This window comes from Micromonospora sp. LH3U1 (assembly GCF_028475105.1).
In the GTDB taxonomy this organism is placed as follows: domain Bacteria; phylum Actinomycetota; class Actinomycetes; order Mycobacteriales; family Micromonosporaceae; genus Micromonospora.
Genome location: NZ_CP116936.1, coordinates 4897773 through 4955443 on the forward strand (window position 1 = coordinate 4897773; position 57671 = coordinate 4955443).

The window sequence follows — 57671 nt, forward strand, 5'->3', positions numbered from 1 at the left end:
ACCACCTTGCCACGGCCGGGCGTGCGCCGCAGGGCGCGACGGGGCCGGCGGGCGAACCCGCCGGCCCCACCACGGTGGACGCTGTCAGTCGGCGAGCGCGCCGGCCGCCCGGCCCTCGTGCAGGGTCAGGTTGCGGCCGGTGGTCGGGTCGAACAGGTGGATCTTCTCCAGGTTGAACCAGACCCGTCGCGACTGTCCCTCGGCGACCGGGGACTCCGCCGACAGCCGGGTCACCAGGTTGCCTCCGGCGCCGGCGAAGTCAGCGGAACCGGCGTCGGCGGCCAGCTCCTCCAGCTCGGCGGCGCTGGCCCGCTCCCCCTCGACGGTGAAGTAGACGTACTTGTCCGAGCCCATCGACTCGACGATGTCCACGGGCGCCTCGAACTCGATGCCCCGGCGGCGGGTGTCCTCGTCGACCAGTTCGGCGTCCTCGAAGTGCTCGGGGCGAATGCCGAGGATCAGCTCGCGGGGCGCGTCGGCCGCCTCCAGCTCGCGGCGTACCCGGTCGCCGAGCGGCACGTCACCCAGGGCGGTGTGCAGCCCACCGTCCTGTACGGCGGCGTGCAGGAAGTTCATCGACGGCGAACCGATGAAGCCGGCCACGAAGAGGTTGCGCGGGTGGTCGTACAACTCCTGGGGAGGGCCGACCTGCTGCACCGCGCCCCCGCGCATGATCACCACGCGATCGCCGAGGGTCATCGCCTCGGTCTGGTCGTGCGTGACGTAGACGGTGGTGGTGCCGAGCTGCTTCTGCAGGCGGGACACCACCGTCCGCATCTGCACCCGCAGCTTCGCGTCGAGGTTGGACAACGGCTCGTCCATCAGGAACGCCTTCGGCTGGCGGACGATCGCTCGGCCCATCGCCACCCGCTGCCGCTGCCCGCCGGAGAGGTTCGCCGGCTTGCGGTCGAGCAGCGTGGTCAGCTCCAGCACCTTCGCGGCCTCGTCGACCTTCCGGTTGATGGTCTCCTTGTCCAGCTTCGCCAGCCGCAGCGGGAACGCCATGTTCTCCCGCACGGTCATGTTCGGGTACAGCGCGTAGGACTGGAACACCATGGCGATGTCCCGGTCCCGGGGAGCCTTGTCGTTGACCCGCTGGCCGGCGATGCGCAGCTCACCGGAGCTGATGTCCTCCAACCCGGCGATCATGTTGAGGGTGGTGGACTTGCCGCAGCCCGAGGGTCCGACCAGGATCACGAACTCGCCGTCGGCGATCTCCAGGTCGACGTCCTGCACGGCGACGGTCCCGTCCGGGAAACTCTTGCTCACCTTGTCGAGCACGATGTCAGCCATGACTACTCACCTATCCCTTGACTGCGCCGGAGGTCAGACCGGACACGATCCGGCGCTGGAAGAAGAGGACGAACAGGATGATCGGAACGGTGATCACCACTGCGGCGGCGCAGATCGCCCCGGTGGGGTCCTCGAACTGCGACTCGCCGGTGAAGAACGACAAGGCGACCGGCACCGTACGGGCGCGTTCGGTGGAGGTCAGCGTGATGGCGAAGAGGAAGTCGTTCCAGCAGAAGATGAAGACCAGGATCGCCGTGGTGAACAACCCGGGCGCGGCCAGCGGAGCGATCACCCGACGGAACGCCTGACCCTGGGTGGCGCCGTCCATCTTCGCCGCCTTCTCCAGGTCCCAGGGGATCTGCTTGAAGAACGCCGACAGCGTGTAGATCGCCAGCGGCAACGCGAAGGTGATGTACGGCAGGATCAGCCCGGGCCAGGTGTCGAAGAGGCCGAGCTGACGCTCGATCTCGAACAGCGGCGACACCAGTGACACCTGCGGGAACATGGCGATCAGCAGGGAGACGCCGACCAGCAGTCGCTTTCCGGGGAAGTCCAGCCGGCTGATCGCGTACGCGGCCATCGCGCCGAGCACCACCGCGATCAGTGTGGCGATCAGCGCGATGCCGATGGAGTTGACCAGCGCCCGGACGAACTGGTCGGTGTCGAAGATCGTCTTGTAGTTGTCCAGCGTCCACTCCCGGGGGATGAAGTTCCCGTCGGTGAGGGTGGCCGGTGTCTTGAACGACAGCGACGCGATCCACAGCACCGGGACGAGCGCGAAGACGACCACGAGGACGTCCAGCAGACCCCAGCGCAGCTTGGCGCGGGTGGTGGTTGCGGTACCGGTGGCCATGTCAGCGCCTCTCCCCGTCGTCGCTGCCCGGGGCAGCGGTGCCGAACAGCTTCACGAAGATGAAGGCGATGATCGCCACGGTGATGAAGATCAGCACCGACATCGTCGAGCCGATGCCGAGGTTGAGACCCCGGATCAGGTTGTTGTAGGCGAGCATCGACACCGACGAGGTCTCGTTGCCTCCGGCGGTCAGCACGAAGATGTTGTCGAAGACCCGGAACGCGTCCAGGGTGCGGAACAGCAACGCGACGAGGATCGCCGGCTTCATCACCGGCAGCATCACCTTCGTGAACTTCTGCCAGGCGGTCGCACCGTCGGTGGAGGCGGCCTTGAGCAGGTCCTCCGGCACCAGCGCCAGCCCGGCCATCAGCAGCAGCGCCATGAACGGGGTGGTCTTCCAGATCTCCGCGAGCATGATGATCGCCAGTGAGCTGGCCCGCTCGGTGAGCGGTGCGCCGTCGCTGAACAGGTTGGCCAGGTAGCCGGTGCCCGGCGTCCAGGCGTACCGCCAGGAGAACGCGGCGACCACGGTGACGATCCCGTACGGGATGAGCGCCGACGTCCGAACCAGACCGCGGCCGATCAGGGTGCGGTGCATGATGATCGCCAGGCCCATGCCGAGCACCAGCTCGACGGCCACGGTGACCACCGTGATCAGCATGGTCACCCCGAAGGCGGTCCACCAGAAGTCGTTGGTGAGCACGGTGACGTAGTTCTCCAGCCCGATGAACTTGCGCTCGTCGGGGAAGCGCAGGTCGAAGCGCTGCAACGACAGCCAGACCGAGTAGATGATCGGGTACGCGGTCACCGCGACCATGACCAGCGCGGCGGGCGCGCAGAGCAGCAGGCCGAGCTTGCGTTCGGCCTTCTTGTTCTCGCTCAGCGGCGGCTTACGGCGCCCGCCGCGTTGGGTGGGCACGGTGGCGCGCTGGCCGTCGGTCTTCTCCGTGGTCGCAGTGGCGGCGGGCCGGGTCACGGCAGGACCCCCTTCGACTGGAGTGCGTCGGCGATGGCCTTGCGCAACTCGTCCGCGGTCTGCTGCGGACGGATCGCCGACGGCGGCGAAAGGATCGCCGACATCACTGTGGAGATGCTCTGGTAGGCGGGGGTCAGGGGACGGGTCGCCGGGTCCTTCAGCTCCTCCAGGATGGTGTCCTTCATCGGGTACGCCTCAGTCATCTCCGGCTCGTCGTAGACGGCCTCGATGGTGGGCGGCACGCCGTCGTTGATGGCGGAGAACTTCTGGTGCTCGGCGCTGCGGATGCACCGGCCCGCCTCGAAGGACATCTCCGGGTGCTTGGAGTAGGAGCTGACGGCCAGGTTGACCCCGCCGATGGTGACCTTGCTGGGGGTGTTCTCGTCGACGCCGGGAATCCGGGCCCAGCCGACCTGCTTGGCGAGGTCAGGGTTCGCCTCCTGCAGGGCCGGGTAGACGAACGGCCAGTTCACCTGGAACGCGCCCGAGCCGGACTGGAACTCCAGCCGGACCGGGTCCTCGGTGGCGTTGGTGAACGACGGCGAGGTCACGCCCGACGTGGCGAAGCGCTTCAACTGGTCCAGCGCCCGCACCGTGCCCTCGTCCATCACGGCCTTCGTGCCGTCGTCGTTGAGGATCTTTCCACCGGCGCTCTCGGCCAGGGTGTTGTAGAGGACGACAAGACCCTCGTACTGGGCGCCCATGGTGAGTACCTGGTACGGCTTGCCCTGCTCCTTGAGCTGCTGGGCCGCACTGATCATCTGGTCCCAGGTCGTCGGCGGTTGGGGCACCAGGTCCTTGCGGTACCAGAGCAGCTGCACGTTGGTGTTCTTCGGCGCCGCGTACAGCTTGTCCTCGTAGCGGGCGGTGTCCAGCGGTCCGGCGAGCGTGCCCTGCTCGACCTCCGTCTTGTCCTGGCCGGTCCACTCGCGGATCCAGTCGGCGCTGGCGAACTCCTGGGTCCAGGTGACGTCCAGGCCGAGCAGGTCCATCCCGCTGTCCTCGGCGGCGAGCCGGCGCACCATCTGCACCCGCTGGTCGTCGGCCTGTCGGGGCAGCACCCGGTAGGCGATCCGGTACCGCCCCTGTGCCTGTGCGTTGCAGTCGTCGACGACCTTCTGCAGATTCTGCTCGGGCGGGTAGTACAGGTTGATCGTCGGTGGGCCACCCGCGTCGTCCGCTCCGCACGCGGCCAGCGGTGCGACCAGCGCCAGCGCGGCGGCCGCCGCGCCAAGCCGAACAATCGACCGACGCCGGTGTCGAGCCGTTTCGGGGTCTGTCATTGCCCTCCCCCTCTCTTCGGCGAGAACCGGGGAGGGCATCCGTGCCCCGGTGCACGGCGAGGTATTCCGAGCCCGTGAGCTGCGGAAACGCTCCAGGCTCGGATGCTCCGTGCGGCTACACTGCCCCACCCGCGAAGCAACGAAACCTGGCTCCTTCGTGGCGCGCTGGACATGTGCCTGCTGGCACTGCTGGCACGCGAGCCCGCGCACGGCTACGAGTTGATCGCCATGGTCCTGGCCGCGCTTGCTGGCGCCACGGTTCTGGCACGTCACCTGTCGCTCCGCGAGGGTCAGGCAGCTTCCGCCACCTCCCACACAGACGCCACGACTTTCAGACCCGCGTGAAGTGCCGCCGAATGCTTGCATCACCCGCCAGATCTGGCGGTCTTGGACAGTTACCGTTCGGGCGGAACGGAAACTGTCCAAGATCTACCCTGCCAGCTCCCGCGACCGGCGTCGCCGGCACGGTCGGGACCACTCGACCGACCCGGCGGCCTGGAAGGCGTTCGTCGGTTACGCCAAGCAGCACTGAGCCCCACAGGTCCGCCCGGACCAGGCATGCTGGGAGCATGATCGCCCGATTCAAGGATCTCTGCCTGGACGCCGCCGACCCGCTCGCGTTGGGCGCCTTCTGGGCCCGGATGCTCGAGGCCGACGTGGCTGACGCCGGCGACGGCGACACCCGAATCGATCCCCGCTTCGCGCGCTCCGACGCCGAGTCGATCTGGGTGAACCGGGTGCCCGAGCCGCGTGTCGGCAAGACGCGCGTACACCTGGATCTGCGGTTGGCCGACGCGAAGCCGGCGGCGCTGCTCGCGGCCGGCGCCCGACTGGTCCGCGAACCGGACGACGAGGCCGGCTGGTGGGTGCTGGCCGACCCGGAGGGCAATGAGTTCTGCGCGTTCTCGGCCCGCGAGGGCACCACGCCGGGCCCGTTCGAGTTGGTCGTGGACTCGGCCGACCCGATTGCCCAGGCAACCTGGTGGGCCGGCGTGCTCGGCGGCACCGTCGAGTACGGGTCGACCAACGCGTCGGTGGTCGGCGCGTCCGGGTTCCCCTGGGACTACTGGGTCTTCGACGGGGTGCCCGAGCCCAAGACGGTCAAGAACCGCATGCACTGGGACGTCGAGCTGGTCGACCCGGAGCCGATGGCGCTGATCGCGGCCGGCGCGACGCTGCTGCGCGAACCGCTCGACAAGGCGCACTGGTGGTGGGTGCTGGCCGACCCCGAGGGCAACGAGTTCTGCGCCTTCGCACCGCGTCCCACCGGGTGAACGACCGACTACCGAGCGCGGGCGGCGTCAGCTAGCGTTTTCCTAGCGCCGCAGCCAGCGCGTTCGCCGCCGCCGTCGACACGCCTCCGGCCGACCCCAGCCTGCCCGATCGGTTGGTAATCGCGGGAACGTCCCACCGCCGCTGCCCCCGTTCGGCAGGATCGTCCCAACGAGGAGGTGCCGTCGTGCAGGACACCCGCGCTCTCGCCCTGACATTCGAGGTGAGCGGCCTGCCACCGGTCAAGACCGAAGCGTTGTCCATCTTCGCCGCCGGGCATCGGCAGGCGACGAGGGTCCGCACCCTGCTCCAGGCCGCCCTCACGGCGGCCCAGCGCACCGGCTGGACGCCGTTGCCCGGGCCGATCGAGGTGGACCTGGTCCTGCGCTGTCCGCCCGGGCACCGTACGGCCGACGCCAGCACCCTGCTCGGCGGCGTCTGCGCCGTACTGCAGGACAAGAGGCGGGTGTCGACCATCGGCCTGGCCCACCTCGGTGTCCTGGTGGACGTCGCCCTCTATGACGACGACCGGCAGATCCGCCGATTGTCGTACCACGAGGAACCGGCGGAGGACTTCTCGTACCAGGTGCGGGTCGCCGCCGTACCGACCGGGGTTTGACCGACGTCCGCGGTGGGGTATCGCGGACGCCGACGAAGGGAGCACCGATGTCGGAGCCACATGTCACGCTCGACCCGCGCGGGCTGGACCCTGTGCAGCAGAAGCTGCGGGGCCCGCTGGAGGAGCAGCTGACCTCGGCGCTTCAGGCGGCCACCGACCGAGTCCGCGCCGGTTACTCGGGCGAGCCGGTCGAGCAGGTCTGCCAGCGACTGTTGGAGGAGACCCGCTCCGGGTTGCACCCCGACATCGCGGCCGGGTTCAACCCGGACATGGACGAGTTCTGCCGGGTGGCGGTGGCGATCGTCCGACGCGAGGCCGGCTGACGTCCGTCGGCGGCGTTCAGTATCGGCGGAGCTGGTCGTACGGGCTGAGCACGATGCGCGGCGAGAGCGCCGGGTCCAGCCAGTTGAGCACGTCGACAAGATGGTTGCGGGCGAGGGAGACACAGCCGGCGGTGGCGTTGCCGGCGGTGGTGCTGAACTGGTGCAGGAAGATGCCGCTGCCCGCGTTCGGCACCGGCGTCGGCACGTTCGGCGGCATGTTGTAGGTGATCACCGCGAAGTGCGTGTACGCGGGAGTCTCCTGCCACAGTGCCTCGCTGGCCCCGCCCGGATTGGTCGAGCTGTGCTGGAAGGTGTTGTACCGCGAGGACGACGGGTTCTCGTTCCACCAGTCACCGCTGACGAGCCGGTGGTATGGATATCGCACGCCCGGGTTGGCGGCGATGCCGTAGATGGTGGGGCCGATCGAGTAGACACCGGTCGGTGTCGTCGGCACACCCTCCACGTGGTTGTCGCTGAATCCCTTCGAGCCGATCCGGGCGGGCAACGACGCCGAGGCCGGCTGCCAGTGGCGATCGCTGACCCGCACGTACGCCTGAAGGGTGGCGTACGTGGTGCTGTAACTGCTGGCGCCGACAATGATCGCCTGCTTCGTCTGCGCCGGCAGGGTGGTCAACTCACTGGCCCGGTTGTGGAGCGGCAGGGCCAGCCGGGATCGGGGAACCGGGGCCGTGCCCCAGGCCGGCGCATACGATCCGCTCGCGCCGAGCGCGGGCACCGCCGGGGTGAGCACCGCCGGGGCGGCCAAGCCTGCCGCCGCGCCGAGCAAGAGGGATCTGCGCTTCATGCCGCCATCCTGACAGTCGAGCCGGCTCGCCGTCTGTCCCGCCCGCCGGAAGTGGTGGGTGCGCTGGCCGGGCCAGGACCGGGTCCGCAACTACCCGGCCCTGACCCCCCCCGGCCGTCCGGCGCGGGAGCGGACAGCTCCAGCACCCCGACGCGCGGGCGTCGCATGACGCACACGCGTGAACGGGGCGAGCTGCCGCTCTGCACTCAGCTCCACGGTGCCCACCAACCGGACGCCGGTGCGCCCCGGCACACCCCGGAGACCGGAAACGCCGGCCCAGGTTAGGCGGGTCGCGACGAGCCGGACAAGCCGCGGCGGACCGTCGGTGGCGTGACTGATCTCAAGGTGAAAAAACGGCATGTCGACGTAACGCGATCAAGGCCGGCGGCGCTGTTCCGGCTCGGCGATCAGAAGTGCCGCAGCAGGTCGGGGAAGGCGGCGAGTCGCAGCACACCCTGGTCGGTCGGGTCCAGCTCATCGTGCTCCAACACCCAGGTGTTCTCGTTCGGAATGAACACCGCGTTCAGCCCGGCGGCCCGCGCCGGCAGGATGTCGGACTTCGGGGAATTTCCGATCATCCACGCGCGGGCCGGCTCGAAGCCGTGCTCCCGGACCAGCCACCGGTACGTGTCGACGTTCTTCTCCGCGACGATGTGCGCGGCCTGGAAGTGGTGCAGCACGCCGCAGGCGTCCAGCTTGCGCTGCTGATCCTCCCGCTCGCCCTTGGTCAGCAGCAGCAGCTCGTGCCGGCTGGCCAGTTCGTCGAGCGCCTCGGCCACCCCGGGCATCAGCTCCACCTGGTGTTCCACCAGTGCCACGGCCAGCCGGTCGATGTCCTGACGCTCGACGTCGGTGGCCGGCCGCTCGCGCAGCCGCTCCAGGCACTCCCGCAGGCTGCGCAGGAAGACCTTGCTACCGTAGCCGTGCGCCACCGTGTTGGCCCGCTCGATGTCGTCGAGGACGGCCCGCAGCGCGCCCCGGTCCAGGGTGGGGTGCTCCAGCCAGGCCAGGAAGTCATCGATCACCCGCTCGAAGACGACATTGTTCTCCCACAGGGTGTCGTCCGCGTCGAAGATCAACACCTGCGCGGTCCCACTGACTGTCATCGGCGGCCTCCTCAACTCCCAAAATCACCCGCCGATCCGAGAACCGTTTCGCGGTGGCGGTCGTCTTGGACCATGTAGCAGCGATCTTCGCAGACACGGCACCCGTGATGGTTCCCGGCCGACAGGTCCCGGACAGGCTCTTGAGGAGTACGGCATGTTCACGACGAAGTGGGTCACCGGCGCGGCGATGCTGGCGTGCGTCGGTGCGCTGGCGGCGTGCGGAAGCGGCGCCGACACGGCGCCGGGTGCCGCTTCCGGCACGGCGACCCCGTCCGACGCGGCGGCGAGCACAGCGTCACCCGCGGCGGTGACGCCGTCGTCGGCCCCGGCGGTCGCCATCGACCCGCTGCTGTCCGGCAAGCGCGAGATCACGATGACCCGGGTGCAGGGATCGGGAAGCGCGCTGGAGCTCAGCGGCCGACTCGAAGAGGGCGGCGACACCGGCGGACGAGTGCTGTTCGTCCCGACGCCGATCGGCGGGGACCGGTACGTGATCAAGGCATTCGGCACGAAGGACGGTCACCCCGCCAACGACGACCCGTCCTGCTGGCAGGTGAATGCCCTGGACATCGAGCCAGAGCTGACCATCGGGGCCGTCGTCTGCGACGAGGACGACCCGATTCAGCGCTTCACCATCATCCCCAAGGGCAACGGCACGTACGCGATCGGCAGCGAAAGCCGTTTCCTTCAGCATCTTCCCGGCAACGGCCTGATCCTGAAGGAGTTGGGTGCCGCCCCGCTGGGCAGCACGTTCCGCTTCGTCGACAAGGGCCCGGCCGACCGTGAGCCCCTCAACTGACCAGGGGCGAGCACGCCGATGGCCGTGACCAGCAGCGTCACCGGCAGCGCCCTGGTCACGGCCACCGCAGCAGCCGTTCCGCGATCATCGTTTCGCGTTCCTCCTGAGCCTCGGGCCGCAGACGGCCACCCCGGGTGAGCATCACCACGCCGTGCAGCAGGCTCCAGCCCATCTCGGCGAGGGTGTCCGGGTCACGCCCCTCGGCCAGTGGGATCAGGGCCGCCCGCAATGCGGCGAAGACGGCCCGGGGCGCCGCCGGCACCCCGTCCGCGCCGAGTGCCAGGTCCGGGGTCAACGCGAGCATCGCGTCATAGACCGCCGGATTGGCGTACGCGAAGTCGAGGTACGCGCTCGCCATCACCGCCCAGGCCCGCTCGGGGCAGGCGTTGTCGGCGTGGGCGGCGGTCAGCGCGGCGGCCAGGTCGGCGAAGCCGTACACCGCGACGGCGGCCAGCACCGCCTCCTGGTCGGCGAAGTGCCGGTAGAGATCGCCGACGTCGACGTCAGCCCGTTCGGCGAGCCGCCGACCGCTCAGTCCCGCCCAGCCCTCGGCCTCGGCCAACTCGCGCGCGACCGTGACGATGAGGTTCCGCCGGTCGTCTGTGGTGGCCTCATCGGCAGGTCCGGACACGCCCCCGAGCGTATCGACGGACACCCTCCGCAATTTCGTGGTGACGGATTGGTGACTGCCGGCCTGCGCGGTCCAGGCCGTGCGCGGTCGCTGGTCCCACGGCCACAACCGACGCTGGCTCGTTAGGTGAGGAGATCACCGCGACGGGAGGGCACGTGGTCGTTCGGCGGCACCGGCCCGTGACGAGCCGATGAGCGAGGACCGCGGCACGCCGCTGGTGCGCGGCGAGGCCACTCTCCAGCGGGCGACCTTTCTGGAGCTCTTTCTCGACCTGGTCTTCGTCTTCGCCCTCACCCGGATCTCCGAGCGGGTGATCGACGACTTCACCGACGGCCAGCGAGGCGTGCTCGCGGGTCTCGGTCAGACCCTCCTGTTGTTCCTGGCCTTGTGGGCCGTCTGGTCGTTGACCGTCTGGTCGACAAGTTGGCTGGACCCGGAGGCGCCGATAGTCCAGGCCGTCATCGTCATGACGACGGTCGGCGCCATGACGATGGCCGTCGCGGTGCCCGACGGCTTCGGCGCACGGGCCTCCCTCTTCGCCATCACCTACGTGTGCCTCCAGATCGGCCGCGTGCTCTACTTCCACATCGCCGGGCACGGCCGACCCGATCCGAACCAGACCTACCGGGTCCTGGTCTGGTTCGGTCTGAGCGCGCCGCTCTGGATCGTCGGTGGTCTGGTCGACGACGGTACGATCCGCGGGCCACTCTGGACCATCGCCGTGCTGATCGACTACACCGGGCTGTTCCTCGGATGGCCGACCCCCCGCATCGGCGCGCAACGGATCGGCGGCCGGGCCATCGCGGCAGAGCACCTGGCCGAGCGGTACCAACAGTTCCTCCTCATCGCGATCGGTGAGGCGATCTTCGTCATCGGGTTGGCGTTCAGCGGTGGCGAATTCGACACCGACCGGACGGGCGGCTTCGTCCTCGCACTGGCGACCACCGTCCTGCTCTGGCGGATCTACTTCCACCTCGCGGGACGGTTGCTGGATGCTGCCATCAGCCGCTCCCGCGACGCCGCCCGGCTCGCGACCGAGATGGCGTTCGCCCACCTGGTGATGATCGCGGGGATCGTACTGACCGGCGTCGGCTGCGAACTGTTCATCACCGAGCCGCTCGGGCACGTCCCGGCGGCCTGGCTCATCGCCATCCTCGGCGGTCCCATGCTCTTCCTCGCCGGACGATCGGCCCTCGAATACCAGGTCTTCGCCAGGGTTTCCCGATCCCGGATAGCTGGCATGCTGGTCCTCGGCCTGCTGGCGCCGGTGGCACTTCACCTCGATCCGCTCACCGCGGGCACCGCCGCAGCCGTGGTGCTGCTCGGCGTCGCTGGCGCGGACGCGCGACGGTCACGTCGGCACCCACCGGAGACACCCGCGCCGCCGTCCTAGATGCGGGAGGGCTCGCTGGCGGCGGGCGTCGTCGACAAGCCGGACGTGCCGGGCGAACTGGCGGCGTCGCCCTACCGAGCCTTGGGCTTCGTGCCCACGTCCTCTCCGACGATGCGGCTGACCATGCCCTCCGGCAACGCGCGATGAGGCCGGTGCGGGTTGTTCGGCTCCGAGAGCTGCGACCTCAACGGCGCAGGGCCGTCTCACGCTGCATGTGCGACAACTTCTCGGGATTACGCACGGCGTAGAGCCCCGTGATGCGGCCGTCGTCGATGCGTAGCGCCACGACCGTGTCGATCTCGCCGTCGAGCTGGAGCACCAGCGCCGGGTAGCCGTTGACCTGGGCTGGCTGCAGCGACATGGCAGCGGCCCTGACCTTCCTGCTGGCCAGGAGGCGGGCCACCTTGCCGGCCCCCACGACGGGCCGCAGCAGCGCCTGTTTGATCCCGCCACCATCGCCGAGGAGCACGACATCCGGCGCGAGGACGTCGAGCAGACCCTGTACGTCGCCGGTCTCGACCGCCCGCTGGAACGCCGCGAGCGCGAGTCGGGTGTCGGCCGGAGAAACCGTCCCGCGGGGCCGACGCGCGGCGACGTGTGCGCGCGCCCGGTGGGCGATCTGACGGACCGCCGCTGGACTCTTGTCGACTGCTTCGGCGATCTCGTCGTAGGCCAGATCAAAGACCTCACGCAGTACGAACACCGCCCGCTCGGTTGACGCGAGCGTCTCGAGCACCAGCAGCATCGCCATCGAGACACTCTCGGCGAGCTCGACGTCGTCGGCGACGTCCGGTGTGGTCAGCAACGGCTCGGGCAACCAGGAGCCGACGTAGGACTCCTTGCGCCGGCCGACCGCCCGCAGCCGGTTGAGCGACTGGCGGGTGGTGATCCGGACCAGGTACGCGCGCGAATCCCGAACTGTCGCGAGATCCGCGTCCGCCCACCGCAGCCAGGTCTCCTGGAGGACGTCCTCGGCGTCGGCGGCCGAGCCGAGCATCTCGTAGGCGACGGTGAAGAGCAGGTTTCGGTGGGTGACGAATGCGTCGACAGCGGGGTCCAGGCGGCCGTTCCCACTCATGACTGCCCTCCTAGGGTCCGGGATGTGCCGACCACGCGTGGCTCCAGTCTCGCCGATCTCGACCGCGTCGCCCACAGGACACCGGTCCCGCACTTTTGGGGACGCCCGGCGCCCGTGCGCCGCATCACCCGCCGACCTGTCACAGCAAACCGGCCAGCGGTGTCTCCTGTTCAACCCGATGCGGAGGAATTCCATGAACCTGGCTCTGTGGATCGCGGCCGGACTGTTGGCCGCAGTGGCCCTGGCCGGCGGCATCACCAAGACGTTCGTACCCAAGGAGAAACTGGCCGGAGCCACCGGCGGAGGATGGACCGCGGACGCCAGCGTCGGCTTCGTCAAGACCCTCGGAGTCCTCGAACTCCTGGCGGCGGTCGGCCTGATCCTGCCCGCCGTGCTCGACATCGCACCGGTGCTGGTGCCGGTGACCGCCATCTGTTGGGTCCTGCTGATGGTCGGCGCGATAATCACCCACCTCCGCCACGGCGAGGCGAAGTTCATCGTGCTGAACCTGGCCTACCTCGCTCTGGCCGCCGTCGTGGCCTGGGGCCGACTCGGACCCGAGCCCTTCACCGGTTGACCCGACCGGGCGCCATGATCGGCGAGTGACCCTGTGGGAGGCCATCTCGCGCATCGGCGCACCTTTGCTCGTCGTCGTCGGCGCCGCAGTCGCCGTGTCCGGTGCCCTGTCCGACCCGCCCGAGGCGTTCTCCCGGCCACGCGGCTGGCAGTGGGCGTGGGTAGGCCTGTGGCTGATGACGGCTGGTGAGGCGGCGTTCGGCGACGACCGACCATGGTTCAAGCGTGCCTGGAACCCATTCCTGAGCCTCAGTGGTCAGATAGTTTTCTGATGCCGTGGATCTCGAGCAGCGCGGGCATCGGGTCGGCAGAACGTCGACGCCGTAGAGGCCAAATGCGTGCCACGTTGATCGATGCGTCGGGTCCCGGGACGTCGTAGGGTCCCCCTCGGGGGTAGACCGTCAGGGTGCTCCCCCACATCCCCGCGTCCAGCCAGCCCATGCGCTCGATCTCATTCCAGGCGTACGAGCGCCGCAAGCCCTGACGATCGCGTACGAGCAGCCCCGTGTCGTCAGCGAACACCGCGTTTCGCCAGCGTGTGAGCGCCAAGATGATCGCAGCCGCGCCAAGCACCACCGCAGTCCAGCTGACCAGGTCGAAGAGCAACCCGCCAATGATCAGTGCGACCGCGCCCGGTATCGCAATAGCGGGCCAGGCCCGAGACTGCGCGAGGACGACCACCTCGCCTACTGGCTCAACCGACTCCCCCATAGGGGTCGATGATAGTGAATGAACTGCACGTTCTCTCGTGCTGCCCCGCCGATCTTGCGCGCCACGACTCTGGGGCCCTGCGGCGGCGGACGAGTGCGCGCCGCGCGCGGACGGAGCTACACCAACGCGCCGGGAACGAGAACGGTCACCGTCTCGGGGAACGTCGTCACGACGCGACGGGTGCCGCTCCGCGGGTCCACGACGACCAGCTCGGTGCTGCTCGCGGTCCAACGCTGCAGGACAACGCCGTCGTCCACCACGCCCAGACAGCGCTGCCGGCCATCCGCATCGGTGGAGGGCATCTCGATCCTGGCAGTGGGAGCGCCCGACGTCACGTCGACGCCCAGCAGCGCCACGGAAGGCACCACCAGCGGGCCTTCCGGGCTGTCGGTGGGCACCAGGTCGGGTCGGCCGACCTCCATCCAGATGGTCGGCGGGCTCCCGCCCGCGTGCCACGGTACGAAGATCGGGCCGAATGCCTCACCCGGCCTCAGCTGGCCAGGTCCAACCACTGGCAGCGTCCGGGACGCACCCGTGAGCACGTCCTTCAGGTTGATCTTCGCCTGCTGGGTCGCGGATGGATCCACCAACGGATTCGCGTCGAACACCGCCAGTTCCCGGCCGGCGATGAACGCCACCTCGATGCCGACCGGAGACGTACGCACGTTGAGCAGGCGTACGTCGCCGCCGGGTAGTGCCATGGTCGCGAAGACCCGCCCCTCCGCCTCCGACGTGAACAGCAGCAACGAGCGGGCATCGGTGGACCAGCGCCACAGTTCGTATCCGTCCGCGACCTCGTGCTCCGTCGTGCCGGACAGATCCCGTACCCGCCATCGACCGTCGCGCTTGGCACCCAGCCAGCGCCCATCAGGTGACAGCGACAGGTTCAACGGGCCGGTAACTTCCGGGGTGCGCCCGAGGCGGAAGTGCCCACCTGACCGGGTCACCAGGTAGACGTCGTTCTGGTCGAACGTACGGTCGGTCGGGTCGTAGCTGCTGGCGTCGACCTTCGCGTGGTAGATCAGCACGCCCTGTCCCACCGCCCGATCGGTCGGCAGGTCCGCCACCTGAGCCGGCCGCCGGAGTTGAGCCGGCAGATCGGTGAACAACACCCCGATCCCGTCGGCGGCGGGCCGCAGCGGGTCCGTCCGCTGCGCGGTCGTGACGCGCCACGCGACCACGCCCGCCGCCACCAACACGACCATCGCCACGCCCGCCACAGTCACCGATCGCCACCGCCGCCTCGCCCGAGGCGGCACCGGATCTGTTGGCGCCAAAGGAGATTCCATCGCAGTGCCCCCGTTCCGGGCGCTGCCGCCCAGGCAGAGCGAAGCGGAGGAAACCAGCCAGGTCAACGCGTCGGCTCAATTCGTCACCCGCCAAAGACCGAATCGAGATCACGACAGCTGCCTCCGGATCGAGCGCGATCATGCCGAGCCGGGGGCGCGCGGGCGAGACCGGCGGGCGCGCGCGGCGGCGGTCAGCGGCGCAGCGTGAGGATCAGGTCGGCTACCAGGGCTGTCCAGCCGGTCTGGTGCCAGGCGCCCAGGCCGGCCCCGTTGTCGCCGTGGAAGTACTCGGGGAAGGCGATCAGGTCCCGCCAGTCCGGGTGGGTCTGGAACATCTGAGCGGCGCCGTAGATCGGCCGTCGACCCCAGTCGTCCTGGGTGAAGAGCGAGATCAGCCGGGCGGAGAGGTCGTCGGCGATCTCGTCCAGGGTGTGCTTCACCCCGGAGCGGGTCGGGTACTCCACCTGGAGGTCGTCGCCGAAGAACGCCGCGTAGTCACGCAGCGCGCTGATCAGCAGGAAGTTCGTCGGCATCCAGATCGGACCGCGCCAGTTCGAGTTGCCCCCGAACAGCCCGCTGGTCGACTCGGCCGGCTCGTAGCCGACGGAGAACTCCTGCCCGCCGAGGGCAACGGAGAACGGCTTGTCCAGGTGCGCGCGGGACAGCGTACGAAGGCCGTACTCGGAGAGGAACTCGTCGGGGTCCAACATCCGGGCGAGCAGTCGGACCACCTGCTCCGGGCCGACCATCGACAGCAGCCGCTGCTGCCGACCGTCGGGGCCCAGCCTGCGGGTGCCGATCACCTGGGCGTACTCCGGGCGGTTGGTGAGGAACCAGCGCAACCGCGCGCCCAACTCCGGTAGGCGGTGCAGGGTCTTCGCGGTGAGCCGGGTGGTGGCGGCCAACGGCAGCAGCCCGACGACGGAACGGACCTTCAGCGGCACCTTCGTGCCGTCGGCGAGGCGCAGCACGTCGTAGAAGAAGGCGTCCTCGTCGTCCCACAACCCCTGCTCGTACGCGGCGGCGGCGATGTAGGCGAAGTGCTCGAAGAACTTGGTGGCGGTGTCCACCCAGGTGCGGTCATGTTCGGCGAGCACGATCGCCATGTCCAGCAGGTTCAGCGCGTACATCGCCATCCAGCCGGTGCCGTCGGACTGCTCCAGCACACCAGCCACCGGCAGCGCCGCCGAGCGGTCGAACGGCCCGACGTTGTCCAGCCCGAGGAAGCCGCCCTCGAAGACGTTGTTGCCGCCGGTGTCCTTGCGGTTGACCCACCAGGTGAAGTTGAGCAGCAGCTTGTGCATCACCCGGGCCAGGAACTCGTAGTCCCGGCCGCCGTCGATCTCGAACACCTTCAGCGCCGCCCACGCGTGCACCGGCGGGTTCACGTCACCGAACGCCCACTCGTACGCCGGGATCTGCCCGTTGGGGTGCAGGTACCACTCGCGGAGCAGGAGCAGCAGTTGCTCCTTGGCGAAGCCCGGGTCGACCCGGGCGATGCTCACGCAGTGGAAGGCCAGGTCCCAGGCCGCGTACCAGGGGTATTCCCAGGGGTCGGGCATGGAGATCACGTCGAAGCTGGTCATGTGCCACCAGGCGCTGTTGCGCCCGTGCCGGCGCCCGGCCGGCGGCGGCGTCGAGCCCGGGTCGCCTTCGAGCCAGCGCTTGACGTCGAAGTGGTAGAACTGTTTGCCCCACATCAGCCCGGCGATGGCCTGCCGTGCCACCAGCGCCTCGTCGGGGGTGGCGGCCGGTGGGATCACCCCGGCGAAGAACCGGTTCGCCTCGGCCCGCCGCGCCCACACCACGGCCTCGAAGCCGCCGCTGAGGTCGGCCGGAGGCGGCGGCGCGGCGGCCGGGGGCGACGCGGTGCGGGTCAGCCGCAGCCGGATCTGACGCTGCCCGCCGGCCGGCACGTCGAGCACGTAGTGCAGCGCGCCCTTGGTGCCCTCCCGCGCGGGGTTGACCGTGGCCGCGCCGTCGACCACGTGGTCGTTGATGCCGTCCTTCGGGTACGGCGACCGGCCGGGCAGGCCCCAGAGCCGTTCGGCGTTGGTGTCGTTGTCACAGAGCAGCGGCACCGGGCCACCGTCGCCCTCCAGCAGCAGTTGGCCGAGCACCCGGTGCTCGCCGACGAGCCGGGTGCCCTGGCCGGTCAGCCGGGGAATCCGGTCGCCGCCGGGCAGGCCCCAGGACCAGGTGTTACGGAACCACAGGGTGGGCAGCACGTGCAGGGTCGCCGCCCGGTCGCCCCGGTTGGCGACGGTCACCACCATGCAGATGTCGGTCGGGGACGCCTTGGCGTAGTCGACGGTCACCGCCCAGTACCGGTCGTCGTCGAAGATCCCGGTATCCACCAACTCGTACTCGGTGTCGTCACGGCCGCGCAACGCGTTGACCGCGACGAGTTCGTCGTACGGGAAGGCGGCCTGCGGGTAGTGGTAGCGCCAGCGCATCCAGGAGTGGGTGGGCGTGGAGTCCTCGTACCACCAGTACTCCTTGACATCCTCGCCGTGGTTGCCGCTGTCGCCGCCGAGGCCGAACATCCGCTCCTTGAGGATCGGGTCCTTGCCGTTCCACAGCGCGAGAGCGAAGGCGAAGGTCTGTCGTTCGTCGCAGACGCCGGCCATCCCGTCTTCATTCCACCGGTAGGCTCTGGACCGCGCATGGTCGTGCGGGAAGTAGTCCCAGGCCGTACCGTGCTCGCTGTAGTCCTCCCGTACCGTCCCCCACGCCCGTTCGGACAGATAGGGACCCCATGCGCGCCAGTCCTGCTCCCCCGAGTCGGCCTGGGCGAGCCGGAGCCGCTCAGCGTCGGGTGGCGAGGCGTCGGAGGACGATCGGTCAGTGATCACGTGCACATCTTTGACGTCGCCGCGGTACTTGACCACAGCGGCCATTCTCGTCGTGGCGTGTTACACCCCGCCGCCGGTGGAGGAAAGTTGATCGACATTCATTTCGGCCCGCAGGTCTGCGCCGATCTGACCAGCGCGGCAAGCCGGGAGTGGCTGGTTCCCGACGGCCTCGGCGGATATGCCATGGGCACTGTCGGCGGGCTGCGGACGCGCCGCTACCACGGCTTGTTGGTGGTCCCCGGCGAAACCCCGGCGTCCCGTCAAGTGGGACTGGTCAGTCTCGATCCGGCGGTCACCCTGCCGTCCGGCGCGCGGGTGCGGCTCGGCGCTCACGAGTGGTCCTCCGGCGACGTGGACCCGCGCGGGTTCGAGCTGTTGGAGCGCTTCGACCTGGTCGACGGGCTACCCCGGTGGCGGTGGCGGATCGGCGCGGTGGTGATCGAACGGGAGTTGGCCATGCTGCCCGGCCGTTCCTGCGTGGCGGTGGTGCACCGGCTGGTCGCCGGCGGGCCCGTCCGGCTGGAGCTCTCCGCCGCGTGCACCTGGCGCGACGCGCACGGCGAACGGCGGGCCGACGGCCCGACCCCGCAGGTCGAGCCGGTGGCCGACGGCGCGGTGGTCGAGGGCGCGTACCGGCTGGCCGGCCCGGGGTGGACGCCCGAGGGGCAGTGGTGGCTGGGCGTGCACCACCGCGAGGAGGCCAACCGGGGTCTGCACCCGGACGAGGATCTCTGGTACGCGGGACGCTTCGTCGGCGAGCTGGAACGCCCCGGCGACACGGTGTCGGTGCGCGCCTGGGCCGGCCGACTCGACGAGGAACCACCACCGGCCGCGGTGATCGTGGCGACGGCCCGACGACGCAACCGGCGGGTGGTGGCGGCGGCGAAACCGGCGGACCCGGTCGAGGCGACGCTCACCCTGGCCGCGGACGCGTTCGTGGTGCGTACCGGCGGCACGACGGTCGACGTGGTGGCCGGATACCCGTGGTTCGGGGCGTGGTCGCGGGACACGATGATCTCGTACGAGGGGTTGTTCCTCTGCACGGGCCGCGCCGACGAGGGGCGGGAGCTGCTGCGGGCGTACGCGGCGACGCTGTCCGAGGGGATGCTGGCCAACACGGCCGACACCGGTCGGGTGGAGTACAACACCGTCGATGGCACGCTGTGGTTCCTGCACGCGGTGAGCCGGCACGTCACGGTCACCGGCGACACCGACCTCGGCGACGAGTTGCTGCCCGCGCTGCGTGCGGTGATCGACGCGCACGTGGCCGGCACCCGGTACGGGATCTCCATCGACCCGGCCGACGGGTTGCTCACCCAGGGCGCCCCCGGCACCGCGCTGACCTGGATGGACGCCCGGGTGTACGGCGTACCGGTCACCCCGCGCACCGGCAAGCCGGTCGAGGTCAACGCGTTGTGGATCAACGGGCTGGCCGGGCTCGCGGAGCTGACCGAGCTTGCCGGGCAGGACGCGGACGAGCTGTGGCGACGGCACGGGCAGGCCACCGCCTCGTTCCGGAAGCGGTTCCCGGCGCCGACCGGCTGGCTGCACGACGTGCTGGACGCGCCCGCGCCGGCGTACCCGCTGGGTGGGGCCGCCCTGCACGACGACGACGCGCTGCGCCCCAACCAACTGCTGGCCTGGTCGCTGCCGTACGCGCCGATGGAGCCGGACGAGGCGACGCTGCGCCGCATCGCGGGCGGGCTGCTCACGCCGCTCGGGCCGCGCAGCCTCGCCTCGGATTCGCCGGAGTTCGTGGGCCGGCACCGGGGTGGCCCGGCCGAGCGGGACGGGGGCTACCACCAGGGCACGGTCTGGCCGTGGCTGCTCGGCCCGTACGTGGACGCCTTCCGGCGGGGAAAGATGTCCGTCGATGACGCGTTCGTCGGTATTGAGGCCCATCTGACCGAATATGGGTTAGGCTCGGTGAGCGAGACGGCCGACGGCCTCGCACCGCACACCGCGACCGGCTGCCCGTTCCAGGCGTGGTCGGTGGCCGAGTTGCTGCGGGTGCGTCGAAAGGGCCAGTAGCGCTTTACACGACCGCAACGGTGGTGTCGCCGCTGGTTATCTCGACCCCGGCAGGATTGGCCCCGATCCAGACGCGACGGCGACATCGACTCCGGTGTCGGTCGGCGCGCGCCCGGGGACAATTCAAAGGGGGCCGCATGTCACCCGATGCCCACGTGATCGACATCTACCCCGCCCGGCAACTGCGGGTGCTGATGCTCTCCTGGGAGTACCCGCCGGTGCTCGTCGGCGGCCTCGGCCGACACGTCCACGCGCTGTCGGTGGCGCTGGCCGCCGCCGGCCACGAGGTCACCGTCGTCACCCGCCACAGCGACGGCGCACCCCTCGAGGAGTACGCCGACGGCGTCCGCATCCTGCGCGCCCCCGAAGACCCCGTCGCCTTCCCCCTCGCCACCGACTCCCTGCTGGCCTGGACCATGGCCTTCAACCACACCCTCACCCGCACCGCGCTGCGCGCCACCGAAGCCGGCTCGTACGACGTCATCCACGCCCACGACTGGCTCGTCGCCCACACCGCCGTCACCCTGGCCGAGCACCTGGACCTGCCCCTGGTCACCACCATGCACGCCACCGAGGCGGGGCGGCACCAGGGCTGGCTGCCCGAGGAGATGAACCGCACCATCCACGGCGTCGAACACTGGCTCAGCGGCTCCTCCATCCGGGTGATCACCTGTTCCGGTTACATGCGCGAGCAGGTGACCACGCTGTTCGACGTACCGGCCGCACAGGTCGACGTGGTGCCCAACGGGGTCGACGACCGGGCCTGGCGGGCCCGGCCGCGAGCGGTCGCGTCGGCCCGAGCACGGTTCGCCGGGGACGGCCCGTTGGTCGGGTACGCCGGGCGGCTGGTCTACGAGAAGGGCGTCCAGCACCTGGTGCACGCGGTGCCCCGGTTGCGCGAGCGGCACCCTGGTCTGCGCGTGGTGATCGCCGGCGACGGCCCGTACCGCGCCGAGTTGGAGGCGCAGGCCCGACGGCTGGCGCTCTGCTCGACCGTCCGGTTCACCGGCTTCCTCGACTCCACCCAGCTGCCGGCGATGCTCGGCGCCACCGACGCGACCGTGGTGCCGAGCCTCTACGAGCCGTTCGGCATGGTGGCGCTGGAGGCGGCGGCCGCCGGGGCACCGCTGGCGGTGGCCCGCACCGGCGGCCTCGCCGAGATCGTCGAGTCCGGCGTGACCGGGGTGACGTTCCCGCACAGCGACCCGGACGCGCTCGCCGGCGCGGTCGGCCAACTGCTCGGCGACGAGGTCTCCGCCCGGCGGATGGCCCGCCGGGCCCGGACGATGGTCGGCCAGCGCTACGGGTGGGCCGCCATCGCGGCGCGCACCGCCGCCAGCTACGCCGCGGCCCGTCGGGAGCACGGCCCGCTACAGGCCCGTCGGGCCGCCGCCCGACTGGCCGGCGGGCGTACCCGGATCGCCATCCCGGAGGGCAACCTGCTGGCTCGCGCCGACCACGCCGCGTGCTGAGGTAAGTAGGACGACCTATAGGTACGTTCCGATCCGCTCGTTAGGGTGTAGCCCGGACAGCGGCTGGGGAGGAGCGTGCACAGGTGCTGATCGCCGGTCGGTACCAGCTGCTCGACCTGGTAGGTCGCGGAGGCATGGGTCGGGTCTGGCGGGCCCGCGACGAGATGCTGCATCGCGAGGTGGCGGTCAAGGAGATCGTGCCACCGAGCTGGCTGGCCGATCGCGAACGGGATGAGCTGCGCTCGCGAACGCTGCGGGAGGCACGCGCGGCGGCCCGGCTCAACCATCCCGCCGTGGTCCGGCTCTACGACGTCATTCCGGTCGAGGGCAGCCCGTGGATCGTGATGGAGTACGTCCCGTCGCGCACCCTTCAGGACCTGGTGGACGGCGAGGGGCCACTGGCGCCGGCCCGCGCGGCCCGGATCGGCCTGGCCGTGCTCGACGCGCTGCAAGCCGCGCACACCGCCGGGGTGCTGCACCGAGACATCAAGCCGCAGAACGTGCTCATGGCCGACGACGGTCGGGTGATGCTCACCGACTTCGGGTTGGCCACCTTTGATGGGGGCGACGGCGCGATGACCCGCCCCGGCATGGTCCTCGGCTCCCCGCAGTACGTCGCCCCCGAGCGCGCCGCCGAGGGGGCGTCCACGGTGGCCGCCGACCTGTGGTCGCTCGGGGCGACCCTGCACGCCGCGGTGGAGGGCCGCTCCCCGTACGCCCGCAGCACCGCGATGGCCACCCTGAGCGCACTGGCCGCCGGGCCACCGGACCCGGCCCCGCACGCCGGGCCACTCGCGCCGGTGCTCGCCGGGCTGCTGCGCCGCGACCCGCGCGACCGCCTCGACCACGACGCGGCCCGCCGGTTGCTCACAGCGGCAGCGACCGGGGCCGATGGGGATCCCACCATCCCGCTGCCCGAGCCCGCCCCACCCACCGTCTCGGGCGATGTGGGTCCGGCCGCCGGTGCGGGTGACTCGACCTCGACCTCTCCCGCCTCGGCGCGCACCGGACCCGATGGGCGGCGTAGGGCACGTCGGGGTGCGCTGGTCGTCGTGGCGCTCCTGGTGGCCGCCGCCGCCGGGGTGGGCACGGCCTTGGCCGTCACCGATGACGAGCCCTCCGGCACCGTCGGCTCGCCCACCGGACCACCGCCGTACGGCCCGTCGCCCGAGGGTGGCGGTCCGGGCGGTCCCGGTCCCGACCGGCCCAGACCACCGCCGGGTGGGCGGGGCGTCCCCCCGCCCCCGTTCGCGTGTGTCCGCCCGGAGGTCTCCGGTGCGCCGGTGCGGGCCGGTGCACCGACACCGGGCGAACGGTTCCGGCCACCGCCCGGCTGGGTCTGGCACGCCGACAGCTCCGGTTTCCGGGTCTCGCTACCGGCGACGTGGTACTACTCCCGCGACGGCGCGGTGGCGTGCTTCCAGGACCCGGCGACCGGCCGGACCTTCAGCGTCGCCGAGGGCGGCGCCGCCGATCCCCTGGTCCGGCTGCGGACGGTCCGCGACGCGGCGGCAACCGCCGGGGCACTGCCGGGGTACGACGAGATCCGACTCGCCGCCAACGACGGCGGAGCGGAGTGGGAGTGCCGCTGGACGGCCCCGTACGGGGTCTGGCTGCACGCCCGGCAACAGGTCGCCGCAGCCAACCGGTGGACGCTGGGTTGGATCACCGACGACGAGGACTGGACCCGGGCCGACGCGGACTGGACGGCGGTGCGAAATAGTTTCCGACCACCCCGCTGACCTGCACCGTATTGTCATGATCCGGACCCTGGTCCGGGGTGGATCGAGGCCGCTCAGCGGATGAGAAAACCCGCCACGGTGGCTATCGTGTAACCCGGGGTGACCAAGGGGGAGCGACCGTGCAGCAGTTGCTGATCGCGGGTCGGTACCGGCTGCTCGACCTGGTCGGCACCGGCGGGATGGGCCGGGTGTGGCTTGCTCGCGACGAGATGCTGCATCGTGACGTAGCGGTGAAGGAGGTCGCGCCGCCGTCCTGGCTGGCCGAGGCCGAGCGCGCGGAGTTGCGACTACGGACACTGCGCGAGGCACGCACCGCTGCCCGTCTCAATCACCCCAACGTGGTCCGCATCTACGACGTGGTGCACGACCGGGGGAGCCCTTGGATCGTGATGGAGTACGTGCCGTCCCGGTCCGTGCAGCAGATCATCAGCGCCGAGGGGCCACTGAGCCCGCAGCGCACGGCCCGGATCGGGCTTGCGGTGCTCGCCGCATTGCGGGCCGCGCACACCGCCGGGGTGCTGCACCGTGACGTGAAGCCGCACAACGTGCTGGTGGCCGACGACGGACGGGTGGTGCTCACCGACTTCGGCCTGGCCACCTTCGACGGTGGCGAAGGTGCGATGACCGGGCCAGGCACGGTGCTCGGCTCACCGCAGTTCGTCGCCCCCGAGCGGGCCCGCGAAGGGGTGTCGGACCCGCGCACCGACCTGTGGTCGCTGGGCGCGACGCTCTATGCGACGGTCGAGGGGCAGTCGCCGTACGCGCGGTCGAGCGCGATGGCGACGCTCAGTGCCCTGGCCACCGAACCACCCGATCCGATGCGTCGGGCCGGTCCGTTGGGTCCCGTCCTCACCGGCCTGTTGCAGCGCGACCCCTGGCGGCGGTTGACCGCCATCGAGGCGGAGCCGCTGCTGAGAAGCGCCGCTGCCGACGATGACCAGCCCGTCAGGTCGGCCCGGTCCTCTGCGGTCGCGGCGGTGCGGCGTGCGGGCCGTGCCACCGGGGCCGATTCGGTGAGCCCAGGGATCCCGCTCGGTGACCAGGCGACGCCGACCAGCCGTCCGACGAGGCGACCCGCCAGGCTGCGGCGACTGATCGCCCTGGGTGGTGCGGCCACCGCCCTGCTCGTCGCGGGAGGCGTCACGCTGGCGCTGGTCAACCGGGACAACGAGCGGACACCGCCGTCCGGCTCCGGCGGCGGCGCGCCGACCTCCCGCCCGGCCGCGTTCGCCTGCGCGACATCCCCGCCACCGACGGCGACCCCGGTCGCGTCGGTGTCGCCGCCGGCCGACGCGCGGTACCAACTGCGTGAAGGTTGGACCTGGCACGACGACCCGACGGGGTTTCGGATCGCCGCACCGGTGGCCTGGTCGCGCTGGACCGAGGGCGCGGTGGTCTGCTTCCGCAAGCCCGGCGGGGCGCGGGTGCTCAGCGTCGAGGCGGGGCCGGCACGCGCGGACCCGGTGGCGTACTGGAGGGCTGAGGAAGCTCGGCTGACCGCGAGCGAGGCGCTACCGGGCTACCGCAAGGTGGACATCTCCGCGATGGACATCTTCAAGGGTGGCGCGGTGTGGGAGTGCATCTGGCAGAACGCTCGCGGCGAGTTGCTGCACAGCTTCCGGCTGCTGGCCAACACCTCGGCCGGGCGCGCCTACACCGTCTCGTGGTTGACAGAAGAGTTCGACTGGCAGGTCAACGCGGCATACTTGCCGATGATCCGGCAGAGCTTCACCCCCGCCCCGTGACGTCGTCCAATGTAGACCTTCCGGGTGATGCCCCTGCGGCGCCGGCGCTGACTACAGTGGCGTAGTTTTGGGCGCTCAAGATCCCTGGGGAGGGTGAGTCGACATGATGGGACCGCAGCATGCGCTGTCCGGCGCGGCGGTATGGCTGGCGGGGTCCTGGGCGCTGGACCAGTTCGCCGACTACCACCAGTCGCCGCTCGCGTTGGCGGTGGGCACCGCGGTGTGCGCCGGTGGCGCGCTCTTTCCCGACCTCGACATGTCGGGCAAGGTGACCCGCAACCAGGGTGGAGCCACCGTGGCTCGCACCTTCGGGGTCTTCTCACTCTTCGCCGCCGAGGTGATGGAGAAGATCTCGCTCGGCGTCTACTACGCCACGAAGCTCAGCAAGGACCCGCGCCGCAACAACGGGCACCGGACGCTGACGCACACGCTTCCGTTCACCGTGCTGATCGGCTGGGGCACCACCGCGCTCTGCGCCGCGTACGGCAAGTGGGCGGTGATCACCATCCTGTTCTTCATGTTCGGCCTGGCCCTGCGGGGGCTGTTCGACAGGTGGGCGGAGCGGGCCGGCTGGGTCATCGTGACCCTCGCGTCGGCCGGGGCAGCCTGGTTCACCTTCGTCAACCTCCCGGGCGGGCGCGGCTACCCGCTGATCGGCACGGCCCTGGGGGTGGGCTGCTTCGTGCACATCCTCGGCGACATGGTCACCCGAGCCGGCGTGCCGATCCTCTGGCCGATCCCGATCAAACGGCGCATGTGGATGATGGTCGGCCTACCGAACAGCATCGCCCTGCGCGTCGGCAGCAAGGCCGAGGTGGTGGGGGTTCGCATCGCGCTGACCGTCGTCTCGGCGCTCGCCACCGTCGGCCTGATCGCGCCCTCGGTGCTGAGCCGGTTCGACATCGACATATGAGCGATCCGGCGCTCGGGTCACCGCCGGCGGCGGACGCTCAGGTGCCGGCGTTCTGGCACGCGCTGGGGCTGCCCGGGTTGGCGGACGTGCACGTGCACTTCCTACCGCCACGACTGCTGCGTCGGGTGTGGGCGTACTTCGACGCGGCGGGGCCGTTGGTCGGCACCGAGTGGCCGATCCGGTACCGGTGGAGCGATGCCGACCGGGTCGCGCACCTGCGCCGGCTCGGGGTGCGGGCGTTCAGCGCGTTGGCGTACGCCCACCGGCCCGGCATGGCGGCCCAGCTCAACCGCTGGACGCTGGACTTCGCCCGGACCACCCCGGGTTGCCTGGCCTCGGCCACCTTCTTCCCCGAGCCCGACGCCCCCGGGTACGTCGAGGCGGCGCTGGCCGGCGGTGCCCGACTGTTCAAGGTGCACGTGCAGGTCGGCGGCTTCGCGCCGACCGACCCGGCGTTGGACCACGTCTGGGGGATGCTGCCCGACGCGGGTGTGCCGGTGGTGGTGCACGCCGGGCACGCCCCGGTGGGGACCACGCACACCGGGCCCGACCCGTTCGCCGCTCTCCTCGCCCGCCACCCTCGGCTGACCGCGGTGGTGGCCCACCTCGGCGCCCCGGACTACCGGGCGTTCCTGGACCTCGCCGAGGCGTACGAGCGGGTTCGGTTGGACACCACCATGGCATTCACGCCGTTCTTCGACCAGTTCGTCCCCTTCCCCGCTGACGAGTTGCCCCGGCTGCGCGAGTTGGGGCTGGCCGGCAAGGTGCTGCTGGGCAGCGACTTCCCGAACATCCCGTATCCGTACGCCGACCAACTGACCGGGTTGGCCCGGCTGGACCTGGGCGACGACTGGCTGCGCGCGGTCTGCTGGGACAGCGCCGCCGGGCTGTTCGACCTGTCCTGACCGCTCCCCGCGGTCCGGCGAGCCGACCGAGGGTCCTCCCCGCAAAGGCAGCAGAGGAGGCACCGCCACCCCCGGGCCGCCACCCCGTCCAGGACCGGTCGCGCACGATCGGCACGCCAGGTCCGTGCGGCACCGGACGGCTCCGAATTCTTTTCGACATCGCCTATTGACGTCGCCGTAACAGGCGGCCTAGCGTCTTGTCGAACCGCTTCGTCGAAGCGTTTCGACGATCATGCGGGAGCGATCCCACGCCAGGCCCGAGGAGGTGCGCGGTGGCCACCATGCACGACGTCGCTCGCCTCGCGCAGGTCTCGGTCAGCACCGTCTCGTACGTGCTCACCGGCACCCGGCCGATCTCGCAGGCCACCCGGGACAGGGTGCTCGCCGCGATGGCCGAGCTCGACTACCAGCCCAACGCGATGGCCCGTGGCCTGGCCAGCCGGCGCAGCCGCATCCTCGGCCTGCTGATGCCAATGGACGAGCGCGGCCTCGGCGCCACCGAAACCGCCTTCGTCACCGGTGCCGCCGCCGCGGCCAGCGCCGCCGGCTACCACCTGGTGCTCTCGCCGGTCGGCGGCGGCGACCTCGACGACCTGCGTCGGCTGGCCAGCCAACGGATGCTCGACGGCGTCGTGCTGATGGAGGTGCAGCTGGCCGACGAACGGGTCACCGTGCTCCAGGAGGCCGGCGTGCCGCTGGTGCTGATCGGCCGCACCGGCGACACCAACACGCTCTCCTACGTGGACATCGACTTCGACCAGACCGTACGGGAGGCCGTCGCGCACCTGGTCGGCCTCGGGCACCGGCAGATCGTCTACGTCAACCACTCGGCCGCCACGCTGGCCAGCGGTTACGGGCCAGCGCTGCGTACCCGTGATGCCTTTGCCGCGGCGATGACCGGGCACGGCCTGGACCCGCTGATGATCGCGGCCGAGGACAGCGCCGCCGGCGGGCGCGCTGCTCTGGCCAGCGCTTTCGTGCAGGCCCCGGAGCTGACCGCCGTACTGGCCATGAATGAATCCGCGATCTTCGGCATCCTCGGCGAGCTGAGCGGCCGTGGGTTGTCGGTGCCCGACGACGTCTCCGTCGTCTCGATGGTCACCTCGCCGCAGGTCGCCGAACTGGCCACCCCGGCGCTGACCGCGATGACGTCACCTGGTTCAGCGCTCGGTCGGATCGCGGTCGAGGCGCTGGTGCGCCACCTGGATACCCCCGGCGACCACCGTCACCAGCAACTGCTGCCGTGCGCGTTGGAAATTCGGGGATCGACCGCCGTTCCGCGGCGGCCGACACTGGTCATTTCCGGCCCATCGTCGACTGACGGGGCCTGACCAGCGACAACGGCCCGCCGCCGCGCTGCAACGCGACGACGGGCACAGCGAAGTACCGGCTAGATACTCAACGAGGAGGATAGCAATGCAGCGATTCCGCCGACTCGTCGCCGCGATCGCCCTGGCGGCGACCGCGACGACCACCGTAGCCGCCTGCGGCGGTGGTGACAGTGGGGACGACAGCGGGGCCAAGACCCTCAAGCTCTGGCACTACGAGAGCGAAAACAGTGCCATGGGGGTCGGCTGGAACCGGGCGATCGAGATCTTCAAGGCCGAGCACCCGGGCGTCGAGGTGCGCTTCGAGCGCAAGGCGTTCGAGCAGATCCAGCAGAACGCCGGCATGATCATCAACTCGTCCGAGGGCCCGGACATCATGGAGTACAACAAGGGCAACGCGACCGCCGGTCTGCTCTCCTCCCAGGGCCTGCTCGCCGACCTGAGCGCCGAGGCCGACAAGCGCGGCTGGGCCGGCAAGCTCAGCCCCAGCCTGCAGACCACCGCCCGTTACAGCGACAAGGGCGTGATGGGCTCGGGCAAGTGGTTCGGCGTGCCAAACTACGGCGAGTACGTGACGGTCTACTACAACAAGGACCTCTTCCAGCAGAACGGCGTCAAGGTTCCGACCACGCTGGCCGAGATGACCGCCGCGATGGACACCTTCGTCGGCAAGGGCGTCACCCCGCTGGGCATGGCCGGTGCCGAGTACCCGGCCGGCCAGCTCTTCTACCAGCTGGCGTTGGCCAAGGCCGACCGGCAGTTCGTCGACAACTACCAGCTCTACAAGAGCCCGGTGGACTTCAAGGCCGACCCGCTGAAGTACGGCGCGGACACCTTCGCCGACTGGGTGAAGAAGGGCTACGTCGCCAAGGACTCGGCCAGCCTCAAGGCCGAGGACATGGGCACCGCGTTCATCGGCGGCAAGGTTCCGATGATCGTCTCGGGCAGCTGGTGGTACGGCCGGTTCAAGACCGAGATGAAGGCCAACTGGGACACCTTCCTCTTCCCCGGCAACACCATGCAGCTCGGCTCCTCCGGCAACCTCTGGGTGGTCCCGGAGAACAGCAAGGCCAAGAGCCTGGCGTACGACTTCATCGACATCACCCTGCGTCCGGAGATCCAGGACCTGATCGGCAACAACGGTGGTGTCCCGGTCGCCGGTGACCCGGCGAAGATCAGCGACCCGAAGGACCGCAAGCTGATCGAGGACTTCAACACGGTCAGCAAGCAGGACGGGCTCGCCTTCTACCCGGACTGGCCGGTCCCCGGCTACTACGACGTGCTGGTCGCCGGATTCCAGGGCCTGATCAACGGCTCCAAGTCGCCCGACCAGGTCCTCGACTCGATCGCCAAGCCGTACGCCGAAGGCGTCAAGGAGATCACCGGCAAGTGACACGGCGAGCGGCGGGCGCGACCGGCACGACCGGCGTGCCCGCCCGCCCCGCCGGGAAGGATCTTCCATGGCAGTCTCCGAGACCCTCGCCACCGCACAGCCGGCGGCGACCCCGACCCCGCCGACGTCCAGCCGCCGACGTCGCGGCCGCAACGCGGCGTACTGGCTCTACCTGCTCCCCGGAGCGGTGCTCTTCGTCCTGGTCATCGGCGCACCGCTGGTCGGCACCCTCTACCTCTCGCTGACCAAGTGGTCCGGCATCGGCGACCCCATCTGGGTCGGCCTGGACAACTACCAGCACCTGCTGCAGGACGACGTGTTCTGGGCGTCGTTCCGCAACACCGTCTGGATGCTCGTCGCGATGGTGGTGGTGCCCACGCTGCTCGGGCTGCTGCTCGCCGCGGTGCTCTTCGACGTCATCGGTCGCCGGTTCAAGCCCCGAACCGCCGCCGCGCTGCGGGCCGCGTTCTACCTCCCGCAGGTGCTGCCGGTCGTGGTGGCCGGCATCGTCTGGGGCTGGATCCTGCGCCCCGACGGGGCGTTCAACAGCCTGCTCGACGCGGTCGGTCTCGGCGCGCTGCGCCACGACTGGCTCGGCGACCCGGGCACTGCCCTGCCGGCCGTGATGGCGGTGATGATCTGGGTGCAGATCGGCTACCCGGTGGTCGTCTTCATGGCGGCGTTGCAGCGGGTCGACCCCGAGTTGTACGAGGCGGCCGAGGTCGACGGCGCGAACTGGGTCCACCGGTTCCGCGCGATCACCCTCCCGCAGATCCGGCCGGAAACCTTCGTGGTGGCCCTGACCTGCACCATCGCCGCGCTGAAGGTTTTCGGGCCGATCTTCGCCCTGACCCGGGGTGGCCCGGAGAACGCCACCAACGTGCCGTCGTACTTCGCGTACTACACGTTCTTCAAGAAGCTTCAGGTCGGCTACGGCTCCGCGATCTCCACCGTGCTGACTCTGATCATCGTTGTGGTGGCCGTGGTCTTCATCTGGATGCAGGCCCGCAGCGAGCGCCGGGACCGGGGGTTCTGACATGGCCGTCACGCTCACACCGAGCACCGCACCGGTGGCGCCACGCCGTCCCGTACGCGATCGGCACCACCGCGGCGTCAGCCGCTGGGTCGTGCTCACCGTGGTCACGCTCGCCGCGCTCGCCATGCTGGTGCCGTTCGCGTTCATGCTGCTCAATGCGTTCAAGTCGCCCGGGGACTACTCGTCGGGTGGCCCGCTGAGCTGGCCGACGGAGTTCTACACCAAGGGTCTGCGGACGTACTGGACCGAGGTCAACTTCCCGCTCAAGCTCTGGAACTCGGCGCTCATCGCCGGCTCCGTGGCCGTGCTCGGCGTCGCCGTGTCACTGCTCAACGCGTACGCCCTGGGCATCGGCCGGGTCCGCGGCCGGCTCTGGATCGTCGGTCTCTTCCTGCTGGCCAACATGCTGCCGCAGGAGGCGCTGATCTACCCGCTGTACTACGTCGCGAAGCAGGTCGGTCTCTACAACACCCAGCTCTCGGTGATCATCATCTTCACCGTGATCCAGAGCGCGTTCGGCACCTACCTGCTCGCCTCGGTGATGGGCACGTTCCCGCGTTCGCTGCTCGAGGCCGCGGCGCTGGACGGCGCCGGCAAGTGGACGGTGCTGTGGCGGGTGGTCTTCCCCAACCTGCGGCCCACCCTCGCGGTGCTGCTCATCTTCTTCTTCATCTGGACGTGGAACGAGTTCCTCATCCCGCTGGTCATGCTGATCGACAACCAGACGCAGACCATCCCGGTGGCGCTCGCGTCGTTGCAGGGCGACCGGCTGATGGACGCTCCGACCACCAACGCCGGGGCCCTGATCAGCCTGGTGCCGGCCATCCTCTTCTTCCTCATCTTCCAGCGCACTCTGGCGCGCGGCATCACGGCAGGAGCCGAGAAGTGAAGTTCACCGACGGGTACTGGCAGATGCGCCCCGGTGTCAGCGTCCTACGCCCCGGCACCGTCGAGTCGGTCGAGCCGGACGAGCGCGGCTTCACCGTCTTCGCGCCGACCGGTCAGATCAGCGGACGCGGCGCCACCCTCAACCGTCCCCTGGTCACCGCCCGGTACTTCTCCCCCGCCCCCGGCATCATCGGGGTGACCATCGCCCACCACACCGGCGGGCTGCCCCGCGAGCCGCACTTCGGGCTGAGCATCGACGAGACGCACCCGGTCACCATCGACATCACCGGGATCAGCGCGACGCTGACCACCGGTGAGCTGACCGCGCGGGTCGCGCTCGTCGACGGGTGGCGGGTCGAATTCATGCACGGCGACCGGCTGGTCACGGCGTCCACCGCGCGCAGCGTCGGCGTCGTCACCGACGCCGAGGGCCGTCGGCACGTGCACGAGCGGCTCGCCCTCGGCGTCGGCGAGACGGTGTACGGGTTGGGCGAACGCTTCGGCCCGTTCGTCAAGAACGGACAGACCGTCGACATCTGGAACGCCGACGGCGGCACCGCCAGCGAGCAGGCGTACAAGAATGTGCCGTTCTACCTCAGCAGCGCCGGCTACGGGGTGTTCGTGGACCACCCGGAGCACGTGTCGTTCGAGGTCGGCTCCGAGGTCGTCACGCAGACCCAGTTCAGCGTCGAGGGGCAGTCGCTCACCTACTACGTGATCGACGGGCCCACCCCGAAGGAGGTGCTGCGCCGCTACACCGCCCTCACCGGCCGGCCGGCCCGGATCCCCGCCTGGTCGTACGGGCTGTGGCTGTCCACCTCGTTCACCACCTCGTACGACGAGAAGACCGTGACCGAGTTCGTCGACGGGATGGCCGAGCGCGGGCTGCCGCTGTCGGTGTTCCACTTCGACTGCTTCTGGATGCGCCAGTTCCACTGGGTCGACTTCGTCTGGGACCCGGAGACCTTCCCCGACCCCGAGGGGATGCTGCGCCGGCTCCACGAGCGGGACCTGAAGGTGTGCGTCTGGATCAACCCGTACATCGCGCAGCGCTCGTACCTCTTCGAGGAGGGCCGGGAGGCCGGTTACCTGGTGCGCAACCCCGACGGTTCGGTCTGGCAGTGGGACAAGTGGCAGGCCGGCATGGCGCTTGTCGACTTCACCAACCCGGACGCGGTCCGTTGGTTCACCGGCAAGCTCAAGGCGCTGCTGGACATGGGCGTCGACTGCTTCAAGACCGACTTCGGTGAGCGGATTCCGACCGACGTGGTGTGGCACGACGGTTCGGACCCGCAGCGGATGCACAACTACTACTCCTACCTCTACAACAAGGCGGTCTTCGAGCTGCTCGAAACCGAACGCGGGGAGGGCGAGGCGGTGCTGTTCGCCCGCTCGGCCACCACCGGCGGGCAGCAGTTCCCGGTGCACTGGGGTGGCGACTGCGAGTCGACGTTCGTCGCGATGGCCGAGTCCCTGCGCGGCGGGTTGTCCCTGGCCGCATCCGGCTTCGGCTACTGGAGCCACGACATCGGCGGCTTCGAGGGCACCCCCGACCCGGCGGTGTTCAAGCGGTGGATCGCCTTCGGGCTGCTCTCGTCGCACTCCCGGCTGCACGGTTCCGGCTCGTACCGGGTGCCGTGGGCGTACGACGAGGAGTCCGTCGACGTGCTGCGGCAGTTCACCCAGCTCAAGCTCGGGCTGATGCCGTACCTGGCGGCCGCCGCGCAGGAGGCGCAGCGCGACGGGACGCCGATGATGCGGCCGATGATCGTGGAGTTCCCGGACGACCCGGCCGCGGCGCACCTGGACCGGCAGTACATGCTCGGCCCCGACGTGCTGGTCGCTCCGGTGTTCAGCGCCGACGGCGACGTCACCTACTACGTGCCCGCCGGCACCTGGACGCACCTGATCAGCGGCGCGCAGGTCACCGGCCCGACGTGGGTCACCGAGAAGCACGGGTTCGACAGCGTGCCGGTGCTGGCACGACCCGGCGCGGTCATCCCGTTCGGCTCTCGCGACGACCGACCGGACTACGAGTGGGCCGACGATGTGCGGCTGCGGTTGTACGCACCGGCCGAGGGGCAGCGGACGCGGGTACGGGTACCGTCACCCGGGGACGGGCCGGGCGCCGAGTTCGACGTGCGCTACGAGGGTGGGACGGCCAGTGCCGAGCTGGTCGCCGGCACCTCGACGGGCTACATCTGCGAGATCCAGGGGACTGAACGATGACGCAACACCACTTCCCGGAGAGCTTCGTCTGGGGATCGGCGACGGCCTCGTACCAGATCGAGGGGGCGGTCACCGAAGACGGGCGCGGGCCGTCCATCTGGGACACCTACAGCCACACGCCCGGTCGGACGCTGAACGGCGACACCGGCGACGTGGCCGCCGACCACTACCACCGGTGGGCCGACGACCTCGGGCACATCGCTGACCTCGGGCTCAGCGCGTACCGATTCTCCATCTCGTGGCCGCGGGTGCAGCCCGGCGGCTCGGGCCGGTTCAACCAGGCTGGCATCGACTTCTACTCCCGGCTGGTGGACGGGCTGCTGGAGCGGGGCGTCCGCCCGGTGGCCACCATGTACCACTGGGACCTGCCGCAGGAGTTGGAGGACGCCGGCGGCTGGGCGGTGCGGGAGACCGCCCTGCGCTTCCAGGAGTACGCGGCGGGCATCGTCGGTGCGCTGGGCGACCGGGTGCACACCTGGACGACGCTCAACGAGCCGTGGTGCTCGGCGTACCTGGGCTACGCCTCCGGTGTGCACGCGCCGGGTCGGACCGAGCCGGCGGCGGCGCTGGCCGCGGTGCACCACCTCAACCTCGCGCACGGCCTGGCCGGCCGGGTGGTCCGGGAACTGGCCCCGGCCGCCGAGCTGTCGGTCACGCTGAACCTGCACGTCATCCGGGGGGCGTCCGACTCGGACGCGGACCAGGACGCGGTACGGCGGATCGACGCGTTGGCCAACCGGGCTTTCCTGGGCCCGATGCTGGACGGGGCGTACCCGGCCGACCTGCTGGCCGACACCGCATCCGTCACCGACTGGTCGTTCGTCCGCGAGGGCGACGAGAAGCAGATCGCGGTGCCGCTGGACGTGCTCGGCGTCAACTACTACTCGAGCACCCTGGTCCAGGCCTGGGACGGGGTGTCGGCCCGCTCCGACGCCGACGGGCACGGTGCCTCCACCTCGACACCGTGGGTCGCCGCCGACAACGTCGACTTCCTGCCGCAGCCCGGCCCGTACACGGCGATGGGTTGGAACATCGACCCGCCGGCCCTGACCGAGCTGCTGATGCGCCTGCACCGCACGTACCCGAGCCAGCCGATGATGATCACCGAGAACGGTGCGGCGTTCGACGACGTGGTGTCGGCCGACGGCGCGATCCACGACGACCAGCGGATCGACTACCTGCGCCGGCACATCGGCGCGATGGCCGACGCCCGCGCGCAGGGCGCGGACGTCCGTGGTTACTTCGTCTGGTCGCTGCTGGACAACTTCGAGTGGGGCTACGGCTACGACCGCCGCTTCGGGATCATCCGGGTCGACTACGACACCCAGGTACGCACCTGGAAGGACAGCGCCCACTGGTACCAGCGGCTCGCCGCCACCGGCGAACTGGACCAGGCGCAGGAGTAGGCGCACCCGCCGCGCGGTTGTCACGGTGGTCCCCCGGACCCCCGACCCCCGTGCCCCGCCCCGTCGGTCATGGAGTTGTGGTGGGCGACAAAGTAGCCGCTAGAGTGCCAAATTGGGCACCATAACTCCATGATCGACGCGGGCCCGCCTTAGACCCCGACCCGTTGGGGCGGGACGGTTAGCCCGTAGAGCTCCATCAGCTCCGGGGTGTCGACCCGGCTGCCGTCGGCCACCGCGTCGCAGGCGATGTCGACGATCTGGTCCTTGTGCGCCAACAGGTACGGCCGGGCACCCACGTCGGCGCTGGCCAGTGTGGCGATGCCGGGCCAGTGCCGGCGACCGAAGAGCATCGGGTAGCCGCGCAGCCCGTCGTAGGTGGCGCAGACCAGCACATCCGGGTACGGCAGCGCGGCCACCCGGCGGACCGCTGCGGCGGTCAGGCCCGGCATGTCGACCGGGACCACCACCACCGCCTCGATCCCCTCGTCGCCCATGGCGGCCAGGCCGGCCCGGATGGACGAGCCGACCCCGGTGCCCCACGCCTTGTTGATCACAACGGTAGCGTCGCCGAGGTCGGCGGTCTCCCGGACCTGATCAGCGGCGGCACCCAGCACGACCACGATCTGCTCGCAGCCCGCCTCGGTCATCGTGTCGATCATCTGGTTGACCAGGGGCTTTTCCCCCCGGTGCAACAGGGCCTCGGGGCCGCCGATGCGTCGTCCCCCACCCGCGGCGATGATCATTCCTGCGATCCGGTTCAGCTGCGCCCCCTCCAGCACGGGACCGACCGTGACCGATCCGTCCCTTCCTACGGACACTGCAACGAGGACGGCCGGCCGAGGGTGGCGGGGCGAAAAGGAGAAATAGCGCAACCGTTACACGCCCGGCATCTCCCGGTATGGGCACACCGCCGGTCAGACCGCGTCGGCATAGCAGTCGACGATGGACAGATCCAGCGGGAACCGGACCGGCGTCGCACCGAAGAGCAGCGTGGAGGCCCGCTCGCCGCAACGGGTGACGGCCTCCGCGACCACGGCCGCCTGAGCAGCGGGCGCGTGCACGACCACCTCGTCGTGCTGGAAGAAGACCAGCTCGGCGTCAGTGCCGGACAGCTCCGTACGCAGCGTGGCCAGCAACGTGGAGGCCCACTCCGCTGCCGTGGCCTGAATGACGAAGTTACGCGTGAAGCGCCCCCGGGACCGCGCGGCACGAGCCCGCGGACTGTGCGGGTCGGCCGCCCCATCCGGATCGGAAGGCGCGTCGTCGGGATCACCGAACCCGGCCGAGCCGGGCGGACACGTCCGCCCCAGCCACGACCGCACCAACCCACCCGCCTCGCCGGTGCGCGCCGCCGCCTCGACGTAATTGAACGCCGTCGGGTAGCTGCGCTTCAACACCGCCAACGCGGGCACCGCGGCCCCGCCGGTCTGCCCGTACATCGCGCCGAGCAGGGCCACCTTGGCCTTGGCCCGGTCGCCGCCGAACGAGTCGCGGGCCAGGGCGGCGTAGAGGTCGCCGGCCCCGCCCGCCGCCGCCAGCCGCGCGTCGCCGGACACCGCCGCCAGCACCCGGGGCTCCAACTGGCCGGCGTCGGCGACCACCAGCCGCCAGCCCGGATCGGCCACCACCGCACGCCGGATCACCTTCGGGATCTGCAGGGCCCCACCGCCCCGGGTGGCCCACCGGCCGGAGACGACCCCACCCGGCACGTACTCCGGCTGGAACCGGCCGTCGCGCACCCACTGCTCGCGCCAGGACCAGGCGTGCGTCGTCCAGATCCGGTAGAGCTCCTTGTATTCCAGGACCAGCGGCACCGCCGGATGGTCCACCCCGCGCAACACCCAGGCCCGGGTGTTGGGTAGCTCCACCCCGACCCGGGCGAACGCCTTCAACAGCTCCGCCGGGGAGTCGGCGTGCAGCCGGCGTACGCCGAACGCGTCGGCGATCTGGGCGGCAAGCTCGGCGAGTCGACGTGGCGGGCCGCCGACCGGGGACGCCTCACCCAGCAGCTCATTGAGGATCTCGTCGTGCACGTCGCCACGCCAGGGCAGCCCGGCGACGCCCATCTCCACCGCGATCAGCGCGCCGGCCGACTCGGCGGCCACCAGCAACCGGAACCGGCCCGGGTGCTCGGTGGCGGCGATGCGGGCGAGCTGGTCCGCGTACACCTGGGTCAGTGCCTCGATGCCCGGGCCCGGCGGACCGGGCAGCGTGTCGAAGAGCGCACCCTGGCCGTGCCCGGGCGGCGCGGCGGCGCGCGGCGGTGGGTCGGGCGGCACCGCGGCGCCGGTCAACCGGGCCCAGGCGGCGGCCAGCGAGCGGGGCTCGCCCCAGCGGCCGACATGCCCGAGCAGCAACGCCTCGGTCAACTCCACGTCGTGGCACCGGTCGACCCGGACGCCGGCGCGCAGCAGCGCCGGGTAGACGGATGCGGCGGTCGACCAGACCCAGCGCGGGTGCTCGGCGGCCTCGCGCGCGGCAACCCCGACGACCAGGTCGACGACGGCCTCGGCCGGGCCAGCCGGCCGGCCGACGGCGTCCAGCGGGCACAGCACTCCCCCACCCCGCTCGTCGGACACCACCGCCACCAGCACGAACGCGATTCTGCCTCTCCCCTCCGACAGGAAAGGAGGCGCACCTTACATTCGTCGGGTCAGTGGAGTGTCGGGGCCGCCGGTAGCGTGATCGCGTGCCTCCCCAGATCCCGCATTCCGATCCTGGCACTCCGGACACTCGCGGCCCGATGCGATACCTGTGGTGGCTGGTCCGCTGCCAACCCTGGCGGGTGCTGCGCGGCGGCCTACTCGGGACGGCCTGGATGGTCGGGCTGTCGGCACGGCCCTACCTGATCGCCCGCGCCGTCGACGACGGGCTACTCGCACGCGACACCCGCGCCCTGGCGCTCTGGGTCGCGGCGATCGTCGTCGCGGGACTGGCATTGTCGTATCTGGGCATCATGCGGCACCGCACGATGACCTTCATCCGGGAGGACGCCAAGGCACGCTCGGCGGAGGTCCTGCTGCGCCAACTGTCCCGGATCGGCGCCGCGCTGCCGCGCCGGGTCGCCGCGGGCGAGGTGGCCACTGTCGGCGGCTCCGACATCAACTGGACGGCGCAGGTGCTGACGCTGACCGGGCCGGGCGTCGGCGCGGTCGTCGCGTACGGGGTCATCGCCGTGGTGCTCTGGTCGATCTCCCCGATGCTCGCGCTCTGCGTACTGCTGGGGGTGCCGGTGGTCGGGCTGGTCGTCGGGCCGCTGCTGCGCCGCCTCGAAAGCGCGGAGTCGGTCTACCGCAGGCAGCAGGGCGCGCTCACCGCCCGATCCGGTGACATCGTGGCCGGGCTGCGGGTGCTCGCCGGGGTGGGCGGCCGGGACCTGTTCACCCGGCGGTACGCGGCCAAATCCCAGGACCTGCGCGCCGAGGGCTACCGGGTCGGCGCGGTCAACAGCTGGATCGACGCGGCGACCGTCGCCATCCCCGGGTTGTTCCTGGCGGCGGTGGTGTGGCTGACGGCTCGGATGGCGGTGACCGGTGACGTCACGATCGGTGAGTTGGTCGCCGTCTACGGCTACGTGGCGACCCTGATCGTGCCGGTCTGGTTCCTGCTCGAGGGCAGCTACGAGCTGATCCGCGGCCGGGTTGCCGCCCGACGGATCACCGATCTCCTCAACGTGACCCCGGACGATGTCGGCGGCCCGGGTCGTCGGTGGCCGGGCAGCGTGCCCGATGCACGTCGGCCGGGCGCCCTGGCCGCGCCGGCCGGTCCCGCCGACCTGCACGACCCGGTGACCGGGCTGACCGTGCGCGCCGGCCGGCTGACCGCCGTGGCCGCCGACGATCCGGCGGAGGCGCTGGCCCTGGCCGACCGGCTCGGCCGCTACGTCGTCAGCGAGGCCACCTGGGGTGGTGTGCCGCTGAGCGGGATCGCCCTGGACGAGGTCCGCTCCCGGATCATGGTCGCCGACCACGACGCGTACCTCTTCGCCGGAACTCTGCGCGAGATCCTGCACCCGGGAGGTGACGACGACCGGATCGCCCAGGCTCTGCGGGTCGCCTCAGCCGAGGACGTCGTCGACGCCCTGCCGGCCGGGCTGGACACCCCGATCGACGCCCGAGGCCGGACGCTCTCCGGCGGTCAGCGCCAACGGGTACGCCTCGCCCGGGCGCTCCGCGCCGAACCGGAGGTGTTGATCCTCGTCGACCCGACGTCGGCGGTGGACGCGCACACCGAGGCGCGGATCGCCGAGCGGCTACGTGCCGCGCGGGCCGGGCGGACCACCATGGTGATCGCCACGTCGCCGCTGCTGCTCGGCCGGGCCGACCTGGTCGCGCACCTGAGTGCCGGCCGGATCACGGCCACCGGCAGCCACGCCGACCTGCTCGACGAGGACGCCGACTACCGGCACCTGGTGGCCCGTGACAGCGAGGATTCCGACGTCGAGCAGCCCGCCGACACCGAGGAGACGTACCGGTGAGCCGGCTGCCGGTGGCCGACCGCGGCACCGTACGCCGGGCGTTGCGCGACATGATCAGCCGGCATCGCCGCGCGGTCGGGATCGTGCTGGCGCTGCACAGCGCCGCCGCGGTCGCCGGCCTCGCCCCGCCGTGGCTGCTGGGCACCATCGTCGACCGGGTCACCGCGGGCGCGGGCGTGGCCACGGTGGACCGACTGGCACTGGCCATTGCCGGCTGCGTCCTGGTCAGCGCGTTGCTCTCCCGATACGCCCAGTACGCCGGTCACCGCTTCGGTGAACGGGCCGTCGCCGAACTGCGCGAGGAGTTCGTCTCCCGGACTCTGGGGTTGCCGGTCTCGGTCGTCGAGCGCGCCGGCTCCGGAGACCTGGCCACCCGCAGCTCGGTCGACGTGGCGACGGTCGGGACCACCGTCCGGGACGTGGTGCCCACCATCGTCATCGCCTCGGTGCAGTTGACGTTGCTGTTCGGTGCGGTCTTCCTGCTTCATCCGCTGCTCGGGCTGGCTGCGTTGGCCGGGCTCCCCTCGATCATCGCGGTGACCCGCTGGTACCTGCGGCGGGCCAGCTCCGCGTACCTCACCGAGGGTGCGGCGGCGGCCGAGCTGACCGAGACGCTGACCACCACCGCCGAGGGCGCCCGCACGGTGGAGGCGCTGCGGCTGGCCGACGACCGGATTCGGCACGGCACCACCCGCATCACCCTGGTCTGGTCGGCCCGACGGGCCACCCTTGCGCTGCGTACGGTGTTCTTCTCGATCGTCGAGGCCAGCTATCCGCTGCCGGTCGCCCTGGTTCTACTCGTCGGCGGCTACCTGCTCTCCAGGGACATGGTCTCGCTCGGCGCGGTGGTCGCCGCCGCGCTCTACCTGCAACAGGCGATCGACCCGTTGGACCGGCTGCTGCAGTGGACAGAGCAGGCGCAGCAGGGCTTCGCGTCGTACGCCCGGGTGCTCGGCGTCGGCCTGGTCCCGCCGGAGCCGCCCGGCACGACGGCCACGCCACGGGGAGAGCGGCTCGTCGTACGCGGGGCGAGGTTCTCCTACAACGACGGGCCGGACGTGCTGCACGGTATCGACCTGGAGGTGCAGCCCGGTGAACGGTTGGCCGTCGTCGGTCCGTCGGGTGCCGGCAAGTCCACCCTGGCCCGACTGTTGGCCGGGATCGACGCGCCACGGCAGGGCGTCGTCAGCATCGGCGGTTGCCCGGTCACCGACCTCGACCCCGCCGAGCGGCGCCGCCGGATCGCCCTGGTCACCCAGGAGCACCACGTCTTCATCGGCTCGGTGCGCGACAACCTCTCCTTCGCCGCGCCCGACGCCTCCGACGAGCAGATGCGCGCCGCGCTGATCACCGTGGGCGCCGACTGGTACGCCGAACTCCCCGACGACCTGGACACCCAACTCGGCGACGGGGCCCGGCAACTTGGCGCCGCCGAGGCCCAGCAGCTCGCGCTGGCCCGGCTGGTGCTCGCCGACCCGCACACGCTGATCCTCGACGAGGCGACCGCCGCGCTCGATCCGACGACCGCCCGTCGTACCGAGCGGGCGCTGGCCGCCGTGCTGGTCGGGCGCACCGTCATCGCGATCGCACACCGGCTCAACACCGCCCACGACGCTGACCGGGTGGCCGTGCTCGCGGACGGCCGGGTCACCGAGATCGGCAGCCACGACGAGCTGGTCGAGGCCGGCGGGGCGTACGCCGCTCTGTGGCACTCCTGGCACACCCACGCGCAGGAGCGCCCCTCACCGAAGTGACCGGAAGGGCCCCTTGTCGCACCCACAGACGGGGTGTCAACAAGGGGCCCTTCCTCTGCGACAGGCGTTACTGAGTCGCCCTTGCCTACTTCACCGCGCCGGAGGTGAGGCCGGCCTGGATCTGCCGTTGGAAGACCGCGTACACGATGATCATCGGGAGGATGGCGATGGTCAGCGCGGCGAACAACCCGGACCAGTCGGCCTCGTAGCCGGCGTTCACCGAGATGTCCGCGATGCCCTGGGTGAGCACCCACTTGTCCTTGGCGTTGGAGAGCAGCACCAGGGGAAGTTGGTACTGCGCCCACTGACCGATGATGTTGAAGATCGCGACGCTGATCAGGCCCGGCTTCGCCATCGGCATCATCACCTGGAAGAACAGCCGACTGTGTGAGCAGCCGTCGATCATTCCGGCCTCGGCCACCGACGACGGCAGCGTCTTGAAGAACGCGGCCAGGAAGAACACCGTGAACGGCAACGAGTACGCCGTGTAGACGAGCACCACACCGGTGTGGGTGTCCAGCAGACCCAGGTTCTTCACCACGAAGAACAGCGGCACCAGGGCCAGGAAGACCGGAAAGGCCAACCCGGAGACGAACAGGTAGTAGACCGCCCGGTTGCCCCAGAACTTATAGCGGGCCAGCACGTACGCGGCCATCGAGCCGAGCAGCATGGTGAGGAACGTGCTGCACGACACCACGATCACGCTGTTGATGAAGTACCGGCCGACGTGCGCCTTCGTCCAGGCCCGCCCGAAGTTCTCCCACCGCAGCTCGGCCGGGAGCGTCCACGGGCTGCTGAAGATCTCGCTGGTGTTCTTGAACGCGGCGAGGAAGGTCCAGAGGATCGGCACGATCACGATGACCGCCCACACGGCGAGCGCGATGTGCCCCAGGCCGGCGAAGAGCCGTACCTCCGAGCGAGGGTCCTTGCGCCCCGGCCCGGCGGGGGCGGACGGGTCGCCGGTCTTCGGCGGCAGCGCCGCCGGTGTGGGCGGCAGCGTCGACTGCGGGTTCATCAGTACTCCACGCTTTCCCGCTTGGTGAGCCGCAGCGTCAACGCCGCGAAGGTGAGGGTGAGGAAGAACAGCGCCACGCCCATCGCCGAGGCGTAGCCGTACTTCGAGTAGACGAACGCGTTGCGGTAGATCTCCATGGCCAGGACGGTGGTGGCGCCGTCCGGGCCGCCACCGTCCACCGAGAGCACCGCCACGATGGCGAACGCGTCGAACGCCGCGATCCCGAGGTACACCCAGGCCACCTGGAGGGTGTCCCACAGCAGCGGCAGGGTGACCCGGAAGAACAGCGTCACCCTCGTCGCCCCGTCCATCTCGGCGGCCTCGTAGATCTCACCCGGGATGGAGGCCATTCCGGCCGAGAACAGCACCACGTAGAAGCCGACGGCCTGCCAGACCAGCACCGCGAGGATCGACCAGAGGGCCAGGTTCGGACGGACCAGGAAGAGGATCGGCTCCAGGCCGAACTTCATGAGCACGCCGTTGATCAGGCCGGACTCGTTCGGCCGGTACACCATCTGGAACAGCACCGCGATGATGGCCACCGCCAGGACCTGGGGGAAGAAGAACACCACCCGGTAGAACTTCGCCCCCCAGACCCCCTGGCGCTGCCCCCCGCTGCTCTTGCCGCCCACGTTGAGCAGGAAGGCAAAGAACAACGCGATGGCGATGGTGATCAGCGGCAGGGCAAGCAGCAGTACGCCGTGGTGCTGGACCGCCTTCCAGAAGGCCCCGTCGTCGAACAGCCTCCGGTAGTTGTCGAAGCCCACCCACTGCGGGGCGGAAAGCCCCCGCCAGTTGGTCATCGAGATCTGGAACGCCTGCGCGTACGGCCAGATCACGAAGGTCACGTACAGCGCGACCGGGGCGAACAGGAACCCGATCACGAATGGATACTTGCCGTGCCGCATGACCCTAGCTCCGATCGATCAACGCTTGAACTTGGCGACCGAGCTGTCCTTCTTGATCGCGTCGGCGCGCTTCTGGATCCGCTCCACGAAGGCGTCCGCGTTGATCCGGCCGAACATCAGCTCGTTGGTGGCGGTACGCGCCTCCGTGTCGAGCTCCTTGTACCAGCCGTCGAAGTACAGGTTGAACACGTCCTGGCCGGCCGCCTTGAGAGCGGCCTGCGAGCTGGCCACACCGGGCGGGAAGGCGAAGCCCTCCGAGCCGGCGGTGACCACGGTCGGGGCCTTGACCACCTCGGTGAAGCCCTTCGCGCCCGCCTTGGACAGCATCTGGCGCATGTACTCCAGACCGCCCTTCGGGTTCTTGCTCTTCGCCGAGACGAAGTAGCCCTCACCCGCGGTGGCCCGCAGCGCCGTGGCCGGCAGCTTGTCCGAGGCGGACATGCTCGGCACCGGCATGAGCTGGTAGTCGAAGCCCTCCGGGGTGTCCTTCTTCTGCTCGCCCTCCAGCCAGTCACCGCTGGGGTACATGGCCACCTTGTACTGGTTCTGCCGCAGCTGCACGTCAGTGTGCTTCAGGCCCTCGAAGCTCTTGTCGCTGAACTTCGCCCCGACCTCGGCCCACGCGGTGGCGGCCTGCTTGACGGCGTCCTGCTTCCAGGCGCCGTCCTCCAGGTTGTCGATGTTCTTCAGCACGTCCACGCCGCCGATCTTGGCGGCGTGGGTGAGGATCACGTTCCACTGGTAGTAGGCCGCGTTCGCCCCGGCGTAGCCGTACGGGGTGATGCCCTTGCCCTTGATGGCCGTGAGCAGAGTGATGAACTCTTCCCAGGTCTTCGCCGGCGCCCAGCCGTTGTCCTTGAACAGCTTGCCGGAGTACCAGATACCGAACACGGTGGAGACGTAGTACAGGACGTACGGCTTGCCGTTGAACGAGCCCGCCTCGATGGTGCCGGGCACCACCGTGTCGCGGACCTTCTTGGCCGGGTCGTCGACCGACGGCGCGTCCCACAGCTCGGTGAGGTCCTGGAGCTGGCCGTCCGCGACGAGCGCGCCGAAGTCCATCAGCTTCTCGCCCGAGTTGTTCACGAACTCCGGCGGGTTGCCGGACGCGAACCGCGGCTGGAGCACGGTGGAGACGGCCTGGGTGGCCTGGTGCTTGATCTCCGCCTTGGGGAACGCCGTCTTGTAGAGCGGCTCGTGCACGTCGGTGGCGTACTTCTCGCCGTAGCCGCCGTTGAAGATGACCACCTCGATCGGGGCGTCCTCCTTGACGCCCAGCGGGTTCTTCTCGCTCTTGGTGCCGCCGGCGACCTGCTCGTTTTCCTTGTCGCTGCCGCTGGTGGCGCAGGCGCTGAGCAGTCCGATGGCCGGAGTGGCGAGCATGCCCACGGCGGCGGCGCGACGAAGCACCGTGCGACGGTCGAGTGCGACCGGGTGTTCGGGGGTAATCGACATCGTCGTCTCTCCTTGTGGAATTTCGGGTCAGGCGGTGCGCCGGAGACGCCCGGCGTACCGCGACTCGAGGGCGATGTTGTGCTCGTCCCCGCCGGGGACGTTGGCGGAGAGGTAGATAGGGGGCACCTCTCCGGCCTGGTGGAACCGTCGTACGACCTCCGCGGTCAGCAACTGCGCCAGCAGCGCCGTGGTGACCGAGGAGACCGCACAGACCGCGCCGCCGCCCTCGAGCGGCAGCAGTGCGTCGCCGTACGGCGCGCCGTTGTCCAGCACGACGTCGGCGAGGTCGGCGAGCCGTTGGCCGGACGGGTGCCGTGGGGCGACCCGTGCGGTGTGCTCGACCGAGGTGACCGCGATCAACGGGTGACCGCGCTCGGTGACCAGCGCCGCCAGCTCGACCACCGAGCCGTTGATGCCGGACTGGGACGCCACCACGAACACGTCGCGCGGCTGGGGTGCCGCGAGCGCGTAGATCTGGTGGGCGATGGAGGGGTCGCGTTCCAGCTTGGGGTCGGCGAGCACGTCGCGTGGAGCGTCGCCGTGCACCACCAGGTCCCGCACCGAGAGCCGGTTGGTGGGGACCAGGCCGCCGGCCCGGGCGACCAACTCGGCGGCGAACGCCTCGGAGTGCCCGGCGCCGAACGCCTGGAGCACGCCGCCGTCGCGCAGGCTGTCGGCGATCAGGTCGGCGGCCCGGGTGATCCCGTCGGCCTCCGAGTCGAGCAGCCGGTCGAGCACCGGGCGGACGGCGTCCGCGTACCCCTGGGCGCTGATCATGAGTGGGCTCCCTTCGCGGCCTTGTGCCCGTCGACGGCCTGCGCGGTGCGCTGGAAGGCCGCGTGCGCGCGGTCGTGCGTGCGTTGGGCGACGGCGATGTAGAGCAGGTCGAGCACCACCAGCTGCGGGTGGCGGGCGGAGAGCGCGTCCGGCCGGAAGGTGGTCGCCTGGCTGGCGGTCAGCAGCACGATGTCGGCCAGCTCGGCCAGCGGTGAGCGGGGGAAGCCGGTGAGCGCGACCGTGGTGGCACCCCGGCTGCCCGCCTCCGCGAGCATCTCGATCGTTTCGCGGGTCTGCCCGGTGTGCGAGATGCCCAGTGCCACGTCGCCCGCCCGCAGCAGCGCGGCGCTGGCCAGACCCTCGTGCACGTCGTTCCAGGCCCACGCGGCCACCCCGATGCGGTGCAGGCTGAACTGCATCTCCTCGCCGACCAGCGCGCTGCCGCTGGCGCCGAAGATGTTCACCCTGCTGGCGCCTGCGATCGCCACCGCGGCCCGCTCCACCTCGACGAGATCGAGCAGGGTGGCGGTGTCGTGCATGGCCCGGGTGTCGGCGGCCATGATCTGGCCGAGCACCCGGGCGAGCGGGTCGCTCGGCTGAATCTCGCGTCCGATGTCGACGGTCCAGCCGGCTGAGCGCGCCCTACCGGTCTCGGAGGCGATGCCCAGCCGCAGGTCCGCGTATCCCTCGAAGCCCATCGCCCGGCAGAAGCGGGTGATGGTCGCAGGTGAGGTGCCGCTTCGCTCGGCCAACTCGACGATGGTGGAGCGGGCAGCGGCCTCCGGGTCGCTCAGCACGTGCTCGGCGACCCGGCGCAGGGCGCCGGTCAACTCACCCAGCCCGTTGCGGACGCGGGCCAGCACCCCGTCGGAGGCTGATCCGAGGGCGTTTCGCCGGTCGATCGCGTCGGCGTCGACCACCGCGGTCCCCGCAGCGGTGTCCACCTCGTGATCAACCATCAGACGCCTCAGCTTTCCGGAAGGGGTGTTAACTGTTAGTGGTAAAATTTCTTACTGAACGACCGTCTATGTCAAGACCGTGGGCGAAGTTTTCAAACTGTTACCTGGCGCACAACCTGCCGCGCCGGCCAGATCTTGCCCCGTACGACGTCTCCGACCAGCATGAACAGGCCCGTTCGTCGCGCAGCCCAAGGAGACCGTGCCGATGCCCGACACCGTCGTGATTGGCCTCGACATCGGCGGCACGTCCACCCGGGCAACCGCCCTGACCCTCACCGGGCAACGCGTCGGCACCGGCCGCGCCGGCGGCGGCAACCCCACCAGCCACGGCGCGGAGCGCGCCGCCGTCGAACTGTTGACGGCGCTCCGCGAGGCGCTCACTGACCTCGACCCGTCGCGGGTGGTCGCCGGCACCATCGGGTTGGCCGGGGCGGGCCGACTCCTCGCCGACCCCGCCGGGCGGACCGCCTTCGACCAGGCCTGGCACGACGCCGGCCTGCGCTGCCCGTACGCGGTGCACGGCGACGCCCTGGTCGCCTACGCCTCCGGCACCGCCGCACCGGATGGAACCGTGCTCATCGCCGGCACCGGGGCGATCACCGCGCAGGTCCACGATCTGCGGCTCGACCGGATCGCCGACGGCCACGGCTGGCTCCTCGGCGACGCCGGCTCAGGCTTCTGGCTCGGCCGCGAGTCAGTGCGCCGACTGCTCGCCGACCTGGACGCCGGCCGCACGCCCGGCGCGCTGGCCACGGCGGTGCTCACCGAACTGCTCGGCGGTGCCGAGATCGCCGCCAACCCCAGGGCCACCGTGGACGCCACGATCCAGGCCGTGACCCGGCGACCCCCGGTCGAACTGGCCCGGCTCGCGCCACTCGTCGTGACCGCCGCTCACGACGGCGAGCCCGTCGCCATCGCACTGATCGCCGAGGCAGCCGCCCACCTCGCCGAGAGCATGAGCCGAATCCGCCCCGCCGGGGCGGCGACACCCATCGTGCTCGGCGGCGGGCTACTCACCGCGGACACCCCGCTGGCCACCGCGGTCCGCACCGAGATCGCCCGACACTGGCCGGACGCGCCGCTGCGGACCGCCGGTGACGGGGCCGCCGCCGCAGCTTGGCTCGCCGCCCGCGACCTACCCGAGGTCACCGACCCGGCCGCCCTGCACGCCCGACTCTTCCCGACCCCCTGACCGCCCACCCCGCCACCCCGTCCCACGCCCGGGCTGGGCTGGGCTGGGCCATGATCGTGCTTGATCCTGGAAGTAGTCCCCACCTCGCGCCACGAGGCCACTACATCCTGGATCGAGCACGATCACGCCGCGCACGCGCCCCGCGCACGCCGCCCCACAGTGCAAGATCCGCGGGATCGGGACGCGGAGGCGCGGCGGCCTTGGCGATCAGGATCGGTCAGCGTTGCGACCGGCCCGGCGGGTCGCGTTACTTGAGCTGGCCTGCGGTGAGGCCGGCCTGCACCTGCCGCTGGAAGGCGACGTAGACCGCGAGCACCGGCAGCACTGCGATGCTGAGCCCGGCGAAGAGCCGCGCGTAGTCGCCGGCGTAGCCCTGACTGACCGAGAGCGCGAACAACCCCTGCGCCAGCATCCACTTGGATTCGTCGCCCTGCATGAGCACCTGCGGCAGCAGGAACTGGTTCCAGTGGCTGAGGAAGTTGAAGATCGCAACACTGATCAATCCCGGACGCGCCATCGGCAGCATTACCCGGAAGAAGAGCCGGAAGTGACCGCAGCCGTCGACCATCGCGGCCTCCGCCACCGAGGTCGGCAGGGTCCGGAAGAACGCCGTCAGGAAGAACACCGTGAACGGCAGCGAGTAGGCCGCGTACACCAGGATCAGCCCGGCCCAGGTGCCGAAGAGTCCGGCGTTGCGGACCACGAAGAAGAGCGGCACCAGGGCGAGGAACACCGGGAACATCAGGCCGCCGACGAACAGGTAGTAGACGACCTGACGGCCGCGGAACTCGTACCGCGCGAAGACGTACGCGGCGGTGGCGCCCATCAGCATGGTGAGGCTGACCGAGCCGGCGACCACCACGAGGCTGTTGAGGAAGTACCGGCCGATGTGCGCGCCGGTCCAGGCCCGCGCCCAGTTGTCCAGGTGCAGTGCCCCCGGGAGCCCCCAGGGGTCGGCCAGGATCTCGCCGTTGGTCTTGAACGAGCTGATGAACATCCAGAGCAGCGGCAGCACGGTGAGCAGGGCCCAGAGCAGCAGGAAGCCGTGCGAGAGGGTGTTGGCAACACCGAGTTCCCGGCGCACCGGGCGGTCCCGACCGGCGGTCGACGCCGGCGCCGCGACGGGTCGGGTGGGCTGATCCAAAGTGGTCACGAGTACTCGATCCGTTCGCGCCGGCCGACCCGCAGCGACAGCACCGCCACCGAGAGGGTCAGGAAGAACATCACCACGCCGATCGCGGAGGCGTAGCCGAACTTGGTCTCGCTACCGAAGGCGGTGTCGTACATCCGTACGCCGATCACGTCGGTGGAGAAGTTCGGGCCGCCGTTGGTCATGAGCTGCACGAGGATGAACCCGTCCAGGGCGAAGATGGCCAGGTAGACCCAGGCGACCTGGACGGTGTCCCAGAGCAGGGGCAGGGTGACCCGACGCAGCGTGGTGAACCGGGACGCGCCGTCGAGCAGCACGGCCTCGTAGATCTCCTTCGGCACGGCCGACATCGCGGCGCCGAACAGCACCACGTAGAAGCCGACATTGCTCCAGACCATCACCGCCAGCACGCACCAGAAGGCTGTGGCCGGGTCGCCGAGCCAGGTCGGCGCGGACAGGCCGATCCCGTGCAGAGCGGCGGTGAGCAGCCCCTGGTTGGGGTGGTAGACCTCCTTCCAGAGCAGCGCGATGATCACCACGGAGAGCACCTGCGGGAAGAAGTACACCGTGCGGTAGAGCGCGCCGCCGCGTACCCCGGTGACCCCGGCTCGGCCCTTGCGGCCACCCATGGCGAGCATGGTGGCGAAGAAGAGCCCGAGCACGATGGTCAGGACGGGCACCAGGGCCAGCAGGACCGCGTTGTTCTTCAACGCGTTCCAGACGTAGTCGTCGTGCCAGAGGGTCTTGAAGTTCGCCAGGCCGACCTGGTTGGCGTCGGGCGAGTAGCCCAGCCAGTCGGTGGTGGAGATCTGAAACGCCTGCAGGTACGGCGAGACGACGAAGACGACGTAGAGCAGGACCGGCGGCACCAGGAAGGTGACGATCAGCGGCCACTTGCCATGTCTCACAGAGAGGACCTTTCCCCGGGATGCGGCCGGTGGGGGTGGACCCACCCCCACCGGCCGGGCTGTCAGGCCGCTCGCTTGTACTTCTTGATCGAGCTGTCCTGGGCGATCGAGTCGGCGCCCTTCTGGCACTGCTCGAGGAACTCCGCCGGGCCGATCCGGCCGCTGAAGAACTCGCCGCACGCGGCGTCGACGAGGTTGCGCTCCAACTTGCGGTAGTAGTTGTTGTAGACCCAGTTGAAGCCGTTGGCGCCGGACGCGTCGAGCGCCTTGACCACGGTGGTCAGCCCGTACGGCAGCTCGACGCCCTCGGTGGCGCCGGCGACCACGGTGAGGCTGGCGACCTTCTTCGTGAAGTCCTGGGCGCCCTTCTTGGACAGCATGGTTCGGAAGTACTCCAGGCCACCGGCGACGTTGCTGGCCTTGGCCGGCACCATGAACGGCTCACCGGCGGTGCCCCGGATCGCCTCGAACGGCAGCTTGTCGCCGCTGCCCAGGCTCGGGGTGGGCGCGATGGTCATGTTGAACCCGGCCGGGGTGACGTCCTTCTGCTCGCTCTCCAGCCAGGAGCCGCAGGAGATGAAGGCAGCCTTGCCCTGGCACCAGGCGGTCTGCGACTGCTTGTGGTCCAGGCCGGGCGAACCTTCCAGGATGAACTTGTCCTTGACGATCTGGTGCCACGCGTCGGCGGCGGCCTTCATCGAGTCGGACTTCCAGGCGTTCGGTTCCAGGTTGTCGATCGCGGTCGCCACCGACGGGCCACCGAGCTTGATCGCGGTGGCGATCAGCGGCCAGCTCATGTAGCGCGGGTGCAGCCCCGCGTACGTCCAGGGGGCGATGCCCGCGGCCTTGATCTGCTTGCAGAGCGCGATGTGCTCTTCCCAGGTCTTGGCGTACTCCCACTTGCGCTCGGTGAACAGCTTGTTGGAGTACCAGATGCCGTACGCGGTGTAGGTGTAGTTGAGCACCAGGAACTTGCCGTCGTACGACCCGACCTCGACCGCGCCGGGCAGCAGGGTGTCCTTGACCGTCTTGCCGGGCACGTCGAGGCTCGGGGCGGCGAGCAGCTCGCCCAGGTCGGTGATGGCGTTCTGGCTGACCAGTCCGTTGAAGTCGATCTGGCCGGCGCCGGAGTTGTTGACCACGTCCGGTGGGGTGCCGTCGACGAAGCGCGGCTGGAGGGTCTTGCTGATCTCCTGGGTGGCGGAGTGCTTGATCTTCGCCTTCGGGTACTTCTCGGTGTACATGGCCTCGTGGGCCTTGGCGTACTCCTCGCCGAACCCGCCGCCGAAGATCACGACCTCGAGTGGTGCGTCCTCCTTGACGCCGAGCGGATTCTGCTCGCTCTTGGTGCCCTTGTAGGTCTCGGCATCGTCCTTGTCACCACCGCCGCCGGTGGCACAGCCGGCCAGTAGGCCGGCGGCGGGGGTGGCCAGCAGGCCGGCAGCGGCGCTGCGCCGCAGAATGTCACGCCTGTTCATCGGTTCTCCTCGGGTCGGGTCGGGCGGACCGCCGGTGATGGGGGGAAGGCGTCCACCGCGCGAGGCGCGTTGATTCTCTTCAGTTCACGTGGTGTTGCTGAAGAATTTCTACGACAGCGGGGCCCGGACTTCAAGTCCTGAGGGTCGAACCGTTATCACCACCGGCCACCCTCGGGTCGCCTAGCCTGGGGCGATGCGCCGTCTGCGCGATCTCGCCGACCGCACGCCGGCGGGACGGGAACGGTACGTCGACCTACTCCGCGCGCTCGCCATCACCATGGTCGCTATCGGACACTGGGGTGTCACGGTGATCGGGCGGGACGCCGCCGGCCGACCCACCGGGCACTCCGCGCTCGGTGACCTGCGCTGGGCGTACCCGCTGACCTGGGTGGCCCAGGTGATGCCGATCTTCTTCCTGGTCGGCGGCTACGCCAACGCCGCCTCGCTGACCCGCCTGCGGGCTCGGGGCGGCGACGCAGCCAGTTGGCTGCTCGACCGCAGTGCCCGACTGGTCCGCCCCACCAGCACGCTGCTGCTCGTGCTCACCGCCGCAGCGGCGGCGGCCCGGCTGCGGGGCGTCGACGACACCCAGGTCCGCGAGGTGTTCTGGTTCGCCACCATCCCCCTGTGGTTCCTGGTCGCCTACCTGGCCGTGGTCGTGCTCACCCCACCGATGTACGCGCTGCACCGCCGTTTCGGCCTGGCCGTCCCGCTGGTGCTGGTCGCCCTGGTGGGCCTCGGCGACCTCGGTCGGCTGACCGGGCCGGAAGAGCTGAGCTACGGCAACTACCTGTTCGGTTGGCTCGCCATCCATCAGCTCGGCTTCGCCTGGCACGACACCCGCGCCGCGCCGCCGGCCGCCGGTCCGACCCCGCCACCGTCCGCAGAGAGCGACGCCGCCGGGCCGTCCGCTCCCGACCATCCGGGGTTACGCCGGCGGCGGCTGCCCACCTCCCGACGGGCCGGGCTGGTGTTCCTGGCCGGCGGGCTGGCCGCTCTACTGCTGCTCACCGGGCCCGGCCCCTGGCCGGTGGCCATGCTGCACGTGCCCGGCGAACGCCTGGACAACGCCAGCCCGCCCAGCCTCGCGCTGCTGGCCGTCGCCACCGCCCAGCTCGGCCTGGTCCTGCTGCTGCGCGGCCCGGCGGGACGCCTGCTACGCCGCACCGGCCCGTGGCAGTTGGTGATCGGGGTCAACCTGGTGGTGCTGACCATCTTCCTCTGGCACCTGACCGCCGCGATCCTGCTCATCGGGTTGCTCGACGCGACCGGGACGCTGCCCACCCCGGCGGCCGGCTCGGGTGCCTGGTGGGCGTGGCGAGTCCCCTGGCTGCTGCTGCTCACTGTCGTCCTGGCGGTGCTCGTCGCCATTTTCGGGCCGGTGGAGGCGCGCAGCGGCCGGCACCGCACCCGCCGGACGGGCCCGGGCGGCACCACGGCCCGCGCGGCGCTGACCGTGGCCGGGTACATCGCCGTGGTGGTCGCACTGCTGATCAACAGCGCGACTCCGGAGCGGGCGCCGGAGCCGCTCGGCACGCCCGTCCCGGCGCTGCTGGCGTACCTGGCCGGGGCGGGCGTGCTGCGGCTGCTCAGGTCTGGGTGGGGAACCCGAGGTTGACCCCGCCGTGCCGCGGGTCCAACCATCGACTGGTGACCACCTTGCCCCGGGTGAAGAACCGCACCCCGTCCTCGCCGTGGGCGTGCAGGTCACCGAAGAGCGAGGACTTCCAACCGCCGAACGAGTGGTACGCCATCGGCACCGGGATCGGCACGTTGATGCCGACCATGCCCACCTCCACCTCGTGCTGGTAGCGCCGGGCGGCACCGCCGTCGTTGGTGAAGATCGCCGTGCCGTTGCCGTACGGGCTGGCGTTGACCAGGTCCACCGCCTCGTCGTACGAGTCGACCCGGACCACGCTGAGCACCGGGCCGAAGATCTCGTCGGTGTAGATCGACATGTGCGGGGTGACCCGGTCGAACAACGTCGGGCCGAGCCAGAAGCCCTCCGGGTCGCCGTCCGGCGTCATGTCCCGCCCGTCGACGACCGGCACCGCACCGGCGGCCACCCCGGCATCCACGTAGGCGCGCACCTTCGCCGCGTGCGCCGCGGTGACCAGCGGTCCCATGTCGCAGCCCCGCCGGCCGTCGCCGGTACGCAACCCGGCCATCCGCTCGGCGATCCGTTCCACCAGCGCGTCCGCGACCGGCTCCACCGCCACCAGCACCGAGATCGCCATGCACCGCTCCCCCGCCGAGCCGAAGCCGGCGTTGACCGCGGCGTCGGCGGCCAGGTCCAGGTCGGCGTCCGGGAGCACCACCATGTGGTTCTTCGCCCCGCCGAGGGCCTGCACCCGCTTACCGGCGGCGGTGCCACGCTGGTAGACGTACCGGGCGATCGGCGTGGAGCCGACGAACGACACCGAGCGCACCTCCGGGTGCTCCAGCAACGCGTCGACGGCCTCCTTGTCCCCGTTGACGACGTTGAGCACCCCGTCGGGCAGGCCCGCCTCGGCGAACCACTCGGCCAGCAGCAGCGCCGCGCTCGGGTCCTTCTCGCTCGGCTTGAGCACCACCGCGTTGCCGCAGGCCACCGCCACCGGCACGAACCACAGCGGCACCATCACCGGGAAGTTGAACGGGGAGATCACCGCGACCACCCCGAGCGGCTGGCGGATGGTGTACGAATCGACCTCGGTGGACACGTTCTCGCTGAAGGCGCCGCGCAGCGCCGACGGTAGGCCGCACGCGTACTCGATGACCTCCAGGCCGCGCTGCACCTCACCGGCGGCGTCGGCGAGGACCTTGCCGTGCTCGGCGGTGATCACCTCGGCGAGCCGGTCCCGGCGGGTGTGCACCAACTCCCGAAAGGCGAACAGCACCGCAGACCGCTTCGCCAGCGAAGCATCCCGCCAGGACCGCGCCGCGCGGGCGGCGGCCTGCACCGCGACGTCCACGTCCGTGGTCGAGGCCAGCTCCACCTCGGCGGTACGCCGACCGGTCGCCGGATCGAACACGTCGCCGCGACGTTCGGACGTGCCGCCGACGCGCTTACCGTCGATGAAGTGGCCGATGCTCATGCCGCCACCCCCGCCGCCGAGCGGATCGCGTCGACGAGGATCGCCAGGCCCTCGCGGGCCTCGTCCTCGGTCAGTGTCAACGGTGGACCCATCCGCAGCACGTTGCCGTACAACCCGCCCTTGCCGGCGAGCAGGCCGCCTTCCCGAGCGGCTTCGAAGACACGGTTGGTCAGCGCCGGGTCGGGCTCGCTGGTGCCCGGCCGGACGAACTCGACGCCGAGCATCAGCCCCTTTCCGCGTACCTCAGCGACGCAGTCGAGCCCGCCCACCGCGGACCGCAGGCCGTCGGCGAGGATCGCGCCGACGCGGGCCGCGTTCGCCTGGAGGTCGTGCTCGATCAGGTAGTCGAGCACCGCGTTGCCGGCCGCCGTGGAGATCGGGTTGCCGCCGAAGGTGGAGAAGCTGATCGCCGGCACCGACTCCAGCACCTCGGCCCGGCCGACCACCCCGGCCAGTGCGAACCCGTTGCCGACGCCCTTGGCGAAGGTGAGCAGATCCGGGGTGACGCCGTGCGCCTGATAACCCCAGAAGTGCTCCCCGGTGCGCCCCCAACCGGTCTGCACCTCGTCGGCGATGAACAGGATGCCGTGTTCGTCGAGGACCTTCTTCCAGCCCGCGAAGAGGCCGTCCGGCGGGTGCACGAAACCACCGACACCCTGGATCGGCTCGGCGATCAGCGCGGCCACGTCACCGGAGGTCTGGGTGGCCAGCACCTCGCGTAGGTCCTCCACCGCCGCGTCGACCTGCTCCTCGGCGCTCAGCCGCGCCAGCAGACCGCGCACCCGGTCGCCCGAGTGCAGCCAGGCCACCTGGAGCGGGTTGAGCGCGCTGGCCGACCAGTTGCGGTTGCCGGTGACGCCCATCGCCGCGTACGACCGGCCGTGGTAGCTGTTACGCACGGCCAGGATCTGGTGCGAGCGGCGGTAGTTGGTGGCAACCAGCAGCGCCGCCTCGTTCGCCTCGGTGCCGGAGTTGGTGAAGAACACCCGGGCGTCCGGGATGCCGGAGCGCTGCGCGATCTTCTCGGCCAGCTCCACCTGCTGGCGGATCAGGTAGAGCGTCGAGGTGTACACGACGCCGGTGGCGAGCTGACGCTCCACCGCCTCCCGGATCTCCGGAATGTCGTAACCGATCATGTTGGTCAGGACGCCGCCGAAGAAGTCCAGGTAGCTGCGGCCCTGCGCGTCGGTGACCCGGCGACCCGAGCCCGACACCAGCTCGATCGGCTCGGCGTAGTACAGCGGCATCCAGGACGGGAGCACAGCCCGGTGCCGGGCCAGCAGGTCGTCGGTCATCGTGGCAACCCTTCAGCGGCGTTCGCGGATACCGCACGCTCCCACCGCTGGCCAGCATGGACAACTGCCACTGTGTAGCGCAGGGCGCGCCCGCTCCTGACAGTGCGTCAGCCGGCGGAACCGAACGCGCCGAGCAGAACCGGGACGGCTCTGGCCAGGCTGACGGGTCAGCCTGGCTCGGGCCGTGCGCTCCGATCGGTACGATCCGGCGGTGCCCGAACTCCCCGACCCGCCACGGCCAGGGCCGGTGCGCACCGGGCCGGTGCTCGTCGGGCCGGGCGTGCCGCTGCCCGCCGGGACCACGGATGCGTCGGCGCTGATCGACGGGATCGCCGGGTGGGTTGGCGCCGACCCGCTGCGCCGGCTGGTCGACGGCTTCGGCGGCAGGTGGCCGGCCGGCGACCTCGCCGACACGCTCCGTTTCCTCGACGACTTCTCCGCCGCGCACTGGGACTTCCGGGGTGGCAGGGAGAGGCCCGACGCCCGGGAGCCGGATCTCGATTCGGGCACCGTCGAGCTGGTACGCGCCACCGCCACCGCGCTCGGGCTCGTCCGGCCCGTGCCACCAGCCCGGCCCTCGTACGCCCACCTGGTGGTGCTGGGCGGCTTGGCACACGCCTGCCTGGGTCGCGTCGCGTACGCCGCGCACCTGCTGGGCGGTGGGCTGGGGGTGACCGGCGAGGTGGCGGTGCTGGGCAGCTTCCGCCCGCTCTCCGACCTGGAGCACCGGACGTTGGCCGAGGTGGGGGTGCCCGGCTGCGCGACCGAGGTGGACGCCCTGGACGCGGCGGTCCGGCTGGCGTTCGAGGTGAGCGCCCCGGCCGTCGAGGACGGGATCGACGCGGGTCACCCGCACCATTCCTGGTCGTCGCGCACCTATCTGCCGGCCGGTCTACCGCCGGTGCGCGTACTGGCGGCGCCGTCGAGCGAGCCGCAGCGGCGGCGGGCCCACACCGCGGACACCCAGCGGTTCTGGGCCGGGCACGTCCGGCTCGCCCCCGACGACGCGGTGCTGCTGGTGACCGCGCCGATCTACGTGCCGTTCCAGCACTGCGACGCGCTGCGCACCCTGGCCGTGCCGTACGGCTGCGGGATCGACACCGTCGGGGTCGACCCCACCCTGGCGGACCTGGCCCGGCTGCCGGAGCAGACGCTCAGTCCCGGCCGCTACCTGCAGGAGATCCGCTCGGCGATCCGCTCGATGCGCGCCCTGCACACGGAGCTGGCCGCCGGCTGACCGGCGCACCGGGGAGGGCCGGCGCACGGCGGATCGCCGCGCACCGGCCCCGTGGACCGTGCTCAGTTCACGTAGACGGCGGCGTTCCCCTTGGTGCTGTCGCGCACCGGCGAGTAGGTCGCCGAGAAGTACGCGGTGCCGAAGCAGAGGGACGGACCGGAGAACTTGGTGAACGGCTGGTTGGTGAAGGTGATCGAGTTGGTCGTGTTGACCGCCGCGCCGGTGAGGCTGTTGGTGCTGGTCCGGTAGACGCAGGTGATCGTACCGAGCAGGGAGCTCAGCACGACGGTGCTCTGGACCGGCGCCGCCGTGGTGCCGGAGATCTTGACGACGCCGGCGCTGGTGACCGAGGTGGCGTACGGCAGGTTGTTGAGAGCGATGCTCTGCACCCCGGTGGTGCCGAACACGTTGGTGGTGCAGCTGCCGAAGCTCTGGGCGGTGAGGCTCTCGGTGGCGGTGCCCGGGGCGATCGGGTTGGTGAGCACCTTGGCGCTGAAGCTGGACGCGGCGCACTTGATCCCGGTGGTGCCGGAGGTGGAGTTGTAGAAGGTGCCGTTGGTGCCGGTCTTGAGGCTGGCCTGGATGATGTCGTTGACGGCGACGGCGGTGCCTCCGGCCGTGGGGTAGGTCAGCACGTTGCCGGCGAGCGCGGCCGACGTGTCGGCGGAGGCTGGCGTGGCGGCGGACGCTGGCGTGGCGGCTACGAGACCGGTCAGCAGCGCGAGGGCCACGAGGCCCCCGCCGATTCTTCCGTACCTGAGCATGGTTTTTCCTTCCGCGGTGGGACGGGGAACGAGCGGACCGCACAGGCGGTCACCGCCGGGCGGGGACGCCCGAGCGGGAATTGTGGCCATCCGTGGTGGACGGCGGTGGTGGAGGTGCCGGACGGCCGTCGGGACCGGCCGGCGGTGGTGGAGGTGCCGCCGTCAGTGGGCGGGCCAGCGTGGCGCATTGCGGCGGAGCCGCTTCACCTGCGCCTTTTCGGCCTTGGGAGGGCGCTCGTGTTCGGCGATAATGACAGCCATCGAGCCCTCCTTCG

Annotated in this window: 48 protein-coding genes; 24 read left to right on the forward strand and 24 right to left on the reverse strand. The window is 70.6% G+C overall.

Annotated features, from left to right (window positions below; all coding sequences use genetic code 11):
- Positions 1–84: 84 nt before the first annotated feature.
- The 4 genes from PCA76_RS22325 to PCA76_RS22340 are packed head-to-tail and all read right to left on the reverse strand — an operon-like array spanning position 85 to position 4405.
- The gene (locus tag PCA76_RS22325) at positions 85–1293 is read right to left on the reverse strand and encodes an ABC transporter ATP-binding protein (RefSeq protein ID WP_272612434.1); all 1209 of its coding nucleotides are present in this window, start codon (positions 1291–1293) and stop codon (positions 85–87) included.
- A 10-nt stretch (positions 1294–1303) separates the two neighbouring features.
- Positions 1304–2146: a carbohydrate ABC transporter permease gene (locus tag PCA76_RS22330; RefSeq protein WP_272612435.1), complete on the reverse strand. Its 843-nt coding sequence runs from the start codon at positions 2144–2146 to the stop codon at positions 1304–1306.
- Position 2147: 1 nt separating this feature from the next.
- A complete protein-coding gene (locus PCA76_RS22335; RefSeq protein ID WP_442930149.1) occupies positions 2148–3122 on the reverse strand; it encodes a carbohydrate ABC transporter permease in 975 nt (324 codons plus the stop codon).
- On the reverse strand, positions 3119–4405 hold the full coding sequence (locus PCA76_RS22340) for an ABC transporter substrate-binding protein (RefSeq protein WP_272612436.1): 1287 nt from the start codon (positions 4403–4405) through the stop codon (positions 3119–3121). The genes PCA76_RS22335 and PCA76_RS22340 overlap by 4 nt, the downstream gene beginning before the upstream one ends.
- Before the next feature lie 569 nt (positions 4406–4974).
- Here PCA76_RS22340 and PCA76_RS22345 point away from each other — a divergent pair.
- The 3 genes from PCA76_RS22345 to PCA76_RS22355 all read left to right on the forward strand — a co-directional run bounded on the left by PCA76_RS22345 (position 4975) and on the right by PCA76_RS22355 (position 6619).
- The gene (locus PCA76_RS22345) at positions 4975–5679 is read left to right on the forward strand and encodes a VOC family protein (protein ID WP_272612437.1); all 705 of its coding nucleotides are present in this window, start codon (positions 4975–4977) and stop codon (positions 5677–5679) included.
- Positions 5680–5864: 185 nt separating this feature from the next.
- Positions 5865–6296, forward strand: a complete 432-nt coding sequence (locus tag PCA76_RS22350; RefSeq protein ID WP_272612438.1) for a hypothetical protein — start codon at positions 5865–5867, stop codon at positions 6294–6296.
- 47 nt (positions 6297–6343) lie between these two features.
- Entirely contained in the window at positions 6344–6619 is a 276-nt protein-coding gene (locus tag PCA76_RS22355; protein ID WP_272612439.1) for a hypothetical protein, read from the forward strand.
- Positions 6620–6635: 16 nt separating this feature from the next.
- Here the strand turns inward: PCA76_RS22355 and PCA76_RS22360 are convergent, their stop codons facing one another.
- Together PCA76_RS22360 and PCA76_RS22365 are read right to left on the reverse strand one after the other, a co-directional pair.
- Complete coding sequence (locus PCA76_RS22360) at positions 6636–7424, reverse strand: L,D-transpeptidase family protein (RefSeq protein WP_272612440.1); 789 nt, start codon at positions 7422–7424, stop codon at positions 6636–6638.
- A gap of 407 nt (positions 7425–7831) precedes the next feature.
- Entirely contained in the window at positions 7832–8530 is a 699-nt protein-coding gene (locus PCA76_RS22365) for an HAD family hydrolase (RefSeq protein ID WP_272612441.1), read from the reverse strand.
- A gap of 154 nt (positions 8531–8684) precedes the next feature.
- On the opposite strand from PCA76_RS22365, the gene PCA76_RS22370 reads away from it, so the two are divergent.
- Positions 8685–9329: a hypothetical protein gene (locus PCA76_RS22370; RefSeq protein ID WP_272612442.1), complete on the forward strand. Its 645-nt coding sequence runs from the start codon at positions 8685–8687 to the stop codon at positions 9327–9329.
- 55 nt (positions 9330–9384) lie between these two features.
- On the opposite strand, the gene PCA76_RS22375 is transcribed toward PCA76_RS22370, so the two are convergent.
- Positions 9385–9960 (reverse strand): TetR/AcrR family transcriptional regulator, encoded by a 576-nt coding sequence (locus PCA76_RS22375; RefSeq protein ID WP_272612443.1) that lies wholly within the window; start codon positions 9958–9960, stop codon positions 9385–9387.
- A gap of 190 nt (positions 9961–10150) precedes the next feature.
- Between PCA76_RS22375 and PCA76_RS22380 the strand changes: the two genes are divergently transcribed.
- Positions 10151–11353 carry a low temperature requirement protein A gene (locus tag PCA76_RS22380; RefSeq protein WP_272612444.1) on the forward strand — a complete coding sequence of 401 codons (1203 nt, stop codon included), beginning with the start codon at positions 10151–10153 and terminating at the stop codon, positions 11351–11353.
- A 184-nt stretch (positions 11354–11537) separates the two neighbouring features.
- Here the strand turns inward: PCA76_RS22380 and PCA76_RS22385 are convergent, their stop codons facing one another.
- Positions 11538–12431, reverse strand: a complete 894-nt coding sequence (locus PCA76_RS22385; RefSeq protein ID WP_272612445.1) for an RNA polymerase sigma-70 factor — start codon at positions 12429–12431, stop codon at positions 11538–11540.
- Positions 12432–12624: 193 nt separating this feature from the next.
- On the opposite strand from PCA76_RS22385, the gene PCA76_RS22390 reads away from it, so the two are divergent.
- Complete coding sequence (locus PCA76_RS22390) at positions 12625–13008, forward strand: DoxX family protein (RefSeq protein ID WP_272612446.1); 384 nt, start codon at positions 12625–12627, stop codon at positions 13006–13008.
- Between the two features lie 25 nt (positions 13009–13033).
- Positions 13034–13279 carry a hypothetical protein gene (locus tag PCA76_RS22395; protein ID WP_272612447.1) on the forward strand — a complete coding sequence of 82 codons (246 nt, stop codon included), beginning with the start codon at positions 13034–13036 and terminating at the stop codon, positions 13277–13279.
- Here the strand turns inward: PCA76_RS22395 and PCA76_RS22400 are convergent.
- The 3 genes from PCA76_RS22400 to PCA76_RS22410 form a co-directional block, all read right to left on the reverse strand.
- Positions 13257–13718, reverse strand: coding sequence for a hypothetical protein (locus tag PCA76_RS22400; protein WP_272612448.1), 462 nt, complete (start codon positions 13716–13718; stop codon positions 13257–13259). The two genes, PCA76_RS22395 and PCA76_RS22400, sit on opposite strands and share 23 nt — an antisense overlap.
- Positions 13719–13834: 116 nt before the next feature.
- Positions 13835–14944, reverse strand: a complete 1110-nt coding sequence (locus tag PCA76_RS22405) for a TolB family protein (protein ID WP_272612449.1) — start codon at positions 14942–14944, stop codon at positions 13835–13837.
- Between the two features lie 254 nt (positions 14945–15198).
- On the reverse strand, positions 15199–17907 hold the full coding sequence (locus PCA76_RS22410) for an MGH1-like glycoside hydrolase domain-containing protein (RefSeq protein WP_272612450.1): 2709 nt from the start codon (positions 17905–17907) through the stop codon (positions 15199–15201).
- 42 nt (positions 17908–17949) lie between these two features.
- On the opposite strand from PCA76_RS22410, the gene PCA76_RS22415 reads away from it, so the two are divergent.
- From PCA76_RS22415 to PCA76_RS22470, 12 genes are all read left to right on the forward strand, one after another.
- Complete coding sequence (locus tag PCA76_RS22415; protein WP_272612451.1) at positions 17950–19893, forward strand: amylo-alpha-1,6-glucosidase; 1944 nt, start codon at positions 17950–17952, stop codon at positions 19891–19893.
- 137 nt (positions 19894–20030) lie between these two features.
- Positions 20031–21365: a glycosyltransferase family 4 protein gene (locus PCA76_RS22420; RefSeq protein WP_272612452.1), complete on the forward strand. Its 1335-nt coding sequence runs from the start codon at positions 20031–20033 to the stop codon at positions 21363–21365.
- A gap of 83 nt (positions 21366–21448) precedes the next feature.
- Entirely contained in the window at positions 21449–23107 is a 1659-nt protein-coding gene (locus PCA76_RS22425; RefSeq protein WP_272612453.1) for a serine/threonine-protein kinase, read from the forward strand.
- A 179-nt stretch (positions 23108–23286) separates the two neighbouring features.
- Positions 23287–24852 (forward strand): protein kinase domain-containing protein, encoded by a 1566-nt coding sequence (locus PCA76_RS22430; RefSeq protein WP_442930276.1) that lies wholly within the window; start codon positions 23287–23289, stop codon positions 24850–24852.
- A gap of 103 nt (positions 24853–24955) precedes the next feature.
- Positions 24956–25765, forward strand: coding sequence for a metal-dependent hydrolase (locus tag PCA76_RS22435; protein WP_272612455.1), 810 nt, complete (start codon positions 24956–24958; stop codon positions 25763–25765).
- Complete coding sequence (locus PCA76_RS22440) at positions 25762–26670, forward strand: amidohydrolase family protein (protein WP_272612456.1); 909 nt, start codon at positions 25762–25764, stop codon at positions 26668–26670. The genes PCA76_RS22435 and PCA76_RS22440 overlap by 4 nt, the downstream gene beginning before the upstream one ends.
- A gap of 281 nt (positions 26671–26951) precedes the next feature.
- Positions 26952–28001 carry a LacI family DNA-binding transcriptional regulator gene (locus PCA76_RS22445; protein WP_272619518.1) on the forward strand — a complete coding sequence of 350 codons (1050 nt, stop codon included), beginning with the start codon at positions 26952–26954 and terminating at the stop codon, positions 27999–28001.
- A gap of 85 nt (positions 28002–28086) precedes the next feature.
- On the forward strand, positions 28087–29391 hold the full coding sequence (locus PCA76_RS22450; protein ID WP_272612457.1) for an ABC transporter substrate-binding protein: 1305 nt from the start codon (positions 28087–28089) through the stop codon (positions 29389–29391).
- Positions 29392–29458: 67 nt separating this feature from the next.
- Positions 29459–30427, forward strand: a complete 969-nt coding sequence (locus PCA76_RS22455) for a carbohydrate ABC transporter permease (RefSeq protein ID WP_272612458.1) — start codon at positions 29459–29461, stop codon at positions 30425–30427.
- Position 30428: 1 nt separating this feature from the next.
- Positions 30429–31316, forward strand: coding sequence for a carbohydrate ABC transporter permease (locus tag PCA76_RS22460; protein ID WP_272612459.1), 888 nt, complete (start codon positions 30429–30431; stop codon positions 31314–31316).
- Complete coding sequence (yicI, locus tag PCA76_RS22465; RefSeq protein WP_272612460.1) at positions 31313–33544, forward strand: alpha-xylosidase; 2232 nt, start codon at positions 31313–31315, stop codon at positions 33542–33544. Before PCA76_RS22460 ends, yicI begins: the two co-directional genes overlap by 4 nt.
- The gene (locus tag PCA76_RS22470; RefSeq protein WP_272612461.1) at positions 33541–34950 is read left to right on the forward strand and encodes a GH1 family beta-glucosidase; all 1410 of its coding nucleotides are present in this window, start codon (positions 33541–33543) and stop codon (positions 34948–34950) included. The genes yicI and PCA76_RS22470 overlap by 4 nt, the downstream gene beginning before the upstream one ends.
- Positions 34951–35099: 149 nt before the next feature.
- Here the strand turns inward: PCA76_RS22470 and PCA76_RS22475 are convergent, their stop codons facing one another.
- Together PCA76_RS22475 and PCA76_RS22480 are read right to left on the reverse strand one after the other, a co-directional pair.
- Positions 35100–35693 (reverse strand): nucleotidyltransferase family protein, encoded by a 594-nt coding sequence (locus PCA76_RS22475; RefSeq protein ID WP_272619520.1) that lies wholly within the window; start codon positions 35691–35693, stop codon positions 35100–35102.
- Between the two features lie 171 nt (positions 35694–35864).
- The gene (locus tag PCA76_RS22480; RefSeq protein WP_272619522.1) at positions 35865–37574 is read right to left on the reverse strand and encodes a bifunctional 3'-5' exonuclease/DNA polymerase; all 1710 of its coding nucleotides are present in this window, start codon (positions 37572–37574) and stop codon (positions 35865–35867) included.
- Between the two features lie 119 nt (positions 37575–37693).
- Here PCA76_RS22480 and PCA76_RS22485 point away from each other — a divergent pair, with 119 nt between their 5' ends.
- Both PCA76_RS22485 and PCA76_RS22490 read left to right on the forward strand, forming a co-directional pair.
- Entirely contained in the window at positions 37694–39427 is a 1734-nt protein-coding gene (locus tag PCA76_RS22485; RefSeq protein ID WP_272612462.1) for an ABC transporter ATP-binding protein, read from the forward strand.
- Positions 39428–39477: 50 nt separating this feature from the next.
- On the forward strand, positions 39478–41181 hold the full coding sequence (locus tag PCA76_RS22490) for an ABC transporter ATP-binding protein (RefSeq protein ID WP_272619524.1): 1704 nt from the start codon (positions 39478–39480) through the stop codon (positions 41179–41181).
- 85 nt (positions 41182–41266) lie between these two features.
- Here PCA76_RS22490 and PCA76_RS22495 read toward each other — a convergent pair whose 3' ends face one another.
- Genes PCA76_RS22495 through PCA76_RS22515 form a run of 5 tightly spaced genes read right to left on the reverse strand, consistent with a single transcriptional unit; the run spans position 41267 to position 46295 of the window.
- Positions 41267–42196: a carbohydrate ABC transporter permease gene (locus PCA76_RS22495; RefSeq protein WP_272612463.1), complete on the reverse strand. Its 930-nt coding sequence runs from the start codon at positions 42194–42196 to the stop codon at positions 41267–41269.
- Positions 42196–43104, reverse strand: a complete 909-nt coding sequence (locus tag PCA76_RS22500; RefSeq protein WP_272612464.1) for a carbohydrate ABC transporter permease — start codon at positions 43102–43104, stop codon at positions 42196–42198. Before PCA76_RS22500 ends, PCA76_RS22495 begins: the two co-directional genes overlap by 1 nt.
- Positions 43105–43122: 18 nt before the next feature.
- Positions 43123–44559, reverse strand: coding sequence for an N-acetylglucosamine/diacetylchitobiose ABC transporter substrate-binding protein (gene ngcE, locus PCA76_RS22505; RefSeq protein WP_272612465.1), 1437 nt, complete (start codon positions 44557–44559; stop codon positions 43123–43125).
- 27 nt (positions 44560–44586) lie between these two features.
- Complete coding sequence (locus PCA76_RS22510; protein ID WP_272612466.1) at positions 44587–45336, reverse strand: SIS domain-containing protein; 750 nt, start codon at positions 45334–45336, stop codon at positions 44587–44589.
- Positions 45333–46295 (reverse strand): MurR/RpiR family transcriptional regulator, encoded by a 963-nt coding sequence (locus tag PCA76_RS22515; RefSeq protein WP_272612467.1) that lies wholly within the window; start codon positions 46293–46295, stop codon positions 45333–45335. The genes PCA76_RS22510 and PCA76_RS22515 overlap by 4 nt, the downstream gene beginning before the upstream one ends.
- Before the next feature lie 205 nt (positions 46296–46500).
- Here PCA76_RS22515 and PCA76_RS22520 point away from each other — a divergent pair, with 205 nt between their 5' ends.
- Complete coding sequence (locus tag PCA76_RS22520; RefSeq protein WP_272612468.1) at positions 46501–47487, forward strand: N-acetylglucosamine kinase; 987 nt, start codon at positions 46501–46503, stop codon at positions 47485–47487.
- Between the two features lie 247 nt (positions 47488–47734).
- On the opposite strand, the gene PCA76_RS22525 is transcribed toward PCA76_RS22520, so the two are convergent.
- From PCA76_RS22525 to ngcE (PCA76_RS22535), 3 genes are all read right to left on the reverse strand, one after another.
- Positions 47735–48640 carry a carbohydrate ABC transporter permease gene (locus PCA76_RS22525; RefSeq protein ID WP_272612469.1) on the reverse strand — a complete coding sequence of 302 codons (906 nt, stop codon included), beginning with the start codon at positions 48638–48640 and terminating at the stop codon, positions 47735–47737.
- Positions 48637–49545, reverse strand: coding sequence for a carbohydrate ABC transporter permease (locus tag PCA76_RS22530; RefSeq protein WP_272612470.1), 909 nt, complete (start codon positions 49543–49545; stop codon positions 48637–48639). The genes PCA76_RS22525 and PCA76_RS22530 overlap by 4 nt, the downstream gene beginning before the upstream one ends.
- Before the next feature lie 62 nt (positions 49546–49607).
- A complete protein-coding gene (gene ngcE / locus PCA76_RS22535; protein ID WP_272612471.1) occupies positions 49608–51023 on the reverse strand; it encodes an N-acetylglucosamine/diacetylchitobiose ABC transporter substrate-binding protein in 1416 nt (471 codons plus the stop codon).
- Between the two features lie 193 nt (positions 51024–51216).
- Here ngcE (PCA76_RS22535) and PCA76_RS22540 point away from each other — a divergent pair, with 193 nt between their 5' ends.
- Positions 51217–52641 carry an acyltransferase family protein gene (locus PCA76_RS22540; protein ID WP_272612472.1) on the forward strand — a complete coding sequence of 475 codons (1425 nt, stop codon included), beginning with the start codon at positions 51217–51219 and terminating at the stop codon, positions 52639–52641.
- Here the strand turns inward: PCA76_RS22540 and PCA76_RS22545 are convergent.
- On the reverse strand, positions 52613–54100 hold the full coding sequence (locus PCA76_RS22545; RefSeq protein WP_272612473.1) for a CoA-acylating methylmalonate-semialdehyde dehydrogenase: 1488 nt from the start codon (positions 54098–54100) through the stop codon (positions 52613–52615). The genes PCA76_RS22540 and PCA76_RS22545 overlap by 29 nt on opposite strands.
- Positions 54097–55395 carry an aspartate aminotransferase family protein gene (locus PCA76_RS22550; protein WP_272612474.1) on the reverse strand — a complete coding sequence of 433 codons (1299 nt, stop codon included), beginning with the start codon at positions 55393–55395 and terminating at the stop codon, positions 54097–54099. Before PCA76_RS22550 ends, PCA76_RS22545 begins: the two co-directional genes overlap by 4 nt.
- A gap of 211 nt (positions 55396–55606) precedes the next feature.
- Between PCA76_RS22550 and PCA76_RS22555 the strand changes: the two genes are divergently transcribed.
- Complete coding sequence (locus PCA76_RS22555) at positions 55607–56632, forward strand: hypothetical protein (RefSeq protein ID WP_272612475.1); 1026 nt, start codon at positions 55607–55609, stop codon at positions 56630–56632.
- 62 nt (positions 56633–56694) lie between these two features.
- Here the strand turns inward: PCA76_RS22555 and PCA76_RS22560 are convergent, their stop codons facing one another.
- Complete coding sequence (locus PCA76_RS22560; RefSeq protein ID WP_272612476.1) at positions 56695–57396, reverse strand: Tat pathway signal sequence domain protein; 702 nt, start codon at positions 57394–57396, stop codon at positions 56695–56697.
- Between the last annotated feature and the right edge of the window lie 275 nt (positions 57397–57671).

Coding starts and splice junctions, on each gene's coding strand:
- PCA76_RS22325 (WP_272612434.1), bottom strand. CDS start 1,293: ATGGCTGACATCGTGCTCGACAAGGTGAGCAAGAGTTTCCCGGACGGG.
- PCA76_RS22330 (WP_272612435.1), bottom strand. CDS start 2,146: ATGGCCACCGGTACCGCAACCACCACCCGCGCCAAGCTGCGCTGGGGT.
- PCA76_RS22340 (WP_272612436.1), bottom strand. CDS start 4,405: ATGACAGACCCCGAAACGGCTCGACACCGGCGTCGGTCGATTGTTCGG.
- PCA76_RS22345 (WP_272612437.1), top strand. CDS start 4,975: ATGATCGCCCGATTCAAGGATCTCTGCCTGGACGCCGCCGACCCGCTC.
- PCA76_RS22355 (WP_272612439.1), top strand. CDS start 6,344: ATGTCGGAGCCACATGTCACGCTCGACCCGCGCGGGCTGGACCCTGTG.
- PCA76_RS22360 (WP_272612440.1), bottom strand. CDS start 7,424: ATGAAGCGCAGATCCCTCTTGCTCGGCGCGGCGGCAGGCTTGGCCGCC.
- PCA76_RS22365 (WP_272612441.1), bottom strand. CDS start 8,530: ATGACAGTCAGTGGGACCGCGCAGGTGTTGATCTTCGACGCGGACGAC.
- PCA76_RS22370 (WP_272612442.1), top strand. CDS start 8,685: ATGTTCACGACGAAGTGGGTCACCGGCGCGGCGATGCTGGCGTGCGTC.
- PCA76_RS22380 (WP_272612444.1), top strand. CDS start 10,151: ATGAGCGAGGACCGCGGCACGCCGCTGGTGCGCGGCGAGGCCACTCTC.
- PCA76_RS22385 (WP_272612445.1), bottom strand. CDS start 12,431: ATGAGTGGGAACGGCCGCCTGGACCCCGCTGTCGACGCATTCGTCACC.
- PCA76_RS22390 (WP_272612446.1), top strand. CDS start 12,625: ATGAACCTGGCTCTGTGGATCGCGGCCGGACTGTTGGCCGCAGTGGCC.
- PCA76_RS22400 (WP_272612448.1), bottom strand. CDS start 13,718: ATGGGGGAGTCGGTTGAGCCAGTAGGCGAGGTGGTCGTCCTCGCGCAG.
- PCA76_RS22410 (WP_272612450.1), bottom strand. CDS start 17,907: ATGGCCGCTGTGGTCAAGTACCGCGGCGACGTCAAAGATGTGCACGTG.
- PCA76_RS22420 (WP_272612452.1), top strand. CDS start 20,031: ATGTCACCCGATGCCCACGTGATCGACATCTACCCCGCCCGGCAACTG.
- PCA76_RS22430 (WP_442930276.1), top strand. CDS start 23,287: ATGGGCCGGGTGTGGCTTGCTCGCGACGAGATGCTGCATCGTGACGTA.
- PCA76_RS22435 (WP_272612455.1), top strand. CDS start 24,956: ATGATGGGACCGCAGCATGCGCTGTCCGGCGCGGCGGTATGGCTGGCG.
- PCA76_RS22440 (WP_272612456.1), top strand. CDS start 25,762: ATGAGCGATCCGGCGCTCGGGTCACCGCCGGCGGCGGACGCTCAGGTG.
- PCA76_RS22445 (WP_272619518.1), top strand. CDS start 26,952: ATGCACGACGTCGCTCGCCTCGCGCAGGTCTCGGTCAGCACCGTCTCG.
- PCA76_RS22450 (WP_272612457.1), top strand. CDS start 28,087: ATGCAGCGATTCCGCCGACTCGTCGCCGCGATCGCCCTGGCGGCGACC.
- PCA76_RS22455 (WP_272612458.1), top strand. CDS start 29,459: ATGGCAGTCTCCGAGACCCTCGCCACCGCACAGCCGGCGGCGACCCCG.
- PCA76_RS22460 (WP_272612459.1), top strand. CDS start 30,429: ATGGCCGTCACGCTCACACCGAGCACCGCACCGGTGGCGCCACGCCGT.
- PCA76_RS22470 (WP_272612461.1), top strand. CDS start 33,541: ATGACGCAACACCACTTCCCGGAGAGCTTCGTCTGGGGATCGGCGACG.
- PCA76_RS22475 (WP_272619520.1), bottom strand. CDS start 35,693: ATGATCATCGCCGCGGGTGGGGGACGACGCATCGGCGGCCCCGAGGCC.
- PCA76_RS22485 (WP_272612462.1), top strand. CDS start 37,694: ATGCGATACCTGTGGTGGCTGGTCCGCTGCCAACCCTGGCGGGTGCTG.
- PCA76_RS22490 (WP_272619524.1), top strand. CDS start 39,478: ATGATCAGCCGGCATCGCCGCGCGGTCGGGATCGTGCTGGCGCTGCAC.
- PCA76_RS22495 (WP_272612463.1), bottom strand. CDS start 42,196: ATGAACCCGCAGTCGACGCTGCCGCCCACACCGGCGGCGCTGCCGCCG.
- PCA76_RS22500 (WP_272612464.1), bottom strand. CDS start 43,104: ATGCGGCACGGCAAGTATCCATTCGTGATCGGGTTCCTGTTCGCCCCG.
- ngcE (WP_272612465.1), bottom strand. CDS start 44,559: ATGTCGATTACCCCCGAACACCCGGTCGCACTCGACCGTCGCACGGTG.
- PCA76_RS22510 (WP_272612466.1), bottom strand. CDS start 45,336: ATGATCAGCGCCCAGGGGTACGCGGACGCCGTCCGCCCGGTGCTCGAC.
- PCA76_RS22515 (WP_272612467.1), bottom strand. CDS start 46,295: ATGGTTGATCACGAGGTGGACACCGCTGCGGGGACCGCGGTGGTCGAC.
- PCA76_RS22520 (WP_272612468.1), top strand. CDS start 46,501: ATGCCCGACACCGTCGTGATTGGCCTCGACATCGGCGGCACGTCCACC.
- ngcE (WP_272612471.1), bottom strand. CDS start 51,023: ATGAACAGGCGTGACATTCTGCGGCGCAGCGCCGCTGCCGGCCTGCTG.
- PCA76_RS22540 (WP_272612472.1), top strand. CDS start 51,217: ATGCGCCGTCTGCGCGATCTCGCCGACCGCACGCCGGCGGGACGGGAA.
- PCA76_RS22545 (WP_272612473.1), bottom strand. CDS start 54,100: ATGAGCATCGGCCACTTCATCGACGGTAAGCGCGTCGGCGGCACGTCC.
- PCA76_RS22550 (WP_272612474.1), bottom strand. CDS start 55,395: ATGACCGACGACCTGCTGGCCCGGCACCGGGCTGTGCTCCCGTCCTGG.
- PCA76_RS22560 (WP_272612476.1), bottom strand. CDS start 57,396: ATGCTCAGGTACGGAAGAATCGGCGGGGGCCTCGTGGCCCTCGCGCTG.